This window comes from Legionella brunensis (assembly GCF_001467025.1).
Taxonomy (GTDB): domain Bacteria; phylum Pseudomonadota; class Gammaproteobacteria; order Legionellales; family Legionellaceae; genus Tatlockia; species Tatlockia brunensis.
The window spans coordinates 1-57,671 of the sequence record NZ_LNXV01000001.1 but is presented as its reverse complement, the minus strand read 5'-3'; the positions used below and the strand labels follow the sequence as shown (position 1 = coordinate 57,671).

Genomic DNA, 57,671 nt, shown 5'->3' with positions numbered 1-57,671 from the left:
GCATTAATGCGTACTTGATTGCCTTGGACATAGGCATCATTGGTATAAACCTGCAAGCGCCAGACGAATAGCCAATAGATAAAAATGCACAATAATAAAACCAAAATAGCAATGGCGAGGTAGAAAATAGGTTTTCTTTGCTTCATGACTGCCTCACCAATGGGATGTTAGCTCGACAGTAGCCACCGCCTAAAGCTTTGGTTAATTTTATAGAAGCAAGATACTGATTATAAAGCAGGCTAAGATTAGTAAGTTTTTTTTCAATCAACTCTTCTTGTAAAGAAAAAATATTAAATTCGCTGTCTAAGCCTTGTTGCTGACGTAAACGCACAAGCGCATACCGCTTGTTCGTAAATTTAAGAATTTCCATTTGTTCGTTTTTTTGTTTATAAACCCGCTGGCTAAAGTCAAGAACATCAAGAATTTCCTGGGTGCTTCGTAATAGCAAATTGTTGTAGGCAAAAATTGCAGCATCAAATTCTGCTTTTGTAGCTCTAATGTTGGCCTTAATGGCACCGGCGGTAAAAATAGGTAAATGAATGGCGGGTCTAATTGCAGTAGTAACGCTTGATGCGCGTAAAAGTTTATCCCAATGAGTACTCTCAAGGCCGACTAAACCAACGAGATTAACATTGGGATAATAATCAGCCATTGCCGCACTTGTTTTATAGGCTAAAGCTTTTGCACGCCAAATTTGTGCCATTAAATCAGGTCTGCGTGCAATTAGATCTAAAGAAAGTGTGGTAGGAATAAGCAATGTTTTTGGTAGTGCGGGAAGATTTTTCTGTGCAGCTATAGATGCTTCAGGGTTACGGCCAGCCAGAATATTAATTAGGTGTTTATCAACGGCAATTTCTTCTTTGATATTAGCAAGCAATTTCTTCGCTTCCAGTAAGCTCTCTGATGCTGAGAAGGAAGATAGGTCATTGGCAAGTCCTTTATTAGTGAGTAAATTTTGTAATTGAGAGATATTATTACGTACTGCTACTAATTGTTCGTAAAATTGCTGTTTAACAAGATTCACCTTATAAGCGAAATAAGCTTGTGCAATAGCGGTGGTGATTAGTAGTTGCACTTCTGCGGCTTCAGCTTCCTGTGCTTTTTCTTTACCAATAGCTTCATAAAAAAGATTATGATTTTGCCCCCAGAAATCAAGATCATAAGTGAATGCCAAGGATAAATCCAGGAGATTGGCATTTAAAGGGATTTTAGGATTTAGCGCGCGATATAAGCCATTCTTACTTAAGTATTGTTTGTTTTCTTTTGCATCAAAAAATAACAATGGGAATAGTGCAGAGCGGGTAATGATGGCTTCTTGCTTCGCCATTTGAATACGGCTTTTGACTTCTTGAATGGAGGGATTACATTGTAGAGCTTCATTAATTAATTCATTTAATTGGGGGGAGTTATAGGCTTGCCACCATTGTTGGTTTGGCCAATCTCCCCGGCTAAAGATTTCTTTTTCTTTTAATTTTGCATGAATCGAGCGGTCTATTTTAGGAGCGGCCTGTAAATGCTGTACTTGCTTTTGTGGAGGCAAGGCAATCCGACAGGATATTAAAAGGCATAATCCAAGATAAGTACCCATCTTGAGGACGCTTTGCATGTACCGATCCATTTATAACTGTTTAAATAAAAATTAAAAATTTACTTTAACCTAGAATGATAAGAATGACTATAAGGGATTAGCCTGATAGAGTCCTGTATAAGTTTAATATCACTTACTTAGAACTTGAGTTATCATTCCCATCGCTGCGCTTAATAACAATAAAATCTGATCCTTTTATATTCGGAGTCTTTAAGGATGTACTCACTTATTCGCCCCTTTCTTTTTAAAATGGATGCTGAAAAAGCCCATGAATTGACCTTATCCATGTTGCATTGGGTGCCCCAATTTTGTTTTAAACAACCTAAGGGACAAGCTTTGGTAGCTATGGGATTGGCTTTCCCACATCAAGTGGGGCTTGCTGCGGGCTTGGATAAAAATGGAGCTCATCTTGAGGCTTTAAGCAAACTTGGCTTTGCATTCATTGAGCTTGGAACAGTAACGCCTCGTCCGCAATTAGGTAATCCTAAGCCTCGTCTTTTTCGGCTCCCTGATGCTCAAGCGTTAATTAATCGTATGGGGTTTAATAACTTAGGTGTGGATGCATTGGTGGCTAATGTTAGAAAGGCCAATTATAAGGGTATATTAGGAATCAATATTGGCAAAAATAAAGATACTTCATTAACGAGAGCTAGCGAAGACTATGTTCATTGTCTACAGAAAGTTTATTCCTATGCTTCTTACATAACAATTAATATTTCCTCGCCGAATACTCCCGATCTACGGTTATTGCAACAAGACAAATTTTTTAGCCAGCTGCTCGCAGAATTATGCGAAGAGCAACAGCGGCTAGCCGATGAGCATCAACGACTTGTTCCCTTGGTTGTAAAATTATCTCCTGACGAGCCTGATGAAACCCTAAAACAAATGGCTGAAATTGTATTGCAAAAGAAACTTGCTGGAATTATTGCTACCAATACCACCTGTGCGCGTGGATTAGTAATGCAGTTGCCTAATAGTAATGAACAAGGGGGGTTAAGTGGAGCTCCTCTTGCTGAACGCTCAACCCAATGCTTACGTGTACTGAAAGAAATAGTGGGGAACGATGTCACTTTGATAGGGGTTGGCGGTATCGATAATCCTGCTATTGCTCGTGAGAAATTACAAGCAGGGGCTGCTTTGTTACAAGTCTATACTGGTTTGATCTACAAAGGTCCAGGATTAATCCCCCAATTGATAGAGAATCTACATCATTAGACCTTATTTGTTCTTATTAAGAGCAATATTTTAAAAAATTTACAATAGTGAGACTTGAGTTAACACATTTTCTATTTGTTTTGCATTTAAGCTGTGTTACAATCTGCGCGATATTTGTACATAGAGGAATCCCAAATGACAAACAGAAAAAAGAGTACTGCCCAAAGACATGAAGAAGCCTACATGAAAAGTATTACTGAAAGCAAAGGTATTATTCTTAGGGCTATTGAACAATCTAAGTCCGTTACTGATATGAATGAGCAAGTTGCAAAAAAAAGATTGGAAGAAAGCAAAATTACATTATCTAAGCATGTCAAGCAACTGAGTCCTTCTAATCAATTAGTGATTGATGGGTTAGAACAACAAATTAGAGATGCCCAACGCGAGAAAATAAAGAAATTTGTAGAGGTGGCAAAAGAAAAGCAACGCCAAGAGGAAGAAGAATCAAAGCGTCCGCAAGAGGAAGAGAAGCGTATACAAGAGGAAGAGCTAAAGCGTAAGCAAGAAGAAGAGCTAAAGCGTAAGCAAGAAGAAGAGCTAAAGCGTAAGCAAGAAGAAGAGCTAAAGCGTAAGCAAGAAGAAGAGTCAAAGCGTAAGCAAGAAGAAGAGTCAAAGCGTAAGCAAGAAGAAGAGTCAACGAGTACAAAGGGTAATAAAATTAACGGTCTATTCCTTCTCGAAGGTTCTGGTGTACGAGATGTGCCAGTAACAGATGAGAAAGAGATCAAGGCTCAACTAAAGCGCACTGAAAAATTAGCAGAAGTATTTAAGCACTTAGCAATTCTTTCTCAGAAAGAATCTGATCTTTTCAACGATGGTTATACAGATGCTGCTAATGCAGTAAAAAATCTTCGTGAAGAAATGATAAGACTTAATAATGCTTATATTGAGAATGGTGATGCCCAGGCCTATAGTCGCGATGCAAAAGCATTATTCTCTCAAGAAAAGCTCGCTGAGTTAGAAAACTTTCGCGGTTTTAAAATGAAAAAAGTGGGTGAAGTATGTCTGAACATACTTGCTGCTGTTCTTTCTTGTGTTGTTATCTATGGTATTGTTGCAATCGCCCGAAAAAATCCTTCTTTTTTCCAATTCCATACAGACTCTATTAACAAAGCGAGAGCATTAGAAGCTTCTATTGATACAGTTGCTGCTCCCGCAGTGTAATTTTCTATCTAATCTGGTCTGTAGTTTTCAGGCCAGATTTTCTTTTCATGTCTTCGCTTTTAATCGGTAGTTGGCGTGTTGTGCATTTAAGAGTACAATTCATCCCTCCATCGATTCCAACCTACCAGTGCTAATGAAAAAAAAGCTCCATAGCAAAACAGGCCCTCTTTATCAACGTCTACTTTCCTACGTTAAACCATTTTGGCCCATTTTATTGTTAGGTATTTTTGCCAATATATTATACTCAGCTATCGATGCTGGTTTTACCTATATGATGCGTCCTTTTCTTGATAAAGGATTTATCGATATCGATATGGCTTTTGTTAAGCAAATTCCTATGATTGTTCTTGTGGGAATAACTATTCGTGGACTTGTAAGTTCAGCCGGAAGTTATTGCATGACCTGGGTTGCTCGGTCTGTGGTCAAAGTTTTACGTCAGCGAGTATTTGCTCATATTGTTAGACTGCCCGCCGATTATTATGATGAGGCAACTTCAGGCCAACTGTTATCAAAAATTCTTTATGACGTGGAACAGGTAGCACAGGTTAGTGCCGATGCTTTAACTGATTTTGTCCAAAATACTTGTTTAGTAATTGGATTATTAATTGTCATGATGGTTATAAATTGGCAATTATCCCTCATGTTCCTCTTAACAATTCCTTTTGTAGGTGTCATCGTTAACTATACCAATAAACGAGTTCGCCGCATCAGCCATAAAGTACAGAAATCGATGGGGGAGGTTACCGAAATTGCGGGCGAAGTTATTGAGGGCTATCAAGTAGTTAGAATTTTTGGTGGTGTGCAGTACGAGGTTGAAAAGTTTAATCGAGCGACTGAAACCTCTCGTAAAAATGATATGAAAGTTGCAGTCAGCAAGGCAATTAATGTTTCTGGGGTACAATTTGTAATTGCTGTAGGGATTGCAGTCATTATTTTAGCGGCAATTCAGTTAGCAACAGTCATCACTATCACGGCAGGATCTTTCTTAGCGATTATTGCTGCAATGTTGCAGCTAATTAAGCCGATGAAAACGTTAACAACATTAAATGCGACGATTCAAAAAGGTTTGGCAGGTGCTGAGAGTGTTTTTGATTTGTTAGATAAATCTATCGAAAACGATCAGGGTAAAATCCTGACGCACAAAGCAAAAGGAATCATCGAATTTGATAGGGTCAGTTATGCCTATCGTCAGGGGCAAACAGTGCTGCATAATATCAGCTTTAGCGTGGCGGCTGGTGAAACTGTTGCCTTAGTGGGGCATTCTGGCAGCGGAAAAACCACGATTGCTAGTTTGCTCCCGCGTTTTTATGAACTGAATCAAGGGTGCATACGATTAGATGGTGAGTCCATTGCTGATTTGGCGCTCAGTAGCTTACGTGCACAAATTGCCTTAGTGAGTCAACATGTTACCTTATTTAACGATACTTTGGCTCATAATATCGCTTATGGTTGTTTTGATGCTAGCCGCGAGCAAATAATTCAGGCGGCTAAACTTGCATTTGCCGATGAGTTTATTTGTCGTTTACCTGATGGTTATGATACAAAAATTGGTGAAAATGGGGTCTTATTATCGGGGGGACAACGTCAACGTTTAGCCATAGCAAGAGCCATATTAAAGGATGCTCCCATTTTGATTTTAGATGAGGCAACCTCAGCATTAGATAGCGAGTCAGAAAGATATATTCAAGCTGCTTTGGAGCAAATCATGCACAATCGCACAACCTTGGTGATTGCTCATCGATTATCAACCATAAAGCGAGCTGATAAAATTATTGTCATGAATCAAGGGAGAGTTGTTGAACAAGGAAATCACCAACAGTTACTTACTTTAGGAGGATACTATGCTCAATTGTACGGAACACAAAAACTTGGTATAGACAATGAAGCCATCGCTTAAAGCTGCTAAGCATCGAAAAATATTACTCAATATTGATAAGCTATGGTATACCCATCATCCGCTGCGTTGGCTATTATGGCCTGTAGCACAAGGTTATAAAGTTATAACCGTTGTTCGCCGCTTTTATTTATCGCGCTTTTGCCAGCAACAATTTTCTGTACCTGTGATTGTCATTGGGAATTTAACGGTCGGTGGGGTTGGTAAGACACCGCTGGTGATTGCCTTGGCAAAGGAAATACAAGTAAAAGGTTTGCGGGTTGGGATAGTTAGTCGAGGTTATGGTGCTGCTATCAAGCAATTTCCTCATGAAGTATCTCCAGATGATGAGGCGAAACTAGTAGGCGACGAATCTTTATTGTTGGCTAGAAAAACTGCCTGCCCTGTCGTAATTGCTCCGAAACGAACCCAAGCGGTCCAGTATCTTCTAGATAAGTATAAGTGCGAAATAATTATCAGCGATGATGGTTTACAACATTATGCAATGGGTCGGGCTGTGGAAATTGTTGTGATTGACGGTATGCGTGGACTGGGTAATGGTTTATGCTTGCCCGCAGGCCCTTTGCGTGAGACCCCTAAACGTCTGCGGAAAAGTGATTTGGTGGTGATTAATAATGGCGAATGGCCAGGTGGCTATTCCATGATCTTGGAATCCGGTCGTTTGACTAATATTTTAACGGGACAGGAAATTAATAAGGAATCTTTAGCGGCTCCTATCGCTGCAGTTGCTGCGATTGGGCACCCACAGCGTTTTTTTACAACCTTGCATAATCTTGGAATATCATTTAAAAAGTATCCTTTTCCAGATCATCACAATTTTCAGCCGCATGAACTACAATTCAAGGAAAAGACAGTAGTGATGACAGAAAAAGATGCAGTCAAATGCCAATCATTTGCTGCTAATTCCTGGTATTTTTTACCAGTTGAAGCAAAATTAAGCGACGCATTTTGGCAAGCATTATGGTCTCATGAACAATTACAAGGCATCATTTAAGATGAAAGTACGATGGCACAAGTTGTTTTTATGCTTTGCATTACTGATAGGAAGTTATACAGCAATTGCAGATACCATAGAACCAGAAAGTAACGAAGCGGAAAATAAAACTCTTTCGCTCAGTGCATTACAAGCAGATTGGGTATTTTCAGGAACAGTGACGAATGAAAGCGGCGAGCGTTATAGTTACTATTTTCAAATGCATCGCAAAGATACGCAATTTCATGCGATAGCAGCGTTAATAGATGGCCAAACTAAAAACCTGCTGTTGTTTGAAGAAAGCAGTGCTACCATAGAAAAGCCTGATGTAAGTAATTGGCATGTGGGGCGTGCCTTTTTGCAATTTAACCCTATCAATAATAGTTGGATTTTTGGCGTCAAGACTAAAGAGAAGAAGGGATTTAATTTCAAAGCAGACATGTTGCGAAACGTACAAAATACATCCATTGTTCAGGATTTGCGTTCTGGGGTTGAATTATTAATCAATCAAACTGGTCGTTTAAATGGACATTTACAAACAGGTGAAGGCAGTATAGAGCAGTTTGTAACGGCTCCTAAAGCATGGTTTAGGCAAGTTTGGGTTAGCAAGCCGCAAGAAACATTTCATCCTTTTACCGGTGTTCTATGTCAATTTAATGATGGCAGTGCTTTTTATGCATTAAATTTGCAAGAGACCGATGCATTACGTGGTGCTATAGCAGGCTGGCGGGATGCTCAAGGAACTCCTGTGTTAATGTCACAATTTGTTACTATTAAAGAAGCAAAAGAAGGGATTTGGAGTATCCAAGTTGCCTCTCCAAAAGTTCAATTATTACTGCAGGATGCCCTCGTCAAGGAAGGTGAAAAACACCAAATCATAGCGGGTGTTACAGATGATTTAAAGCCTGGTTTTTGCTCTATCAGTAAAGATGAAATTGAACAAGGAGTCTCCCCTAAATCGCAAAAGGTAAGTTAAAGATTCGTTGCTTTTTCAGGTAAGAAAAAGACAAGGCCTGCTGCAAGGATTAGGCTAAAGGGAATAATTAATAGGGCTGTCTGGTAGGCTTCAAGAGTTGAACTGGAACCAAATTTGTCAAGAAGGAATCCCACTAAAGGTTGCAACAAAGGGGCTGTGATCATTGCTAGAGTATTGGTGAAGCCTGTGCAGGTTGACAGGGACTCAGCTGGTGCCAGTTCATTTGCTATAGAAAATGCAAGCATATAAGCCCCGCAACAAACGCCAATCATAAGCATTAATAGACTTAAGATAGCAACGTTGTGAGTTGGTAAATAGAGTACCGCTAGAATTAAACCTGCTGTAGAAAGACAAGAACCTAGCATCAAGGGTTTTCGCCGTTTGCATAGGGCGGCCAAATAGCCAAAAAGAGGACAACTTAAAGCTGCTCCTAGAAAAATCATTGCATCAACTAAACTGGCTAATCTCAAACTACAAGAAAGTTTAACTTGCATGAAAGGTACAGCCCACATTGCGCCGAAAACAGTGATAACCGTAAAGCTTAACCCAACAAACAAACCATTGAGCCATGCACGACCATTGCCCAAAATCTGCGAAATCTGCTGAGTAAATTTAAAATGGGGTACTTTTTGTGAGTCATGAGGGATATATCGCCAACTAAAATAGGCAATACCAAAACCTATCACTGCGGCTGTGCTAATAAAACTGCGCCAACCCCATTCGTTAATTAAAGCCCCCATACTTATCATACCGAACATGGTGGCAATAAAGCCCAAAGTCTCCGATAAGCCAATCATAAAACCGAATTGATTAAGAGGAAAATGCTGCCTTAGTAAATGAGATAATCCAACAAAAGCAAAGGCGGAACCTGTTCCAATCAACATTCGGCCAAGGATTAAAAACAGGAGGCTATGGCTCTGTGCAAAGAAAAAACAGCCAATACTACACAATACTGCATTAAAGGTTAATAAAAGACGTGTATTTTTGCGATCGAATAATAAGCCAACAGGAATTTGTAGGCTGGTATAAACATAATAAAAAGCACTACTTAGGATTCCTGCTCCAAAGGCAGAGAGGTTCATTTCGTGCATAATAGCACCAATGACAACCCCAGATGACAATTGCAGAAAAAATTGAAACAATACAAACGAGACACCGATTAACCAAATACTATAGCGCTGAACCGATTTTGCGAAAGGGATACCAACAAGAGTCATTAGTTTTTTTGCTATATTAAAAAAGGGGTGACTATACACAACTTCGCATAGATTGGATATATTTAAATGAGACTGTCTAAGACTTTGTCATGAAATTGTTTGTTCTTTTAGCAAGGTTCAGAAGATACTACAAAGTTGTAAAATGAATGAGACAACGCTGGAGGTAAGATGAATCTGCGCGACTTGCATTACTTTGTTGTTTTAGCCGAAGTTATGCATTTTGGTGAGGCCGCAAAGCGTTGCCATATCAGCCAACCCACATTAAGCATGCAAATAAAAAAGCTTGAAGACGAACTGGGCATTCAGCTTTTTGAGCGTAATAATAAACAAGTCATGATAACTGATGGCGGGCGGGCAATCCTGGGGCGTGCACAACAAATATTGACACAAGTTAGCGAAATGAAAGAAGTTGCCCGTCAAACTTCTGACCCATTTGCCGGTGAGTTGCGTTTGGGGGCTATCCCTACACTTGCTCCGTATTTGCTGCCACATGTTATGCCAAATATTCAAGCGACATTTCCCAAATTACGTGTTTGGTTAGTTGAAGAAAAAACGTATGGACTAATCGAGAGGTTAATGACAGGGCAATTAGATGCAGCTCTTATGGCTACACCTATTACAGAAGATTTTGCCAAACAGGTTCTTTTTGAGGAGCCTTTCTATTTTGCTTCCGGTAATAAGACTATTCTGAAGAATGACTCTGAAATGCAACTGGATGATCTGGCCAATCAGCAAGTAATGCTGCTGGAAGAAGGTCATTGTTTGCGTGAGCAGGCAATGTCAATTTGCCAATTAGCAAAAGCTCAGGCGAGAGCAGATTTTACTGCTACGAGCCTTGAGACCCTACGTCTTATGGTACAGGCTGGGGTGGGGGTGACACTGCTACCGGCCCTTTCGGTTTATGACAACAAAAGTAGCTTACAAGTTATTCCTTTTGCCAAACCTGCACCTTTTCGCACGATAGCTCTTTATTGGCGCCCAGGAACAGCAAAATTACGCTGCCTACAATCGATAACAGAAATCATTAGCAAAACTGTGGCGAGTTTATTAGAGCCTGTCAACTAATTTAACAAGCTCTTAGCAGATAGTCTTCAGTCATGGCACTACCAGTTGTGAGCTGTAGCAGATAGCTCTAATTATCCTAACTGATGCACTTTAATTAACACGCCAGCTTGGGGATGATCCAAATAATAAATATTGCCCCCTTTTAATCGTTGTGTTTGAGCAAAAACAAAGGAAGCATTGGAAGCCGTGGAAAATAATAAATTGGTATCCAGTAAGTAGTAGTTTGAACGACGAACCCTAATGGTTCCCTCTACTTGCCAGCCATCCTTACCTATTTTCGGTAATATAATAGCTTGTTGGTTGTTAAAGGGTTGCAACCAACTGTAATGTAAAAGAACATGATATTGTGGTTTACGATTTAATGCCCAATATTCTTGACGCAATTTTGAAGAGGAAGATGGCAATAAATGATAGGGTGAGGAATGTTTCATTTCTGTTCGTAAAGGAATGCCGTGAAGAGTGTTTGGTACACTACCTTTGAAGTCCTCCAATAGAGAAGAGGCATTTTGATGAGTAAAAACAATCAAATCAACTTGATAAAGGGAAGTGCTTTTTCCTTGCACCAGGCATGAAAACAAAGTCATGACTGAAAACATCAATATCTTAAGCATGGTTTCTTCTTGTTGTTTAATAATAATGAAGAATTTGTATTTTAGTGCTTAACTCCCTGGTTAACAATAGAAGAGCTTGCTTACATTTCGCTAACCTAGTTGCTCCGAGGATAAACTCTTTGCTACATTGAGAGATTTTCTAATATCAAAAATAATTTGCATGGCTAAACTTGCCGAAATAAAAAAGCTTAGTGTGGCATTTCAAACGCCAACTCAGACAATCACTGCAGTAGATAATGTGAGCTTTTCTCTGATTCCCGGAGAAACTTTGGCCATGCTAGGTGAATCAGGTTGTGGCAAATCATTAACTTCTCTAGCTTTGATGCGCTTATTACCAATGAATGCTGCCTATGGAAAGGCTAGTGAAATTAATGTGCAAGGGGAAGACATACTGATGTTGCCTGAATTCCTTATGCGAAGTTTGCGAGGCAAACGCTTGGCAATGATTTTTCAGGAACCTATGACGGCATTGAATCCTGTTTTAAGCATTGGTGAGCAATTACAAGAGGCATTACCTAAAGTTCCAATGAGTCGTGCTGAAGTAAAGAATCGTTTGATTGCTTTACTTGACGAAGTAGAAATTCCTAAACCGCAATTAAGATTGCGTCAATACCCTCACCAGTTATCAGGTGGCCAAAAGCAGCGAGTTGTTATTGCTATGGCTTTGGCCAGTAATCCAGAAATATTGATTGCTGATGAGCCTACTACTGCTTTGGATGTAACAATTCAAGCACAGATTCTGGCTTTGTTAAAAAAATTACAACAGCAACATAAGATGAGTATGTTATTAATTACGCATGATCTTGGTGTGGTTAAGGCAGCAGCTGATCGAGTTTGTGTTATGTATGCAGGACAAGTGGTTGAACAAGCTTCCGTTGAGGAGTTCTTTACTCAAGTTAAGCATCCTTATTCCCAACAATTGATGGCCTCTGTTCCCAGTTTTAACAAACGCGGGCAGCGTCTACAAACAATTTCTGGAGCAGTGCCTACATTAGATGCATTGCCCCCAGGATGTCGCTTTCATCCTCGCTGTGCTCATGTTTTCTCTATTTGCAATAAAGTGCAACCCCACTTACAAGAATTAGAAAAGAGAACGGTTCGTTGTCATCTCTATCCTGAGGCAACCATACTGCCTCCATTGTTAAGGCAAGAAAAAAATTGGCAGACTGATTTAACTACAAAAGAAGAGTTGTTATTAAGTGTAAAAAATTTAAGTGTCCGTTTTTATGCAAAAAGAAAATTATTCCAGCAATCGGAAGTGATTCAAGCCGTCGATAATTTGTCATTAGAGCTTTATAAGGGAAAAACATTAGCGTTAGTTGGTGAGTCTGGGTGCGGTAAGACTACTGCTAGTCGAGCATTGTTGCGTTTGCAACCCATTAGTGCCGGTGAAGTGAGCTATCGTGGAGAGAATGTAAGAACGCTAAGGGGAGAAAGGTTACGCAACTATCGTAAGAAAGTGCAGATTATTTTTCAGGATCCGTTTTCCTCAATGAATCCACGGATGACAGTGGCTGAAATTTTAGCTGAAGGAATGCTAGCTCAAGGTTTGCCTTCCTCTGTTATCGAGAAGAAACAGGTGGCATTACTTGAACAAGTGAATCTTCCACGAAACAGCCTGTATAGATATCCACATCAATTTTCCGGTGGACAGCGACAGCGGATTTGCATTGCTAGAGCTCTTGCAACTGAGCCAGAGTTATTAATTTGCGATGAGCCAACGAGTGCTCTTGATATCTCTGTTCAAGCACAAATTCTTAATTTACTTAAAGAGCTGCAGCAAGATACAGGCATATCTTATTTGTTTATTACTCACAATATGGCTGTAGTGTCTTATATGGCCGATACAGTTTTAGTAATGCGTGCGGGACGGATAGTAGAGTCCGGTTCTTGTGAAGAGATTTTTAAGCGCCCTAAGCAGACATATACACAACAATTGTTAGCGAGTGTGTTAGAAATATAATCTATCTAAATACAGCTGCTCATTATGACTTAAGGCATTCCATTCTCTGAGGGTAGGGCTGCCGTAGCCATTTTTTCTGCCAGTTCAGATTTTAATTGCTCATAGTTCAGATGCAAATCTGTAATTACTTTCTGAGCTTGTTCAAGTTTATTGTCCAATGTCTCAAGACTTCTTTTTAGCCTACTTAATTGTTTTGCTAAGTTATTGGAGGGGGTATTTTCATGTTTTTTGGTCAATTGCTTATAAAGAGCATGTTGAGTTTCTGAAAAATTACGGATTTTAATTAGTTTTACAGTTCGGTTATCAATTTCTTGTTGGAGTGCTTGCAAAGCCTCTTCCGCTTGCACTATACGCTTTTCTCGTGTGGCATGTTCATTTGTTCGCCTCAACTTATTGTAAGCTGAGGGACTGTTCGCATTTTTATCAAAAAATACTGCCATACTCTACTCCAATTAAGATCTTGCCTATTGCGTTCGCTTGGCCAAGATAGTAGAAATATAAGCGGAACTCTAGACTTTACTCTCTATTATAGTTGTCACATCAACCACTTGTGTTGGCTCAGCTTTTGGCTTACTAATCACAACCTCGCCGGAAGTAGTACCAGACATTCCTATACTACTAACAAATTTCTTTGCATGTTCAAGTTCTTCGGGTAGTGCTATAAGTTGGGTGTCAATCTCATTAGAGTATTCAATAGCTTGTTCAATTATTGATTCTATATTTTCTACTGCTATACCTATTTCTTCTGACTCTACAGAGGTTTCTATGCTCGTGCTTAACTGTAAAACGGTTGGTGATAGTTCTGAAAAATTTTGCTTAATAGTCTCAATATCAACTTTAAATTGACTCTCAATCTTTGCTTTATTTGACTTATATCTTTCAATAGGGGCTATCGCATCCGAGAATTTTTTTTCATCATAGGCGGTTTTCACACCAGCGCTTAATGCAATGGCTCCTGCACCTGCCGCACCTGAAATAGCCATTATAGTCGCTGTACCAGCTTCTAAAGCCAGTCCAAGAGGGGCTAGCACACCAGTTATGATTAAAACTAAGCTAATGACAGTTACTAGCGCAAAGGCGCCAATGAGGATAGCATTACGATTACGTTGCCAGAAGTTGTCATCTACATTTTCAGGGGCTATGGGTTTTTTCTTTTCGAGTCTTTTTAAATTTTCTTTAGCGATGCTTGTAATTTCTTCTGTTTTTGATTTTAAGCCATCAATTAAAAGGTTAGAAATTAAACTCGAGAAAGTCATCTCTCGATATTTTTCTGCGCTATCAGGAGAAGATTTTATTAAAAATTGAATATTTTTTTGTTTCTCTATTAATATTTCGCGCAATTCGGCTGCTTTTTCTTGTTTTAAAACTTTGGTATCAAGCAGTTGTTGCAATTGCCTCTCTAAACTCTCCAATTTATCATGCAACTCTTTTGACCTTCTGAAGGCAGTAGTATGTAATTCATCATTGCTGGTGGCTTTTTTGTAATCTACTATTTCCGTTTGAGAATGATCTCTCATGAAACGAATTTTTGTAGCTTCTGCCTTTAGCCACTTTCGCCATGGATAGTGGTCAAGTTGCTGCATAGGTGTTAAATCCCCTGTGTCTCTTTGCGGAGATTGAAGCTCGGGGGGAGCAAACTTTGTAATCTCTTCTTCAGAAATCTTACTAAAATGGTCAAGTACAATAGCTTGGAAAGTTAATTTATTATTTAATAATTGCCTTTCCAATTGCTCTTGTTGAGTCATACCGATGTATTGATCAATAGTGCCATACACCGTTTCTAAGGTTTTGATAAATCCATTTTGATAAAAATCGGGTTCTGTCAGCGAACGTAACTCAATTGCATCCAGATAGAGTTTTAATGCTTCGTTTCCATTAAGATTGTCTCGAGCTTTACGGATAAGCTCATTTAGCATGGTTGATGCTTGTCTATGCTCATTACTTTGCTCAAACGTAGCAATCTCTACCATGTCTTCGACAGTCTTTGTTTTATAATGGGTATAAAATTCTGCCTCTGGTTGAATCTCTGGAGTATCTCGTAATGTTCGCAGAATGTTTGCTTGTGCTAAAAGGACCTGTCTTATGTGGGGCTTTTTTTCATCCGTTTCTGCTACTTTTAATTCCAGACGAACTGCATTTGCAGTTAATGTAAACTTATTCAATAATGTTTTATCTTGATCATGTTTACTAATAATCTCAATAACAGTTTCCAGATGCTCCTCAAAATCCCCTGTGCGGTAGAAGTTTATATCGCTTGATGATTGCATCATAATTTCATCAAGACTCTCTAGAAGAAGTTGGTCTTCTGGTGAAGAGTTTAAATTTGCTTTTGTGAAATTAACCAGTTCTTCTAATTTAGCCTTCTTAAAATCACGATTATCTATATTTTGATTCTGCTGAAGACGCGCATCTAGCTCTTTAAAATATGCCATATTAAGAGAATTCCCATTAAAAAGTCCATTTAGTAAGGATGCAAATTTTTTAGAGTTAAGTATTTTATTGATCTCTTCAGGGATGGCATTGTCTTCTATATCTTGGGTATATTTATCTTTTTCCTGTATCTGCTCTTCAGATAAAAAAGTTGGGTGAGTGATATAGCAAACCTCTCTTTCCTTTGGTGGAGCTGTAGTATTTTTTATGATAGCAACAGCAAAAAAACGTTTACGTTGTTCTACAGGAACAAAAGGCTCCTGTTTTTTTGGATCAGGGTCATTTCTTATATAACTAACGGCAAATGCACAGTTGTTACCATCGTCATCTACATAAGCTATCCGAAGACTACCGCAGATATCGTCTGCTGTTCCTTCTGCGGAAGCAAGCGTTGCTGTTTCCAGAAACTTTGGTGAGGTTTTTAAGCCTGAGTCAGTAAGTACGCCTCCGTCAAAATTACCTTGCGTATAGGAACGAGTTTCTGCGTTAAGGTGAGAGCTATCTTGAAGATTTGTTTTTATTTCATCGGCTGTATGCTCGAAGCTTAAGTAAGAGGTTCGGGGGAGGTCTTTGTCAATTTGCTCCTCGTATTCTTCAAGCGAAGCTTGTGGCATGGAGAAAGCAGAGGGTAAATTTAATTTTTTTTGGACTTCTACATAATTGCTAGAAATTTTTTTAAAAGTAGTCACTTCGAGAGTCCAGAATAGCTTCACTTACTATCGATTATAGGAGAAAAATGTTATTAGAATATTAACAGTGTTTATAAATGCTTAGGGCTACTTGGGAGTAGCCCTAAGGGTTAAACCTTGAGTAAATCGTTGATAAATTTATTTAAGTCGACCAAAGAAATGCGGCTTATTTCATCGCTGTTACGCGCTTTATATTCTACGGCGTTTTGTTCGAGATTACGTTCACTTACTACTAGACGATGAGGTATGCCGATGAGATCGTTATCAGCGAACAAGACTCCTGGCCGTTCGTTGCGATCATCAAGCAGAATATCGAATCCTTGTGCACACAGCTGCTGGTAAAGCGATTCTGCAGTATCTTTAACAATTGCTGAGCGGTGGCTGTTTATGGGGATTATCACTAATTGGAAAGGCGCAATGTTTTGCGGCCAAACAATACCATTAGCATCATGATGTTGCTCAATGGCTGCAGCCACAACGCGAGTGATGCCTAAGCCATAGCAACCCATAGTCATGGTTTGCAGTTGACCTTGTTCATTAATGACGGCGGCATTCATTGCTTTGGCGTATTTATCACCAAGTTGGAAAACATGCCCCACTTCAATCCCTCTGCAGGAGTGTAACTTTCCTTTACCATCAGGACTAGGATCGCCTTCTTTAACATTTCTTAAATCATAGGCATCTTGGTAACTTGCATCCCGTTCCCAGGCTACATTGATATAATGCTTGTCAGCCTCGTTTGCACCGCAGATAAAGGATGTCAATGCGAGTGCATGATGGTCAACAATAACAGGAATACCAAGCTCAACCGGCCCAAGAGAGCCGATGGGAGCTTTAAGTTTTTGTAAAATTATTTTATCGTCAGCAAATTGTAAGGGGGCTTTAACCATGGGGTGTTTGCTAGCTTTGATCTCGTTAAGCTCATCATTACCACATAATACTAAGGCAACGAGAGGATGTTCTTCACCCACAACTATGAGCGTTTTGACAGTCAATGCAGGATCAACTTTTAAAAAGTTGGCAACCTCGGTAATCGTTTTTTGCCCTGGTGTATTCACAACCGTCATTTTTTCTTGAGGGAGGGGGCTAGTCTTTGTAGGCAGTTTTGATGTGGCTTGCTCAATGTTGGCTGCATACTGACTTTCATCACTATAGAAAATTAAATCTTCACCGGAATCAGCGAGAACTTGAAATTCATGTGAAGCAGAGCCGCCGATTGCTCCAGTGTCAGCCTCTACAGCACGATAGCGAAGCCCCAAACGATCAAAAATACGGCAGTAAGCCTGGTACATCGCATCATAGGTTTCTTGCAGCGATTCCTGGCTTAGATGAAAAGAGTAAGCGTCTTTCATGATGAATTCCCGAGCACGCATTACTCCAAAGCGTGGACGAATTTCATCGCGAAATTTTGTTTGAATTTGATAAAAATTTGCAGGTAATTGCTTATAAGATTGCAATTCATTACGCATTAGATCGGTAATCACTTCTTCGTGTGTAGGACCAAAACAGTAATCCCGACCATTACTGTCTTTCATGGTAAGTAATTGACCACCAAATGTTTCCCACCGTCCAGTTTCCTGCCATAATTCTGCTGGTTGTACTGCAGGCATTAATACTTCCATGGCATGGGTTCGGTTCATTTCTTCACGTACGATTTGTTCAACCTTACGAAGCACTTTAAGACCAAGCGGCAGCCAAGTGTAAAGGCCTGAACCCAGTTTGCGGATCATTCCGGCTCTCAACATAAGTTGATGCGAAACAATTTCTGCATCATTAGGGGTTTCTTTGAGGGTAGCCAATAACCATTGTGATGCGCGCATGCTTGCTCCTGCTGATCTTACAAAATCCATTATTATATACTTCGGCCATTAACAAACAAGATACAAGCTTTGCAATAAGTGCAAAGTGCTCTATTTAAAGTCTTTTATTCTCTTATTTTTGCATTAAGGATTTGAGTTTGCGGTGGCAAGGATATAATAAATAACTCTTTGCAACGTAGAGCTTGTTGCCATGGCTAAGAATTGGCTATTCTAGCGAGTGATTTGAGCCTCTAGTACCGCGAGAAATAATGAATACGCTTGCCCTTATCCAAACTTTTTGTAAGGTAGTTCAATGCCGTAGTTTTACTGCAGCGGCAAAACAATTGGCTATTTCAGCGGCTGCTGTTAGTAAACAAATTAGCCTTTTAGAAACAGAATTAGGTGTGATGCTACTGGAGCGTACCACACGCAAAGTTTCTTTAACCTCGGTAGGGGAAGCCTATTTTCAAGAAGTACAAGCTGTTCTACAAGCTTTAGAACAGGCAAAAAGTGTAGTGATAGCCTCACAGGCTGAGCCTAAAGGGCTTTTGCGGGTAAAGAGTTCACGTTTTTTTGCTGAAAATATCATTTTGCCACGTATGCTAGAATTAACTGCTCGGTACCCACAGTTAATCATAGACCTGCAGATTGCCGAGCAGATTCCTCATTTGTTAGAGGAGGAACTAGATATTGTCTATGGCATTTCGATGCAAGTTACTTCAAATTCCATACAAAAGAAAATTACAACAACTCGTTATGTGTTTTGTGCATCCCCTAGCTATTTAGAGCGCTATGGTTACCCTGAAAGACCGGTTGATCTACAGCAGCATGCCTATTTAACTCACAGCATGCGTAATCCCAATAATAGCTGGACTTTTCCTTCGGGAGAAACAGTTCATCTTACACCAGTATTTTATCTAAATGATGCTGCTGCCTTAAGTGATTGTGCTTGTCGAGGTTTGGGTATAGTTGCTTTGCATCATTATCAGGTAGCTGATTATTTGGCTCGTGGCGAATTGATAGAATTGTTTTCTAATATAGCTATGCCCGTTATTCCCGTTTATCTTTTTTATCATCCAGCAAAATTTTTACAACCGAAAGTACGAATTTGGATAGAGGCAATGACTCAAGATCTGCAACAGTTTATGTAGGGTTATCTGGGTTAAGGTAAAACAATAACCCAGATTTAAATTAATTATTTGATTACTGGAAGTTTGCGTGCCGCATCAAGAATTTTTTTACTTTTTTCTCGTAATGGGCCACCTGTTTTGCTGTCGTCATCGATTAAGGCATATGAATAATCGTTGAAGTCTACTTTTCCAGTAGTTACATCATAGATTGCACCAACTATTCCAATGGTTTCTTGTTCAATCATATGTCTTAAAATTTCGCTATCTTTGTAAATTTGTTGCAAAGTATTAACCACATTAAGTTCGGTGACATGTTTTACAAACTCACTATTTTTACTATTGCGATTTATCTTGGTTTGTGTTTCTGCAGCAACGGCAGGTTGGATTTTATCAAGTAACTGGGTGATATGTCCTTTTTGAACTCCATCGCAGGCAGCTTGAATAGCACCGCAGCGAGTATGTCCTAAGACTACTATTAATTTTGCTCCAACTACATTGCATGCATATTCAATACTAGCCAATACATCGGTATTAACCACGTTCCCAGCGACACGTACACAAAACAAGTCTCCAAAACTCATATCAAAAATAGTTTCTACAGGTACTCGGGAGTCAATACAACCTAAAACAACAGCAATAGGGTGTTGCGTTTCGGCGGTATATTTAATATCAATTTTGGTACTTCGATGAATCCGTGTATCTTCCAGAAAACGCTGATTTCCCTCACGTAGCAAGGATAAAACCTGATAGGGTTCTAGTGTGGCCAGAACATCATAGGTCGTGACATTAATAAAGTCGATATAATTGTGAATGTCGTAATGCTCTTGAAACCCAATGAGATTTAAAGCAATTTGCTTTAGTGGGGCTTGCTCTTCTTTGAACTCCTTTAGTAATTCGACAATTTCTTTATCGATATAATTGGAGTAGCGAGCGTCGATAATCAGCTGAGAATTTTTCGGAATAGAATCAAGTTCTGCTATCAATGATGCTTTGTTTAAAAAAGTAATTTGTTGGGGTAATACCAGACGGCTAGTAATGCCAGTAGGGTATATTTCTTTAATGATATCCAGGCGAGCTTGGCTATTGGATTTTAATATATAGAAAAGACTAATTGCCAAGCCAATAAGAATACCGGATAACAAATTAAACGCAACAATGCTTATTACAGTGGCAATGAATGGGATGAATCGATCCATGCCCTGTTCATAAATACCTTGATAAATAGATGGTTTGGTTAATTTATAACCGGTAAAGATTAAAATCACAGCGAGTGATGATAAGGGAATTTTATTAAGCCAATTGGAAATCAGTAAAACGGCAAGAAGAATAAATATACCATGCAATACAGTAGATGCTTTAGTCTTAGCACCTGATTGAATGTTGACCGAAGTGCGAACAATAACCGAGGTAACGGGAATTCCACCAATTAAACCTGCAATCATGTTTCCACAGCCTTGAGCCACTAATTCGCGATCTTTTGAACAATATCGTCTCTTTGTATCTAACTTTTCACCTGCTTTGACATTAAGCAAACTTTCCAAAGACGCTACAATGGCTATGATAAATGCGTATAAATAGACTTTAGGGTTTGTCCAGCTAGCCCAGCTTGGAAATTCCAACTGACTTAAAAAGTCTGAAAAGCCATCATGTTGAGGGATATTGACGAGATGAGGGTTATTTTGAGCAAGAGAAGAATTAAAAAAAATAAAAATCTCATTAATCAAAATGCCAGCAATGACAACAACAATTGGTGCCGGGATATTCTGAACCCATTTCAATTTTGCCTTATCTGCATAGATTAAAATGGCGAAAGAAATAATAGAAATAATCGTTGCACCTTCATTAACATGAGAATACAAATCGTAAAGAGGGCTAAAAGTCAAGCTCTCTGTTGTTTCTAAAAGATGCGCTTTTAATTCTGCTAAATCGCTGGACAAAGTAAAAGCCAAAGGCAGTTGTTTGATAATTAGCAAGATTCCAATGGCACATAATAAGCCTTGGACAACGTTAGAAGGGACGTAATCAGCCACAAACCCTGCTCGCAAACTGCCAACAATAATTTGTAAAATTCCTGCCAAAACGAGAGCTAGAAGAAAAACATTGAAATCGCCCAGTTGCGCAATGGCCGCCAGAACGACAGCCGCCATACCTGCTGCAGGGCCGCTCACGCTGACTTGAGAGCCGCTAATGGAACCGACAACAATCCCACCAACAATGCCACTCAAAATACCAGAAAATAAGGGGGCACCTGATGCCAAAGCAATCCCTAAACATAAAGGAATTGCTACAAGAAAAACGACAATCGCTGCAATGAAGTCAAATTTTAAAAAGCGATGTTTATAGACACGAAACTTACGCAAATTTGTAGTTAATGCTTCATTCATAATTATACCTTGATTTTAGCGAACCCAATACTAACGCAGTTTGTTCATTTTGTGAACCCATTTCTTTACAAAAAAGATAAATTCCTTAACTTTTATGTAAAATAGTCCGAGGTTCTTAGTCTACAATGCAAATTCAAATGTTTCTATAAATGCCCATAATTTATGGATAAAAAACAAAAAAATTTCAAGTTTTTAGAAATGAAAATGGCAAGAAATCTTTGATGTAGCTGCATCAAAGTTTTATCAGACTTCGTTCCAAACTCTACTAAATCGGGGAATTACATCAATGATATGGTGCTCAAGTCCTCATGTACTTGCGTGTACACTCCGGTGCGCCAAATCTCCTGGCACTTCCCTCATTTCAGCGAGTTTGGAACGAAGTCGATTTATTTATTCTGAGGGAAGTGGGAGCTCATCTTCAGAGAAAACTGCTTCCTGTTGAAATATGGTGGGGTTGATTAGCTGATTTTCCAGGTTTTTAAATTGCCAGAGATCTTGATCCATCAATTGACTTGGTTTGATGCTTTGCAATGCATGGAGAATATTGCTGGGTACTTTGGGATTTTCTTCTGCTAATTGATCAATAAGCTTGGCAACACGCTTACGCATTAGATTTTCTTGTGAGCCACATAAATTACAAGGAATAATAGGATATGCTTGTTCTTGGGCAAAGGTAATAATGTCTTTTTCTTGCACATAACAAAGAGGGCGAATCACGATGTGTTTTTTATTGTCACTTAATAATTTGGGTGGCATCGAACGCACGTCACCATTATAAAGAATTGACATCATCAATGTGCGAATTAAATCATCCCGGTGATGCCCTAAAGCAATTTTCGTAAAACCATGTTCTTCTGCATAGCGATAAATGATACCTCTGCGCAATCTTGAGCATAATGAGCAATAGGTTTTACCTTCAGGAATCTTTTCCTTGACAATGCTGTAAGTATCACGCGTTAAGATTTCATGGGGAATATTTCTTTCTTGGAGCCAATTGCGCAATTTGCTGTCATCCCAACCCGGTTGCGCTTGATCTAAAGTGAAGGCAAATATTTCAAATTTATTGTTTGAGCGGCGTCTTAGAGTATGTAATAAACTAAGTAAGGTAAAGGAATCCTTACCTCCTGATAAGCAAACCATAACCCGATCGCCACGCTGAATCATATTGAAGTCGGCAATGGCTTTGCCTGTGTAATGCAAGAGTTTCTTCTCAACAAATGAGGGTGTAGCAGACATAATTACAACCTAAAACAAAATAAAAGAGCAAGTTTATCGCAAATTTCATTGAATTGCCCATAAAACCTTGCTGTGTAGTTTTTATCTTACTTCAGGATGTGTTTGTTGTCTTTTGAAAAGACAGCGTATTAGATGGAGATTGAGCCTGAAAAGTCCAACTTGTGGTCGGACTTTCTTATAAATTCAATTCATCTTTCGTGTTTAAAGCATCTTTGTTGTTATCTTTGTTGTTTAAAATGTCTTTATTATTAATTGTAGTGTCAGGTTTTGTCATCATGGTTTCCACAGCAGATTCAACTGCTTCACTTTGTGTATTGGCTTCACCTTCCACTTTCTTTTCGGCAGGTTTTTCTGTGTTTTTTGGTTTAGCAGCAACAGTTTTTGCACGTTTGGTCGCCGGTGGATTTGCCCTGGAAGCTGCTACTTGTGGTGGGAATGCACTAATGCGCGTTGTTTCTAGCCAGGCGTTGACTTCTTCCAGATCATTAACATTTAAGGTACCTGCTAGATATTTTAAGTTTAGTATGGCATTAATTAAACCATATTGATCACGGGCTAATTGCTCCTGTGCTTCAAATAATCGTTGTTGAGCATTCACAACGTCAACCATCGTGCGCGTACCTACCTGAAATTGTGCTTCCGTACTCTCTAGTGAATTTTGTTGTGAAATAATTGTTTGCCTATCTGCTTTAACTTTACTGATTCCATCGACAATAGTGTTAAATGCAATGCGACTATTGACGACGACATCGCGATAAGTTTGCTCCATTTGTTCACTAGAGGTTTGGAAATCATACTGGGCTTGTCTGGTTTGAGATTGCACTAATCCTCCCTGAAAAACGGGAAAATTCAATACTAGGGCTGCACTGGCTGTGGCTTGTTTAGATGGAATAAAAAAGGAATTACTAGAAGATTGGTTATGAGTTTGTAAAGCATTACCTTGAATAGCAAGTGTGGGCCAGCCTCCTGCTGATTGAACTTTAATATTCTCACGAGCCGCCTGCAGAGAATATTTAGCAGCAAAAAGTTTATAGTTTTGCAATAAACCGGTATTGACCCATTCATCCACATTATCAGGCTCTGGTTTAATCAGTGGAATTCGGCTATCCCGCAAGGGCGCCAACGTTTCATAAATATGATTAGTTAATTTGCGTAAATCTTCATTTCTATTAATCTGGTTGTTTCTTGCTGAAATAACTTCGGCAACCGATTGGTCATAGGCTGCTTTCGCTTCATAAACTGAAGTAATTGCATCCAAACCTACTTTAAATCGTTGTTCTGCCTGCTCAAATTGTCGCTTATTGGCGCGTTTCTTAGCTTCAGCAAAATTCAAAGTATCTCTTGCCAAAAGCACGTCAAAATAAGCTTTAGCAGTACGCAGAATTAAATCTTGGGCTGCATCGTTAAAAGTGGCTTGTGCTGCTTTTACGGAAGATTTGGCTTGCTGAACCTGTGCCCAAGCTTGGTAGTTAAATACAGCTTGTGAAGTCGTAACTTGCCACTGGTTGCTATTGTAAGTCGCTTCTACAGAAGAGCCACTTGCTTTTACATTTTCAACATTACGGGCTGCTTGCGTATTGACAGTTAATTGCGGAAATAGGGCGGCCCGTGCTTGTGGAATAGCTTCCGTATTTGACATGTATGTGCTGTAAGCTTGTTTAAAAGTTGGATCATATTCCAGTGCTTGTTGATAAATATCCATTAAATCGGTTGCATGCAGCACAGGAATGAAACTAGCAGTTAATATCAAGCTCAAAAGCGTTTTTTTCATACAGGCTTGTCCTAGAATACAAATTCTTTCGGTTTTAATTTATCAATTAAAGGAGGGATGTTGGTTTCAAATAGCAAGTTTGCATGCCATTTGCCATTATGATCTAAACTATGTAATTGGCCTTGCATGACAGGCTCTTTCCCTACAATAGCAAACAATCGTCCACCCGGTAATAGTTGAAGGCGATGAGTTTCATTCAATTCTTCAATGGCACCTGTAAATACCATCACATCATAAGGTGCTTTCTCAAGCCAACCACGGCTGGCATCACCAGTAATTAATTCAACGTTTTTGCAATGATGTGTTTGTAGTTTACGTCGGGCGTGATTGGTAAAATCGGAAAAATAATCAATACTGATCACTTTTTTGCAAAGCCGACTTAATAGGGCAGTTAAAAAACCAGTGCCGGTTCCAACTTCCAAAACGGTTTCATTTCCTTTAAGAGCCAAGGCTTGTAATAGTTTACCCTCTTCTAAAGGAGTTAGCATTCGTTGCTCATGTGCTAATGTGATTTGTAAATCAGAATAGGCAAAATGCTGCAGGTTATGGGGCACAAATTCATGACGAGGTATTTCCTCGTAAAGTGAAAGAATGGTTTCATCAAGAACATCGCCTGTGCGAAGTTGTTGTTTGACCATATTAATTCGTGCATTTTGACTAGTCATTGGAGATTCACCATTACATTGAATATCTAAAGGGTTCTTCGGCAAACCCTAGGTTAAAACGTTGCAGGGATTTTAGCAAGAATTGATAAAAGGTGCGATTCCTTAATCAGTAATTTATAAAGTTCTTTATCAACTAATGAGAAATGCATGATTTCATAGTGGTGTTGTGTAAAATTTGTTATCATTTACCGCTTTGTTACTACTGGAGATTGATGTGCTTGAGCGATTTACTGAATTTTTGCAGTCTGAATTAAATACACTCAAGGAAGAAGGGTTATACAAAGGAGAACGTGTTATAACTAGCCAGCAGCAGGCTGCAGTGACAGTGAAGGAAAAAGAAGTCATTAATTTATGTGCAAATAATTATTTGGGTCTTGCTAATCACCCAGTTTTAATCGCTGAAGGCCAGAAAGCCTTGGAAAAATATGGTTATGGTATGGCCTCTGTTCGTTTCATTTGTGGAACACAAACACCTCATAAAGAACTTGAGAAAAAAATAAGCCAGTTTTTAGGAACGGAAGATACTATTCTTTATTCATCTTGCTTTGACGCAAATACAGGTTTGTTTGAGACTTTATTAGGCCCTGAAGACGCTATCATCAGTGATGCATTAAATCATGCCAGTATCATTGATGGTATCCGTTTATGTAAAGCAGTAAGGTTTCGTTATGCGAATAATGATATGAGAGATCTGGAGGATCAACTTAAGGCTGCGAAAGGTGCTCGCTTTCGGTTAATAGCGACTGATGGAGTATTCTCGATGGATGGCATTATTGCTAATTTACCTGCCATTTGTGAGTTAGCTGATCGTTATGATGCCATGGTGATGGTAGATGATTCGCATGCTGTTGGATTTATGGGCGAAACAGGGCGAGGTACTCCAGAATATTGTGGCGTTGCTGATAAAATTGACATTATCACTGGAACCTTGGGTAAAGCTCTCGGGGGAGCTTCAGGGGGATATACTTCGGCGAATGCAGTGATCATTGATTGGCTTCGCCAACGCTCACGGCCTTATCTGTTTTCAAATACTTTGGCGCCAATGATTGCCCAAAGCTCTGTTGCAGTGTTGGACATGCTGCAAAATAGTAGTGAACTAGCCCAAAAACTAAAACGCAATAGTGCGTATTTCCGTGAAGGGATGACCAAACTTGGTTTTAATTTGGTTCCTGGTGAGCACCCGATCATCCCTGTGATGCTAGGTGATGCTTCTCTGGCTGGAAAAATGGCTGCTCGTCTTCTTGAGGAAGGCGTTTATGTCGTTGGTTTTTCTTACCCAGTCGTTCCCAAAGAAAAAGCCCGAATTCGTACACAAATGTCGGCTGCTCATGAGCTTAAGCATTTAGATATAGCATTGGATGCTTTTGCAAAAGTAGGTCGAGAACTTGGTATTATTAATTAAATACCATCTTCAAAGAATTCTAAGAGTAACAATATTTTTCAGGGGAAAAGTGCATGAAATCCTTAGTAAAAGCTAAACGTGAACCAGGAATATGGATGCAAGATGTTCCCGTACCGGAATACGGAGTCAATGATGTTCTTATTAAAATTCATAAAACAGCAATTTGTGGCACCGATATTCATATCTACTCATGGGATGACTGGGCGCAAGCTACCATCCCTGTACCCATGACCGTAGGTCATGAGTTTTATGGGGAAATTGTTGAAATTGGGCGCGAGGTACAAGGATTAAAAGTAGGGCAGCGGGTCTCTGGTGAAGGACATATCACTTGTGGAATGTGCCGAAACTGTCGAGCAGGTAAACGTCACTTATGTCGTAATACGCAAGGGGTTGGTGTTAATCGTCCAGGATGCTTTGCTGAGTACCTTTCCCTACCGGCAAGCAACGTACTGGTTCTACCAGACAATATTACTGGTGATCAGGCTTCCATTCTTGATCCTTTAGGAAATGCTACTCACTGTGCTCTGGCCTTTGATGTAGTGGGAGAGGATGTTTTAATCACAGGTGCAGGCCCTATAGGAATTATGGCGGTTGCTATTGTACGACACATTGGTGCGCGTCATGTGGTTATTACTGATGTCAACGAGCATCGCTTGGAGTTAGCGCGTAAAATGGGTGCTACCAAAGCGGTCAATGTTAAATTTCAGCCTATCAAAGAAGTGATGGAAGAATTAGGGATGATGGAAGGTTTTGATGTTGGCTTAGAGATGTCGGGAAATCCTATGGCTTTAAATGATATGGTGAAGTCAATGAATCATGGAGGCCATATTGCTATGCTAGGTATTCCTCCACAAGAAACTGCCATTGATTGGAATCATGTGATTTTTAAAGGATTGGTTGTTAAAGGAATTTATGGTCGCGAAATGTTTGAAACTTGGTATAAGATGATCGCTATGTTGCAAAGCGGCTTAAATGTAGAGCCTGTAATGACTCATCATTTCCCTGTAGCTGATTACCAGACTGCTTTTCAGATTATGGCTTCTGGACAATCAGGCAAAGTCATTCTAGATTGGTCTTGATTGGTTTTGCTAGTGATTCTCGTCTTAGGTTTTTACAAAAGACGAGACCTCACTTGACAGAATTTACAAGTATTACATTAAGCATATAGTTAATAACCCTTGAGAAATTGAACCGTTTGGTTTACCTTCTGCGCCTGCTTTAAAGATGGAGCATTCTATGTCGCAATATATTTTTACCATGAACCGTGTCAGTAAAGTCGTTGAGAATCAACGCTTTATCTTGAAGGACATCTCTTTAAGTTTTTATCCTGGTGCCAAAATCGGGGTCTTAGGTATAAATGGCTCGGGTAAATCAACCTTATTGCGAATTATGGCTGGTGTTGATAAACAATATGAAGGTGAGGCCAGACCCCAACCAGGCATTAAAATTGGTTATTTAGCTCAAGAACCGGAGCTTGATTTAGCTAAGACAGTTCGTGAAGTTGTCGAAGAGGGTGTTGCTGAAATTAAAGCTAAATTAACTCAGTTTGATGAAATTAGCATGCGATTTGTAGAGCCTATGAGCGATGATGAAATGAATGCTTTATTAGTTAAGCAAGGTGAGCTGCAAAATGAGATCGAAGCTTGTGGAGGCTGGGATCTTGACCGTAAGTTGGACATTGCTGCAGATGCTTTGCGATTACCGGATTGGGATGCAAAAGTAAGCCAACTCTCTGGGGGTGAACGACGTCGTGTAGCCTTGTGCCGCTTATTATTATCTAGCCCAGATATGCTATTGCTTGATGAACCTACTAACCACCTTGATGCTGAAAGTGTGGCATGGCTTGAGCGTTATCTTGAAGAATTTCCAGGTACGGTGGTAGCAATTACTCACGATAGGTATTTCTTGGATAATGCTGCTGAGTGGATTTTAGAACTCGATCGTGGTGAAGGTATTCCATATAAAGGAAATTATACGTCTTGGCTAGAGCAAAAAGAAGCACGACTGGCAATGGAGGATAAACAACAAGCTGCGCATCAACGGGCAATCAAAGCGGAATTGGAGTGGGTTCGCACCTCTCCGAAGGGACGTCATGCCAAAAATAAGGCAAGACTTGCACGTTTTGAAGAGATGAATTCAAAAGAATTCCAAAAACGCAATGAAACTAATGAACTGTATATCCCACCCGGTGAGCGCTTAGGTGATCTGGTTATTGAAGGGCTAGCATTACGCAAATCGTTTGGCGATCGTTTATTATTTGAGGATTTAAATTTTCAACTGCCCAAAGGTGGTATTCTTGGTATCATTGGTCCCAATGGTGCGGGGAAATCGACTTTCTTAAAAATGATTACTGGGCAAGAAAACGCCGATGATGGAGAAATACGTGTCGGTGAGACAGTAAATTTAGCCTATGTGGATCAGATGCGGGATCATTTAGATGATAATAAAACTGTCTGGCAAGAGATTTCAGACGGTCATGATATTATGCAGATTGGTTCTTTCCAAATGCCTTCCCGAGCTTATGTTGGACGATTTAATTTCAAAGGTGCCGATCAGCAAAAGAAAATGTCACAATTGTCTGGTGGAGAGCGTAATCGTGTGCATTTGGCCAAACTTTTGAAGCGCGGTGCAAATGTTATTCTGCTTGACGAGCCAAGTAATGATTTAGATGTAGAAACACTAAGGGCTCTTGAGGAAGCGATATTGAACTTTCCTGGTTGCGCTATTGTTATCTCGCATGATCGTTGGTTCCTGGATCGAATCTGTACCCACTTAATGGCCTTTGAGGGCGATTCGCAAGTTGCTTTCATTGAGGGAAATTACACCGATTATGAAGCAGATAGAAAAAGAAGGTTAGGTGATGAAGCGGATAAGCCGTCACGCATTAAATATCGTCGCTTAAAAGAATAGGATTGCGGGTGTCAACTTTGTTTGTGCGTCAGGCAAATAAATAAACATGCAATTAAAAATTAATATAAGGTATGTTTTTACACCTTATAAATTAGAGAATTTTAATAACTAAAAGAGAGAACGAGTTACCATGAAAAAGTTGTTGTGGGCTGGCTTATTATGCCTTGGCCTTTCGAGTTGTATGCAGTATTGTGACGAATCTTGCTATATCACGGATGACGTTGGTGTAGTGCATCGTACTACTCATTACACGGAAGATAAGCGCGGTCGGGATTATTTCCCCGAAAAAGCCCCTGCGACAGGAAGAAAGCAATTTATTTTTGATCCTAAAGCATTTGCTTGGGCTGCTTATGACCCCGATGGCAATCGCGTAATGACAGGTAGTGCTTCTGGAGGCAAAGACGTTTGCGATGAAAATAACAATCAATCTTGCAGGACTGTTACTGGAACATTCCGTGTTTACAATAAGCGGGGTATTGATTGTCGCTCAGGAGAATACCCTGTTGAAACGACGGGTGGCGCAAAAATGCCTTACTGCATGTATTTCTTCCAAGGCTACACAATTCATGCCGGTTATGAGGTTCCCTATTCAAACACCAGCCATGGCTGTGTCCGAGTATTACCTAGTGCTGCTAAATGGTTAAGTGAGCAATTCATAACTCTTGGAACTCAAGTGACAGTACTTCCTTATGCGGATACAGATAAAGCAAGCTAATATATTTTAAACCTGATGGAATTATTCCATCAGGTTTCTCATTCAGACAATTCAATTTCCTTTCTAAAAAGAGATCATCCTTAATTTCTCCATAGGGAGATTTTGACGACATAGCCTCTATATCAACATAAGAGCTTACAGAGGTGAAATTTATGATTTCTAAAAGATTCTAATTTTTTCTTATAGTTGTAAATATTTGCAGAATGGTTAAAAAAACATTATCCTGCCTTATTAGATTCACTCTATAGAGTAAAAATTAAATGAAAAATCAAAATTTTAGAAGAGAAGTTCCTCCTTTGAAAGAACTTGCCGCTAGAGCAGTTGATAAATTAAATCCAAATTTGTTTTTTCAATTCCATGCAAATACTCTCGACCCTGATATTTACAATAAATACGTACTCCCACGAATAGAAGCAAAAATTGAAAAAGCTGAAGAAAACTATTTTGCAAAGGAAAAGGTGCGCAGTCAGAAGGTGAGTGATGAAAAAGAAAGACTTACCCATAACGATTGCTTTGTTAAAACAATGGGATGTTTAGGAGGGATTATTTTTGTCTCAATTTATTTAGGAGTGAGTGTTCCAATATTAGAGATTACCAAAGCATCATTAGAGAAAAAAGCGCTATGTTACACATTAACTTTTATACCTTTTTTGGTAGGAAGTTGCTTTGGTATTTGTTTCTCAGGTAATGCTGCTAAGAAAATGGTTGAGTTCAGTATTCCCAAGACTAAGGCTGAGGTTGTCGATTTAGAGGATGGAGCGGTAGATAATTTTACCCTCAAATAATGGTATTATGAACTCCATAGGTCAGTAGGATTAGGTGTTACCATCCTTTGCTGGCACAGATTTGTTCATAGGCTTTGCGAATTTTTTGTGTTTTATCATTAGCAACTTTAATCATCTGCTCTGGAAGACCCTGCGCAATTAGTTTATCAGGATGATTACGACTAATTAAACGTCTGTAAGCACGTGTAACTTCTTGTTTATTAGCATTTTTGTCAACCTCTAATAAGGCATAGGCATGAGCCAAGCTATTAGGTGGGGTTTGATAGCTGTTATAATTCCTTTGCTGGCTTGAGGAGCTTTTATATTGGGATTGTTGTGACTGTGAAGCCCGAAAGCCGAAGTCTTCGTAAAAACGATATTGCTGACGGATAGGGGCAAATCCTAAGCGTCTGAAGACAACATCTAATGCATGGATTTTAGCTTCGGAGAAATTATCCGTTTTAGCGGCGCGATATTGAATATCCATAAATAATTTTAATAGTTCGGGATTATCATAACAGGCTTCGTCTAAGCGCGTTAAGATGTTGGCTATATCAAAGGTAAACGCTTTGCCTTCATTAAAGAAACGTTTTGCCAAAGTTTTTTGCTCTCGGGTTAATCGCATTTCATCCATAAGTGCCTTAGCCGCATGAATCTCTTCTTCAGATACGCGACCATCTGCTTTGGCGATATGTCCCATAATAGAAAAAGTGGCTTCAAAAAAAACCTTCTGAACTGCTTCGCGTCGCTCGTTATAATAATACCAATGAGGCTTATTGAAATGTTCTACGATACCGCGATCAAAAAAATTGCCAATAAGGATACCAAATAACGCTCCCGCTGGACCTCCTATGAGGTAGCCAAAGAAGGCACCTAGTATTTTTCCCCACCAGTGATATTGGGTAAAGAAGTTACGTAAATTCATGTAGTTAAGTATCCAGTATTCGCTATTAATAACTCTTCCATTCTAAGCTTAATTATATGCCTATAGTCTAAATTATGCTGAAATTAACTTTTTCTTAGCAAAATGATAATGGTGAATCGAATTATGCCAGGATGTACTCTAATCTTTAGCCATTATTTTGGCTGAATTCCACAAAGCTTGATAATGTAAATAACAGCCAAAAATTTCTGCTTGAAAGCAATTAATGATATCCTCCAGTTCTCATAAAAAATTGATTAAAAATTTTTGAAGTGCAAGTTAATTGGATGCTTGCGTTTTTCGGATATGTTATGCGACAAATTTATTCTTTTTTGCTGTATTTAATAACCCCTTACTTGTTATTAAGACTTTGGTGGAAAGGGCGCCAGATTCCTGCCTATCGAAAGAGAATTTTAGAGCGTTTTGCTTTAAATAATAACAAGGCGGTGGATATTGATCTATGGATCCATGCCGTTTCTTTAGGGGAAGTTATTGCTGTAACTCCTTTAATAGATGCTTTACTCCACAGACAATGGCGAATTTTGTTGACTACGATGACTCCTACAGGATCAGAGCGAGTTCAACAACGTTTTGGCAGTAAAGTTAGTCATCAATATGTGCCCTATGATTTGCCCGGTGTCGCACGTCGCTTTTATAAGACAATAAAACCAAAGGCCGCCATTTTTGTAGAAACCGAATTATGGCCTAATTTAGGATACTATGCTCATCGTTCAAACGTAACACTTTTTTTAGTCAATGCTCGTCTTTCAGAACGTTCATATCAAGGCTATAAAAAAATAAAATTTCTTTTTAAGCCTTTATTGCAGAAATTTGACTACATTTTGGCACAAACTTCAGATGATGCTAAACGCTACCAATCACTTGGAGCGAATGAAAATATTGTAAGTGTTCTGGGAAATATGAAATTTGATTTACAAACACAAGACATTCCTGAGGAAATTTTTAGCGACTTTAAAGCAAGATGGGGGAGTGAACGAATTGTTGTTATTGTTGCTAGTACTCATGAAAATGAAGAGGCGCTTATTTTATCTCGTTTAAAAAAACTGCAAGTTGCAATACCCAACGTCGTGTTGTTAATTGCTCCGCGTCATCCAGAGCGTTTTCAGAAAGTGTATCAGTTAAGTGTAGATATGGGATTTAATACTGGTCGCCGTTCTCAGTTAAACACGTTAACCACTCATAACGAGGTCGTTGTTTTAGATTCTTTAGGCGAGCTATTAGGACTGTATCAAATTAGCGATTATGCTTTTGTGGGGGGAAGTTTTGTGCCCATTGGCGGTCATAATGTATTAGAACCAATTGCCTTAAATGTTCCAGTATTTTGCGGCCCACATGTTCATAATTTCAAAACAATTTGTCGTGATTTAAACGATGCCGAGGCGATTGAATTAGTTAAGGATGCAGATGAATTAATTAACCGCATTGTCCTACTTCACAATGATGAAAAACGAAAAGCACGTCTTATCCACAATGCGATGCAGGTGCTCGATGCTAATAAAGGTGCCGTAACTCGGTATGTTGATAAAATAGAGGTTTTAAAGCATAATTAGGTTTGACATTTGCCTCGAATCGATGACGTCCTGTTAACTGTTCTTCCAATTAGTTTTTAAATTTTGTAACTATTCAGTACAGTTCACCGAAAAACCATATTTGATGCATCTGGAACGAAAAGCGCGCGCCTTTCGTTCCACCTGCACTCGAATTTTTAAGGGGAATATTAAATCCATGTTAACCTAAGGGCATTTGCAGTCGATGCTGTTAGAGTATTCAAGACAAAGCTTTTGCTCGAGCTGCTGAAAATCTCCAGTTCTTGTTATAAATAATGTGTTCATAGCTGCTAAATCATCTGTTGCGTCCGCAACACCTCGTTCTTTCGCGTAGGCCCCTTTTCTCCCTGCTTTACTAATTGCATGGGTTCTATTTGGGTTTTTCAATAGGGTGAACCATTCCTCAGTTTGGTCTTCGCCATTAACAACAACTCCTGTAAAAACGCGGGTGGAAAAAGAGCTTGGTTGTTGAGTAAATTGTACGTTGCCTTTAAATGGTTTCTCACTACAGTATTCATAAACAGCATGCATAGGTAGTAAATACAACATGTCACCAACATTTTTTTTCCAGTGGTTATCCCTTTCCTTCTCCTTAATATCTCCATCATAGGACAATTTCATATAATCAGCCTGCGTCTGGAGTTCCTTAATGATCGTTTGTTGAAAATCAAAATGTGATTCGGTGATGACTATCCCTCGGAAGGTGTAAGTAACCCCAAACTCTTTTACTTCTTTATATTGCGTATGTAATACGAGGGCTTGGTCTTTAAATTTATTATTGACTAATAAATTATCAATCATTTTGTCCCACATGTATTTATCCATGGCCCAAAGAGCGTATTGAAAACCACTAATATTGGAAAAAGTGCGCTCAGAACAATCAATAACTTGTCCTTTTTGGGTGAGTAAGTGACTGTTCTTTTCAAGCATCTCTATAACTTTTGCGTATTGTCCCCGAGCTACATAGCGTAAAAACTCTCGGGCACCAAGTAATTGTTTAAAAAATGGAAATTTTCCCTTTGAGGCTAATGCAAGATTTAGCAAACTCGAATTTGGTAAATATTGAGTTATTTCTTGTTGTATCTCTTGTGGGAGCTCATAGAAGTGTTCAAAATTTTCAGGCATGTTTTTCCTAAAGAATTAATTATCTAAATGGGACATGCATTATATTTAGCCATAAAGTTTTTTAAAGTACTTTGAGAATTAAAATAGCCATTCAGTGCAATAATGGGCAATTTTATTGCTAAATATAAAGGAATGTTGATAGAAAGCGACGGGGAAGTACTTTAATGTCAAGTTGCTTCCCGTTATGCTCTTCGTGAAAATTTAACTGCCTTGATTTTGACGCTCTTTGATTTCAGACAAGGTTTTGCAATCAATGCATAGGGTGGCAGTTGGACGTGCTTCCAATCGTCGTAACCCAATTTCAATCCCGCATGCTTCACAATACCCAAAGTCTTCATCACGCAAACGCTCAAGCGCATCTTCAATTTTTTTAATTAATTTGCGTTCCCTATCGCGAGTTCTAAGCTCAAGACTAAACTCTTCCTCTTGGCTGGCTCGATCGGAAGGATCTGGAAAGTTAGCTGCTTCATCTTTCATATGAGTAACTGTCCTGTCAACTTCCTCCATCAACGATTGGCGCCAGGCAAGCAAAATTTTCTCAATATGAGCAAGTTGCTTGTCATTCATGTACTCTTCGCCAGCGGTTTCTTGATAAGGAGCTATTCCCATGCTGCTAACGGCGTCATTTTTCACGTTTCGTCTACTCTCATTGGTTGAATCGATTAATTGTCCTGGCATCTATGCCTCCTATTACTTCCTCTCAACAAGCCCATTGTGGCATGCGATGGAAAACCGCTAGGTATATCAAAAATCAAGGTAGCCATCAACTATTTATTCGCTTACCACCCGTAACACGGTCATTACCTTGGCAATCTTGCCAACATTGAATCTCCATATACCCATAATCATTAAGCATAGACGTTACCGCAGATTTTTGATCAAAACCATGCTCTAATAATAATATCCCGCCTGGCTTAAGCCAAGCAAGACTATGTTTAATAATATGTTTTAAAGCATTAAGGCCATCTTCGCCACTGACTAAAGCCAGCTGGGGTTCAAAACGAACATCTCCCTCTTTCAAATGTGGATCATTGGCTGCAATATAAGGGGGATTGGCCACAATCGCATCGAAAAGTTCTTTGCTTGTTATTTTTTCAAACCAATTGGAATGGTAAAAGGAAACATTAGTTAAACCCAATCGGGCGGCATTTTCTTCGGCGGTTTGCAAAGCTCCTTGGCTGCAATCGCAGGCCATAATTTGCCATTGAGGACGTTCTGATGCACAAGCAAGAGCGATAGCACCACTGCCAGTACCTAAGTCGAGAATGTGTGCTTTGGTGTTAACAGTAAGCAGGGTTAAAGTCAGTTCGACCAAAAGCTCAGTTTCTGGTCGCGGAATTAAAGTGTCTTCGCAAACTTTTAAAGGCAAAGACCAGAATTCTCTTGAACCTACTAAATAAGCTATAGGGACTCCTTCTAATCGCTGGTGAACTAAACGTTGGAAAGTTTGCCATTGAGCATGGGTTAACTTTGCTTCCGGGTTAGCATAGAGAAAACTGCGATTTTTTACCAAGACATGTGCAAGTAATACTTCTGCATCCAGTCGAGCACTGCTACTGTGACTCATAAGCTGTGCAGAGGCATATTCCAGGGCGCCTTTAATCTCCATCATGATGACCTAGTTCTGCAAGTAGTTCTGCATGATGCTCACGTTGTAAAGCATCAATAACGGGTGTTAAATGTCCTTCCATGACATCGGTAAGTTGATACAAGGTAAGATTAATTCGATGATCAGTAAGACGTCCCTGAGGAAAATTATAAGTTCTAATGCGTTCAGAACGATCACCAGTGCCCACTAATGATTTACGAGTTTCTGCCTGTTGCTGGCGTTGTTTGCTTTGTTCTGCATCTAAGAGTCTTGTCTTAAGTAGCGCCATGGCTTTGGCGCGGTTTTTATGTTGCGAGCGCTCATCCTGGCATTCTACAACAATACCAGTTGGTAAGTGAGTGATGCGAATGGCTGAGTCCGTTTTGTTAACGTGCTGGCCGCCCGCTCCGGAAGAGCGATAGGTATCAATGCGTAATTCATCACTGCTAATTTCGATATCGTCGATTTCTTCAACTTCAGGCAATACGGCAACAGTACAAGCCGAAGTATGCACACGACCTTGGGATTCTGTTTCTGGAACTCGTTGCACACGATGTGCGCCGGACTCAAATTTTAATTGAGAGTAAACTGCTTGGCCGCTAATACGGGCAATAATCTCTTTATAACCACCATGTTCACCATGGTTCGCACTGATAATTTCTATTTGCCATCCTTGTATTTCTGCATAGCGATGATACATACGAAATAAATCACCGGCAAAAATTGCCGCTTCATCGCCACCTGTTCCGGCTCGTACCTCCAGATAGATGTTACGATTGTCGTCAGGATCTTTAGGAATCAGATGCCACTGTAATTCTTCATCCAAACGGTCGACCTCTTCTTTGGCTCTATCAATTTCCTCTTCTGCCATTGCTGCCAGCTCTTTGTCATCACCAGCTAGTAATTCTTGCAAGGAAGCTACATTGTCGCGAGCTTGAACATAGGTGTTATAACAGTTAGCTATGGGTTCTAACTGAGAGTATTCTTTTGATAAATTTTTAAATTGATTTTGGTCAGCAATAACTGAGGCTTCAGAAAGTAAACGACTCACTTCTTGAAAACGCTCAAGCATTTGCTCAAGTTTTAATTCAAGGGATTTTTTCATAAAGAGACTGGATCAATAGAAGGATTAAACAAATATTGCGCTAAATCAAGTAATTCTTCACGACCATCCCAGGCTGCTTGCCGTAATCCAACAGTAGGATGATGCGTTAATTTATTAACTAAGCGCTCACAAAATTCATGGAGTACAAAGTCTTGATTATGACCTGCTTGCAATCTGCCTTGAGCGCGTTGTAATTCTTGTTGCGCTAAATTTTGCATATAGCTGCGATAGTCACAAATCATGTTTTTGGCGCGTAAGGAACGATGCCAACGAATAAAATTATCAAGTTCGCCCTCAATTAATTGCTCGGCTTGCAGGGCAGCTTCGCGACGTTCATCCATTCCTTTTTCAATCATTATTTGCAAGTCATCAATATTATATAGATGAATTCCCTCTAATTCGGCAACATCAGCTTCAATATCTCGTGGAACTGCCAAATCCAAGAAAAACATCGGAGCTCTTTTTCGCTTATCTAAAGCATGCTCTACAAGACTTTTATTAATAAAAGGCAGTGGGCAGGCAGTGGCAGAGACAACGACATCCGCTTGAGAAAGGTATTGGGGTATATCACCAATAGCTAGGGCATGGCCATCAAAGGCAGCTGCAAGTTGCTTCGCATTCTCTGTGGTACGACTGGCAATCAAAAAATCATTCACACCTTGCTTATAAAGGTATTTAGCAACAAGGGTAGAGGTTTCTCCAGAGCCAATGATAAAAACTTTTAGTTTTTTATAGTCAGAAAACAGTTTACCAATCAATTGCACGGCTGCATAAGCAATGGAAACCGGGTTGCTACCTATACCACTGCGACTACGTATACGTTTGCTAGCACTGAAAATATATTCAAAGACGGAACGTAAATTTGCTTTCACAGTTCCTAATTTACAAGCATGTTGATAAGCCTGTTTCATTTGTCCAAGAATTTGCGGCTCACCAAGCATCATTGAGTCTAAGCCACTTGCGACGCGCAGTGTATGGCGAATACCATGATGGCCGTGATGGATATATAAATAGGGCGATAATAACTCAGGAGCTAATTGGTGCTGATGAGCAAGCCAAGGAGCCAGACTTTCTGGTTCTTCTGTATCGCAATAAATTTCTGTGCGGTTACAGGTAGATAGAATCGCAGCTTCATTGATTGCAGGCAAATCAATTAAATTATGCAGTAAAACCTCTTGCATAGGTAAAGGCAGAGCGACTTTTTCTCGCACATCTAACGGCGCAGTTTTATGATTTAGCCCACAGGCAACAAACACCATAAGTTTTCAAATGGCAGCAAAATAATCTTGGAATTGTAAACCATTAATACCAGAATTTATAGACCTTCATTAGGTTGCCTTAATTAAAACTGCTTAATGTTTCAGTTCACTGCGATAAGTTGTTTTGGAGTCCAGATAGAAATCAGAATATTGGACCCGGTCTTTGCCGCGGGGATTCGATTTGAGTCATCAGTTGGTTGTAGGTCTATAATAGATAGGAGTATTGAACTATGGTTTTGCGGTGAGATTCGGTGCCATAGTTAATAGATGCTGTTTTGGGAATTGGGTAGTGACGATCCCGTGGCGTAGGCCACGGAGACCAGAGCACGAAATAGGCGCTTTAGATGGATGTAAATGTTATCGCGCGATGGTTATAAGTAGCTGATTTAATATTAATAAGATAGTTCACTTTGAATACTCAAGTCCTTTGGCTTTTAGCCGCTAATACCAATAGGCACTTTGCTCAGGAAAGATTATCCTGGTAGGGAGTTGCGAATGGATATCATTTTTCAAGGCCAACATAATAGTGAAGAAGCAGCTGAGAGTCTATTAACCGTCTTACGACTGTTTAAAGAGCGCTATAATATTGGTCAATTTCGGGAAATGCATCTTACTGTAACTTTGGTAGATGAGAATGGTGATGATGTAGAGTTAATAGATAGCGAGACATCTCGCGCCTATCGCACCTTTGAAGTTTACAGAAAAGGTTATGAACTAGGTGGAAGACGAGGTCATCCTATTTTACATTTGGTAGTTGATAACACACGTTGAGCAGGAGTTATTCATGCTATTGGCCTTGCTTGCAATTTTGCTAACCCTCATTTTAGTTGTTGGCATTCATGAAGCAGGGCATGCTCTTGCTGCGAAAATTTTTTCCGTAAAAATTCAAAAAATTTCTATTGGATTTGGTAAAGCATTACTTTCCTGGAAAACAAAGTCTGGTCAAGAGTTAGTGTGGTCTATTTTGCCTTTAGGGGGCTATGTGCAACTGCTCAACTCGCGAATTCAGAAAGTTTCTCCAGAAGAGCTTGCTGTTTGTTTTGATAAAAAGCCAGTATGGGTACGTTGTATCATTTTAGCTGCTGGAGCAATCGCCAACTTAATTACAGCATGGTTAGCTTTTACTCTAATGTTTGTAATCGGCTATCAGCAAAATCCGCCGCTGGTACAAGCGGTAACACCCGAGAGTATGGCTACTAAAGCGGGTCTTAAGGCAGGCGATCGGTTTTTGAGCGTTGGAGAGCAAGATGTTAACTCCTGGCAAGAAACGGGTATGCGTTTAATAATCTCTCTTGGGAAAAAAGAAGTGCCTGCACAAATCAAAGAGAGTGATGGGACTGTACGAAAAATTAGTTTAGATTTGAGTCAGTGGCGCTATAAAAAAGGGACTTTATTGCAGGGATTGGGTATTGAACCACAGCTTTTAAGTCATAAAGAACAAGTGAAAGGGCAGGGGCTAGGCGAGGCTTTTTGTCATGCATTTATAAAGTCTGTGCAGTTATTGTCCTTTTTTTTGCTCATGCTTAAGTTATTAATAACCGGTACGTTACCTTTTGCTGTATTGCTTGGGCCAATTGGCTTATTTGGGGTTTCAGTGACTTCTTTCTTACAAGGCCTTCCGGTGTTCTTATATTTTATTGCCAGCTTTAGTCTTGCGGTGGGACTTGTGAATTTATTTCCTTTTCCGGGACTTGATGGTGGTTCAATTATTTATGCTTTATTGGAAAAAATTCGTGGTAAACCAGTTTCAATTCCTATGGAAATTCTACTCCATCAACTCGCAGTAATCATTTTCGTTTTATTATTAGTACAACTTATCCTGAATGATATTCAGCGCTATCTGCATTAATTTCTTTTACAATAGGATTGAACATATTAGCGAGTTCAGAGAGTAATGGATACGAGGATAAGCCGCTTAATAAGTTACAATAAGGCTGCTTAGGTAAATTGACCGTGTTTTAACGGATCTTTATACGCGGGGAGCTGATTGTGAAGTGTAATTTTTTTCTAGCCATTGTTGTAATAGTACCTTTGCTTCGTCAGGTGACTCCACATTAAATGAATTGCTAAAAGCTAATCCTCTACCTAAGCTAGCATTGTGAATTGATTGAGTACTCTTTTCTAGATGCTTTTTAGCCAAAGAGCAGTTTTGTTGTGCGGCTTCAATTGCTTTAATGACCAAATCACTATTTCCTTCAGAAGCCGCCCACTTTGCATAGTGAAAATAAGTTTCTACCAACATCATATATGCATAGCTACCGTATAGCTCAAGTTCTTGCTTACAATTTGCAATTGCTTCTTTGAATAAAGTTCTTTTATCTTCATCGGGCTCTAAATCATTATGTTCTATTTTATAAAATAAAAATTGATTGTAATGTTGAGTAGCATGAATTGATTTTAGATTAACAGCCTCTTTTAAAAGTTTAATCTTTGTAGGGGTATAGTCAGCCCCTGGTTCTTGCCTTAATAAGTCATAGAGATAAAATAGGTAAGCACCTTTCGCTAAAGAAAAGCTATCTAAATTGGGATCGTCATGTACAAAAAAAGAAATTGGCGTTGTTTCCTTGGCGGTTAAATAAAGTCCTATTTGAGAGTAGATTACATCCCATAGTTTTTTATATTTGCTTTGCTTGCATAAGGTATTAAAATAATTACTTTCTTTCGAAATTCTGATTATAAAACTTAAATCGTCAACCTTAACCTGTTTAAAAAATTCCTCTTCATTAAATGCATTATGGGTCCTTAAATTCCTTATAAAGAGGAAATCAACTGCATTTAGTTGAGTTAAATCTCTTAATTTAGGTAAATTAGACATAATGGGTTCTTATAAAAAATGTATAATTAACTGAGCATAAATATGGCATAATTTAGAGCAGAATGCTATTATTTTTTCTTTTATAAAGAAAGCTAATCTTATTTCACTGGTATTGGAGTTTGATTTGTCTTTCCTAAATTTTCTTTACTTTCCTTTTTGTCTTCCTGATTATCTAGAGATTGTGTCGTCAATCTCACTTGTTCTTCAAGTTTTTTGCTAGGACGGATATCACTAGCTAATTGGTCTTCGGTTATATCGATAAAGTCGAACTCATCTTCAAGTTCATTTTTATCGCGAAATTCTTCTTCCTCATCATCAAAAGACATAAGAAGATCTTTTTGCCTTTCTTCTATACGCTTATCCAACTCTTGATATTGCAAAGCGATATTGGTTCTAGCAGAAAATTTAAAATCAGGACTTTGTGCTTGACTTAGAAAAGAATTAAGAGAACCCAATCCTAGATTGGCCATCCCAGAATCAATAATATTTTTAAGCTTTAAATTGTTATCCACATAAGGAGAAAGAGTTGCTAGTTTTTTTATTAGTTCCTGAGAGACTAAAATGTTCCCATGTTGTTCTATGTTAGAAATAAGATCTAAAAGAGTCCTGGTAATATCTAAATCCTCTTTTCCTTTACTTGTCCACTGCTTACTGAATTCAAGCGTGCGTTCACTTAAAAAAACTTCTAATTCTTTTTTAAAGTTAATCAAAGCGACATCGGGAGCATTTCTTGAATAACTAGAATCAAAACTCATTTCATTTTTAGCGGTTTGTCCGAAGATATAATTAAATGGTTCGTAATAATTACTGAGCTTCTTGATATCAAGTCCTGCAACTTCTGCAGCCATCCACGTCATAACAAATCGCCCGCAATGGGTTTGTAAGGGCAGTTGATATTTCATGTTATGAATACCAGTAGTGGTAGTGAACTGGATATTTGGGGCTTGCTGTTGAAAAATTTCTGCTACTTGCTCTTGAATGATAGCAAGTTCTTTTTTTTCTTGGGCGGCGAAAGGATCACTAGTTAAGGCATCGTAAATGGTAATATTACATTGAGTTATATCCTCAGGTTTAGTTAGAGTAATAGATCCCATGATTACATGCGCATATTTTTCATTGGATACGTCTATAGGGAATAAGATTTTCACCGTTTTAGAGCCATCAAGCTGCCCTAGACAATCTTTTAGTGCGGTCTGAAAATTGGAGGTAATATAAGTAATCTGATTTTTATCCTTATTTTCATATAAAGCAAAATTTTTCTCACTTTGAAAATCTTCCATTTGTGCGATTTGAGCAGATACGTTAGAGCCTTTTCTGTTTTGGATTAACAGATTATCTGTAAATGAGTTTTTTAGATTGTTAATCCAGACGCTATTTTGATAGAAAGAATCTTCTTTATTTTCTTTAAAATATGAGATCAATGAGCCTATTTTATCCAAGGAATTTAGCTTTGATCCATAAATGCATCGCTCCCATTGATGATTTTTACTATCGGAAGTCACATAATGATTGTATTTATTACAATTTAACCATACTAAAGGATAGCCATATTGTTTACCAAATAAGTCTTTGGTTGAGGAATAATAGCTATCATCATTAGCTCGTAATTCTAATTGTTGTAGTTGTGGATATTTTTTAATCAAATAATCGTTAAGATTGATTTCATCCAAATTGAGTTGCTCTAAAGGGGGCACGCTTTCATTAGGAGTGAATAGTTTATTTAGCTGCTCTTCAACCTGTTTATAGACAATAAGCAGTTCTTGTGAGCCCTTAATGCCGTAATAATCTTTGCCGCTATTATTTAATTTTTCAAAGGGGACAGGAATATCTAAATTAAATTTAAGTTGCCCATCCACATAGGCATATATTTTCATCGAAATCACACGGTTTATTATCTTTATGTAAAATTATAGATCATATTGAGTTTCATTTTATAAATTGGTATTTTATTTATTTATATTGTATATTTGTAATCTTTTTGATTGATTTGTTGTCATCTATGAGTAGAACAATTAGAATTGCTTGGTGGACATCACAAACTGTTTTTAAGCAGTGAGGAAAAAAGTGCAATCTACTAATGAAATAAGCTCTGATTTACAGGAACTTAAAGATAAAAAAGAGAGCGGAGCTGAGACAATCAATTCCTCAGGAGATATGAGTAACGATGATGGCTTTTATCTTGTTGAAGAGAATAATATTTATAGTGAAGCGATCGATTTTGAAAGTTATCCATGGTTAGAGCCTTCTCATCCTTTGTATTTTCCTGCTATTCAAGCCTCTGCTAGCCAGAGGACGCGATGGGAGGCAGTCGATAAATTTTCAGTGGAAAATTGGTATCCTCATTTACAGAAACATACGTTTAAGTCTCATTTCCTTACCCTCAAATTTGATGACATTTTGTATTTAATGGAAAAAGCTTCATCAGATTATGATAGCTCTAAATTAGAAAAGACTTTAGACACAATCCTTGAAGAGTTTAACAATAAAGAAGCTTTTATGCGCTTATCTACTAGAAGCCCCAAAGACTCCAAGTATCTATTTGAAGAAGCATCGAGCATAATGAGTAAAGACCTGTTTTATTGGAGTGAAAACGATAATAAACACCAGCAATTAGTGTCGTTTGTTGCTTCGATGCTTAAAGCAATGAAAATTAAAGAAGGCAGAAAAATAATTGAGTCAATAAGACAAAGTCCCCGGGTTTTTGGCGATTTGATTGCATTGGTTAGTACAGCTGAGCCTTCAGAGTGTACAACTAAAATTATTTTACGAGAATGGCAAGACATTCGTCCTGACCACGAATTTAGAGTGTTTGTATCCCGACGAAATCGTAAGGAAAGCATTGTTACTGCGATATCACCTTATTTTCACTTCTTATATTATGACAAAACTCCTGCAGATGGCTTTAATTTTTCAGAAGAGTCGTGTAAAAACGCTCTAGTGGCTAAATTAGAAAATTATGTTCTTAAGTCAGTGGATCCCGATGTAGCAAAATTTTTAAATTTCTCTAGTGAACAAGATGAAGATAACTCATCAGATTGTATTCGTGAATATATTGTGGATTTAGCCTTAGTTCCAGCAAGTCAATATCATGGCGAAATAACTGACGAAAATAAACTAATGATAGGGAAAAACACTTATGTAATCGTGGTGATAGAACTTAATCCCTTTGCACCATCAGCAACAGGAAGTGCTTTGTTCAATTGGAAAAATGATTTAATGACTCTTTGGGGCAAAGCAGAATGTGAATATCCTGTATTTCGTCATCGTACAACGCCACGTGAAGATTTGCATACAGTAACTTTGCTGCCAACAAATTATGAGTCGGTTATCAAAAGTGCCTTGTCTAAGCGCTTGGCAAACGCTCCTCCTGAAATGGGTTTAATTAGTCAGAGAGATCAATTCTTCACTCCTCTAAAGACTATGAGCGAAACAATCGTGCATTCTAATACTAAGGATGAAAAACCTAACTCAAATTGGACTCTAAGCAATTAGGCTTAATCACTAATTGCACGGGCACAGCACCAAACATCAACACGATCCACGCCTTGTTTTTTAAAAAGCTTGGCTAGTTCGTTAACAGTACTCCCTGTGGTTAATAAATCATCAACTAAAGTAATATGCTTATAGTAGGTGCTTTTTACTTCAAACGCATGATGTAAATTTCTTTGACGTTCTTTGCCACTTAAGTTGGCTTGTGGTGATGTATGCAAAATTTTTTTACACAGCGTAAGCTCACAAGGAACCTGTAAATACTTGGAGAGTATTTTGGCAAATTCAGCAGCTTGATTGAATCCTCTTTCTCGTAATCGCGTTGGATGTAGGGGAACTGGTATTAAACATTGAGTTTTAAATCCGGTAGGTGGTAAAGCTTCAAGCATTAGTTTAACTAAAAAACCACGGAGAAAGAGTGCACCATTATATTTATACTCATGCAATAAACTACGTAAAGGCTCCTCGAAACGATACAGGGTTAATGTTCTATCAAAGGCTGGCTTGATTTTGCTACAGCGTCCACAGACTGGGAAGTTATTATCAGATAAAGGGAGGGCACAATAATTACAAGCTGGTCCTAATTGTTTAAGAAGAGAGTAACAGACGCGACAAACAGCATAAGCCTCACGATGGTATTGATAACAAACCACACAGACCGCAGGCAAACGCAACATTTGTGTTATACTGGCCATTTTCTGACGCACGAGTTGGATTCCTTTAATTATTTTCCTTTTCCATGATGAATCTGAAATTAGAAATCTGCAATACATTTAATAAGCACGCTACGGAATACGAACAAGCTGCCAAAATACAAAATGAGATTGGACAACGTTTATTTGAAAGACTGGATTATTTAAAAATTAATCCTCGCTATATCCTTGATTTAGGTTGTGGTCCGGGACTCTTTACCCTGCAATTAAAGAAGAAATACCCTGATGCTGAAATAATAGGGTTAGATATAGCGAAAAATATGCTTATTGAAGCAAAGAAAAAGCAAGGGTGGTGGCGCAATAAATGGTCCTTAATCAATGGTGATATGACCTCACTTCCATTTGCAACAGGTACCTTTGATCTTATTTTTGCAAATCAAACCATTCATTGGACGCAACCTTTATCGCAAGTTATTCGTGAGTTGAATCGCGTTATGAATAATCAAGGTTGCTTAATGTTTTCCACTTTAGGTCCTGACACGTTTAAAGAATTGAAGCAAGCCTGGTTGGCTGCTGATAATTATGCTCATACGAACGAGTTCTCAGATATGCATGATGTTGGCGATTGCCTTTTAAAAGAACGATTTCTCGATCCGGTTGTTGACATGGAATTGCTAACTGTACATTATGATAATTTAAAGAAACTATTAACTAATTTAAAAGCACAAGGCGTGCGCAATATCAATCAGAAGCGTAACGAAGGTTTAACCGGAAAGCATTCTTGGCAGATTTTTGAAGAAGCTTATCAGGTTTTGCGTACAAAAGGAGGCAAATACCCTCTGACTTATGAAGTTGTATACGGTCATGCGTGGAAGGGGGAACAGCATCTTGTTGATGGGGGAACAGAATCATTCATCCCCATATCTCAAATTCAGCGACGCTCTGCGAAAGATTGATAAAATATATCTAGGAATTGAAAACCCTGGCTTACTGGAGTTCGGTTATGTGTTCTCCAAAGCGCTATAATTTAAATGATCCGGATTTACATACTAGCATCTAGGAGTTCTTATGGAATTTGTCAGTCGTTATGTTTCTCATCAACCTGATACCAATGGTATGGTAAATTATAGCAGTGAGGAACATCGCATTTGGCAATTACTTTATGAGCGTCAAATGAAGATTATTCCTAACAGGGCTTGTGATGAATTTATAAACGGATTAAAAAGTTTAGGCTTGTCATCAGCACATATCCCGCAGTTACCTGATGTCAGTCGTCGCTTAAGGGCGTTAACAGGTTGGGAAGTTGCAGCCGTTGCAGCACTGATCTCTGCGCGCGAATTTTTTCAATTGCTGGCTGAAAGACGCTTTCCTGCTGCAACTTTTATCCGCTGCGAAGAAGAAATTGACTATGTGCAAGAGCCTGATATTTTTCATGAAATATTTGGCCACTGCCCAATGCTCACTGACCCAATTTATGCTGATTTTGTTTGTAATTATGCACGTAAAGTCCTTAGTTTACCTGAGGAAAAATGGCCCTTATTGCAACGCCTTTTCTGGTTTACTGTTGAATTTGGATTAATTAAAACTTCTCAAGGTCTACGTGCTTATGGAGGGGGTATTTTGTCGTCTATTAGTGAAACGCCCTATAGTGTAGAAAGTGATTCAGCCATGCGAGTACTTTTCGACCCGGTTGTTGCTTTTCGCATGCCTTATCGTATTGATATGTTGCAACCCGTTTATTTTGTAATAGATGATTACCAAATGCTCTATGACTTTGTTGAGTCTGACATTGTGAAGCTAATTGAGCGAGCTAGAGTATTAGGAGAGTATCCGCCGCTTTTTCCCGTAGATAAGAATAATCCTAATATTCATATCCTGGCTTGTTAGCGTCTGGAATAAACTATCTGCCGCAACTTGTTTGCGGCATCCAATTGTCCTAATTCACGGTAGATTCGGGGTAAACTTCAATGAAGATTGATTCTCAAGGCACTTTAAATTTTTCCATCAACTATAATCATGATAGACATTGTTGTTCTCTTGTCAGTTAAAACTCCAGGGGTGAAACAATGTTCTGGGGACGTTTTAGCAAAATTAACAAGGAATCATAGTTAATGAATGATTAAATCAGCACCAATTGTAATGCCTGATTAGTCTTGCTAATATCGATGCATGTTTTGTGTTCATTGGCTATAGGTCAAGGAGCATCGTTTGATAAAAGTTCTAATTGTTGATGACCATGCCCTAGTAAGAATGGGGATTCGACGATTACTTGAGGATTTACCTGATGTAGAGGTAGTAGCTGATGCTGAAAGCGGCGAGCAAGCTTTGACATTAGTAAAATCTCATAAGCCTGATGTGGTATTACTCGCCATGAAAATGCCGGGAATTGACGGTTGGGAAGTGACCCGGCGACTGAAAAAATCTAATCCTCAGGTTAAAGTAATTGCAGTAACAGCAATGTGTACTGAACCTATGCCTACGCGCGTGTTGCAGCTAGGTGCCATGGGGTATTTAACGAAAGAATCTGGTGCTGAAGAGATGGCTGCGGCAATTCGCAAAGTTGCCAGAGGTGAAAAATATTTAAGTGCTGAAATCGCACAAAAGATGGCGATTAATAGCCTCGAAGCTACGCAAGAATCACCTTTTGATTTGCTCTCTGAACGTGAAATGCAGGTTATGTTAATGATCACCAGTGGCATGACAGTGCAAGACATAGCTGATCGACTATTTTTGAGCTCCAAAACAATTAATGGTTATCGCTATCGAATGTTTGAAAAGTTAGGCATTAAGAATGATGTGGAACTAACTTTCTTGGCAATGAAACATCGAGTTATTGAACAACCTAACAATGCATTGCACGACGAATGAAGGATAACTCCCCTAAGTAAACATCATGATGGTAGGAAAATGATCTGCGAGTTAAATGATCTTTCTGCCTTCTTGGTTCATGTTGAATGCTGTTCGTGAATAATAATATGACCACCAATGATTTAAACACAATTATTGCTAATCTGACTAATGAACCTGGTGTCTATCGCATGATAGATAAAGAAGGTAATGTTTTATATGTTGGAAAAGCAGCCAATTTAAAAAAGCGAGTTAGCAGTTACTTTAATAAACAAAGTTCAGGCGCTAAGACCCGCTCTTTAGTGAATCAAATAGTTGCCATTGAGGTGAGTGTTACCCGCAGTGAAACTGAAGCTTTACTATTAGAGAGTAATCTCATTAAAGCTTTGCGTCCAAAATATAATGTGCTGCTAAGGGATGATAAATCTTATCCTTATATTCATGTGAGCAGTCATGTTTTCCCTCGTATGGAACTTTATCGGAGTAAAAAAAAACCACAAAAGGGGGAGTTTTATGGACCTTTTCCCAGTGTTGCTGCTGTACGTGACACATTAAATACAATTCAGAAAACGTTTAAAATTAGAAATTGTCGTGATAGTTATTTCAATGCACGTTCTCGCCCGTGTTTGCAGTATCAAATTAAGCGTTGCAGTGCACCTTGTGTAGGGTATATTGCTGCTGAAGACTATAAACAATCAATCAATGATGCTACTCGATTTTTGCAGGGCAAATCTCAGCTTATTTTAGATGAGTTAGAGCAGCGTATGGAGCAGGCAGTTGAGCGTTTAGCTTTTGAAGAAGCGGCAATTTTGCGTGATCAAATTAAAAGTTTGCGATTAATTCAAGAGCAACAAGGTGTTGTGCAATTACGAGGTGATGCTGATGTTATAGCCATTGAAGCACGACCTGGTTTTGCTTGTATTCAATGTGTAACTGTAAGAGATGGACATGTTTTAGCGAGCCAAAGTTTTTTCCCTTCCGTGCCGCAGCATGTATTGATGGAGGATAAAGCGGAAACTGATTTATGGGAACAAGTTTTTGAAGCGTTCATTGCTTTTTACTATATTGATACCCCTGAGCGTATACCTGCCTTGATAGTAACCAATCAATTTCTTCACGAACGGGGGATTTTGGAAGAAATGTTGAGTGAGTTGCGAGGCAAAACCTGCCAAATTCAAATCAAACCAAGGGGTGTAAAGGCTCGTTGGCTAGACTTTGCAAATAACAATTTACGTCTGGCAGTGGCTGATTACGTTGCTTCTTCAGTAACAATGTCAAAAAGATATGGTGCTTTGGAAGAGTTATTACAGAGAAAAGGAAAAATTACTCGCATGGAGTGCTTTGATATAAGCCATACTCAAGGAGAGGAAACTGTGGCTTCTTGCGTTGTTTTTGACGTTGGAGGTCCACGTAAGAGTGAGTATCGGCGTTTTAATATTCAAGGGATTACTCCAGGAGATGATTATGGGGCAATGGAACAAGCAATTACCCGTCGCTTCAAGCGTTTATTACAAGAACAACGTTTGCCTGATGTGCTAATTATCGATGGTGGTAAGGGGCAAGTTGCTGTAGCAAAACACGTTTTTGAATCATTAGGTATTGCAGATGTATTTTTGCTGGGAGTTGCCAAAGGGCCTGATAGGAAAGTAGGCTGGGAACGTTTAATCTTAATGACTGAAGAAAAAGAAATTAGCTTACCGGCTGATTCGCCAGCTTTGCACCTTTTACAACATATTCGTGATGAAGCTCATCGCTTTGCTATCACAACTCATCGGAAGAAACGTCAAAATGCCAGTTTTGAGTCTTCTTTGGAAACGATAGAAGGAGTAGGTCCTAAGCGACGACAAGCTTTATTGCGTCGTTTTGGTGGTTTACGTGAGCTATCTCGAGCGCCTGTTGATGAAATTGCGAAAGTCAGTGGGATCAATGAAGAGCTTGCTAATCGAATATATCAACATTTCCATCCCTAATTTTTATATATCGTTGCAAGAAAGCTCCTATTACTCTTTTTACTGTAGGATGGATCTCAAGCGTATTAAGGCTTATACCATTTTTGATAAAGAGTAATAGCAGGTCTCTTTAAATCCTGGAAATAACGAGCGATTGCTGCTTTCTCAGACAAGAGCGAATCTCTAAAGTACATAAAAACAGTTACAGTAAATGAGATAATAGAGGGAATAGGCGATAAGAGATTCAATAATTCCCGTTTTTTCAATCTATTTGGAATGATAAGCAAACTAAAATTATAGGCGTTTATATTGATCCTGCCGCAAACTAATAGCATTTCTTTTGGCGTACTTTAACCAAAGTAATCTCCGATTAAAAATCTTTTATATTCCTCCTGTACTCTATGCACATTCCGGCTAAACGTTACGTGTCTTCGTATCTGCAGCGAGTTTGAGAAGAGGTTATTGTATCTTTTTGCTTGAATGGAGTTTTGCAAACTAACCCTAAACTTATTAATGAATTGACCGAAATAGCATTTAGAAGGAAATATTTGTAATTTAAGCACGTTTCTTGCATCACAAAAAGTAATTAAAAGAGTAGGGGATCACGATGAAGAAATTATTAGAAGTGATTGCACTGATGATACCTGCATTCTTAGTAAATGCAACGAGTTACTTTGGTACTGGACTTTGTGCATATCCGCAATATGAGTGTATTAAAGTTGCTAGTGGGCAAACTTGGGAAAAGCTTTTTCCTGATGAGCAACAACGGGATATTGTTCAGCGCATTAACCGTACCTACAACAATCTTTGGGCTGGTAAAGAAATTGTTGTTCCTCGTAACTTGGCGCAAAAGACAATCTTTGATTTTTCTCCTTTTCCTCTAAAAATAGATGCAGATGGTGAAAAACAAGTTATCGTTGACCAAGATAAGCTTGCCTGGGCAGCTTATGATGCCGATGGACGTTTAGTAAAATGGGGTCCTATCTCTTCTGGTAGTGATAAATGTTCAGATAACAGTAGTCATACCTGCAGAACTATAACAGGAATATTCCATTTTTTTAGTAAGGAAAATGAGAAGTGTCGTTCTAACGTGTTCCCCATTGGCAGGGGGGGGGCAAAAATGCCCTACTGCATGTACTTTCATAAAGGATTTGCATTGCATGGTGCACAAGATATCCCTGGATATCGTGCCAGCCATGGTTGTGTGCGCATGTTTACCCGTGATGCAGAATGGATGAATCATAGCTTCGTTGAGTTGTCAAATGAGAAAAATCATTTTATGGGTACTAAAGTAATCGTTCGTCCTATTATGGCCAACACAGTAAGTGAGAAAAAGAAATGAAAATAAACACTAAAACTACTTTAAATAGTATTGCCCTCTTATCTTTCTTGTGTGCGGGTGTTAATAATGTTTTCGCAGCAAAAGAAGCAAAAGAAGTTGAGGACACTAGAAATCCTCTCGGTTGCTATGACACGGGTTATCAATATGACCTGAAAACACTCCATCTGTATCCTGGACAATCAGGAGAAAGACAATCGATGTATTTCCTATTTAACACTTTGAATCAAAAGGTTAATCTGTATCAAATGCGTGACGAAGAAAGCTCGCGAAGCATGTATTTGAATCATTCAATCAATGCGCGTCAGTGGGCAGTGTTATCGACTAGTGAAAAAAAAGTTAAGTATATTTGTACGGTTCCAGATGGAAAAGAAGAGTACGGAAAAATTGTAGATTGTGCTGAGAGTATTCGAGTCTGCGAATATACTAATGTGCGTTATGGATTAAACAATCGTGGCAATTACTGGATAGTAAACAGTAATACAAGAGGTGGCGCAATATATCAAGTAATCCATTATGGGATTATTCCAGCGCAATAAACCGTTTATAGCGGTAATAAAATAAAGAGGGGAATTACCATGAAATCATTCGTACCATGGTTTTGTCTGGTTGCAGCGACTGGCAGTCAAACAGTTTATGCGGTAAATGGCTTGGATGCTTACCGTCAAGGTAATTACCCATTAGCTGCCAGGACTCTGGTTAATCAATTAAACACAGATCCCGTCGCCAATTATTACTTGGGTAGGATGCGCTTGTATGGCTATGGCGAATTAAAAAATAATACACTTGCATTGCGTTATTTCGAGCAAGCGGGTGAAAAGGGAGTACTCGATGCTCAACTCCTGCTTGCACGTTATAACCTGATACAGGCAAAAGATCCTGAAAAGGCATTGTATTGGTTTAAAAAAGCCGCTGCTGCCGGTGATCTTAATTCCCAACTATATTGTGCAGCTGCTTATTTATTTGGTTTCGGTACCAAGGAAAATTCCGATATTGGCAGACGTTATTACATTGATGCTGCTAAACGAGGCAATGCAATTGCTCAAACGGCCTTGGGAGATCATTTCCTTGAAAGCCGCGATTCAAGGAATAAAAAACTAGGTCTCATTTGGTTAAGTAAAGCAGTTGAGCAAGGCGATCCTAAAGCACAATTAAGATTAGCTGAATTATATTTAGTCGGAGGAGTTGTTAGTCGCGACGACAATAAAGCGAATGAATTGCTTAATAAATCAGCAGAACAAGGGTACCTGCCTGCAATGGTGAAATTGGGAGCCGTGGCTGCCCAGCAAAATGATTTAGAGAAAGCTAAAACTTGGTATACCAAGGCAGCTACTGCAAACAATGTTCAAGCTGAGGTGGCGTTAGCTAGTTTGTATTTGGATAACAAGAGCAAGCTTTACAATCCTAAAACGGGTTTTATGTGGATGTTACAAGCCGCTCAAAATGGTTCTGCAGAGGCTCAGGAAGCACTCGCTTTTATGTATAAAGAGGGCAATGGTGTTACGCAAGATATGAAGTTGTCTGAGCAGTGGCAAGAAAAGGCTAAAGAAACGGCAGCTCGTCAAGCAAAATTAAATCCCGCAATTGAGGTGTCGGAATGGTTAAGTAACGGTAAAGTAAACAATTTTGATATTGATGGTTACCGTTTAGGTGGAATCTATAATGCCTGGAGAAACCCTTTAGCTTTAAAAGAAAATAATTACAATTCTGCACCACAAATGGAAGTTGTAACTCGTGAGGAGCTTTATAAGCCGAATTTTACAATGATATCACCCAAAGATATTGCTATTAGCGATTATTTTGATGTCATTGCTCCTGCTTTAAATGAAGAGCAATCTGAAGCGTTTGCATTTCCTCGTTATCCTTTAGATCCTCAGATTGAAGCATTGATGAAAAATGAATCGCTAGCGTTGGCGCATTCTCCTCGTGTATCGATGGTTAATGAGGGAATACCTTACCCTGTCTCAGGAGAGCCACAACCTTTTGACTATTTTGAACAGATGGTACAAGGATGGGAGCATCAAGCCAACTATCAATCTGTTTTAAGCAAAATGTATGGGCAAGCTATTTTAGGTGAGTCTGCTGCTCAATTTGAGTTGGGGCAACTGTATCATTACGGTATTGCTGTTGCTAAAAATATTCCTCAGGCAATTACTTATTATCAGCTTGCTGCCATGCAACAAGATGTTCGCGCTGAATATAACCTCGGGATTTTGTATTTAGGAGGTCTCACCGATCCAGTGGACTATATGCAAGGCATTAATTGGTTAACAGATGCTGCGTTTAAAGGAAATGTTGATGCACAATATGTTCTTGCTCACATTTACGAAAAAGGACTTAAAGATCCTGCGGGAAATGTAGTGGTACAACCTAACCCCCAACAGGCTACGGCAATGTATTATCTTGCTTCCTCTAACCATTACGGCCCTGCTGAATACCGGCTGGCAGAATATTTAGTGAAGCAGCAGAAAGGAGGGCTAAGTGTCCTCGCTAAAAACAATCGTACAAAGCTAATTAAACGTCTTTATGAAGGTGCCGTGAAAGAGGGCGTTGCGGAAGCAAATTTACCGTTGGCGTTTTATTATGCCATGGATCCAGACAGCAAAAAGCAACTGCATGCATTTAACGTGGCTAAAGAAGAAGCTAAAAGAGGCAACAATTATGCAGCACTTCTATTGGGAATCATGTTTGAAAGAGGCATTGCAGTTCCAGCCAATGATGTTGAATCAATCTATTGGTATCAGCAAGCTGGATTAAATCCAGTCAATAATTTTATTTTGGGAACGTATTACACCCAAGGTAATGGTGTGGCTAAGGACTTACAAAAAGGCAAAACGTTATTACAACAAGCGGCAGATGCTGGTTTTTCTTACGGAAATCTTAATCTTGCAGTATTACAACATAATTCAGGTGAAGATTTTCTCCCTGAGCTCGATAAGGCACGTTTACTAGGTAACAGCACGGCAGGTTTACTGCTTGCGGATTACTATCTGGCACAAGCAAATGACCCGCAAAAAATACAGCAAGCCAGAGATATCTACCAGTATTTTGCCGAGAAAGGGGATAAAGAAGGGCAACTAAAATTGGGATTCCTTTATGACAAGGGATTAGGTGGGCCTGAGAATATGGAACTTGCCGCCAAGTGGTATGCTGCTTCTGCTGAACAAGGGCAACCAGTTTCTCAGTACTTGCTTGGCCGTTTATATCAATTAGGTAAGATAGGTAAAGAACCTGATTATGTTGAGGCAAAAAAATGGTATGCAGCTTCGCAAAGCAATTATCCTCGTGCTGCGGTAGCTCTGGGCTTTATCTATGATACGGTAGATGATAATTATCAAAAAGCAATGCAGAATTATGACATGGCTTCACAAAAAGGTGACAAAGTAGGTCAATTCAACTTGGCTTTAGTCTATGAAAATGGGAAGGGAGTTCCGGTTGATTATGCTAAGGCAAAGGCTTTTTACTCTAAAGCGGCAGAGTTAGGCCATAAACAAGCGATGACACAACTTGCTGGGTTGTATTTCAATGGTCTTATGGGTAAACGCGATGAGCAACAAGCAATACACTGGTACAAAAAAGCTGCTGCTTTAGGGGATAGCAATGCATTGTATCAATTAGGTCTGCTTTCTGAGACAGGAGTAGGAACAAAACTTGATTTTTCGAATGCGGTTGATTATTACCAAAAATCTGCTGAAAAAGGAAATGAGAATGCAAAACTTGCTCTTGCACGCATGTACCAGTATGGATTAGGTGTGGTGAGGGATAGTCAAAAGGCTGCTGAATTATACATTGAGTTAGCGGCAAATAATAACGCATACGCGCAATATCAATTAGCTTTATTGTACTTAGATGGCGCACGTAAACCTGATGAAGGCAAGCGATTATTACAACAAGCGAGTGCTAATGGTAGTCAGCAAGCACGTAAAACCTTGCAATGGCTCGATGCCCAACAGCAAGAACGAGTAAGTTTTATCGAGCCTGTAATTCTTAATCAAGCACCAATTGTGGTAGGACAATCGGCTAATCTGATGTACTTTGATGCATTAAATGAATGGAATCGTGGGGATGAAACTTTGTCACGCATGATTTTAGACAAAATTATGAATCAATTCCCTCAATATATTCCTGCTAAACGGGCCTATGAACAATTGAACCAGGAAATCATTACTGCCCCCCCTGTCAATTTAAGTGCCTCAGATAGATAGACGTTAACAACGTACTTATTATTGTAGTCTGGGTAATGACGTAACCCGGGCTACAAGTTTTTGCTTGTACCCGGTAGCATTCATCAATCTATTTTAAAGAGTGAACATTACGAAAATTATGTTGATATTGTTTTTCTACTTCCTCTCTGGCTGCAGCAACTGATCTTGCAACACTGAGCTTATTCCAAGGTTCAACCGGCAAAATTTGGTTAACCAATTTCTTCAGTGAGTCGAATTTTGAAGTGCACTCAGTTGTAAATTTATTCCCACTTAGTCTTTGCTTGGTAATATGGCGAAACTCTCCCATAATTTGTCGCGCAAACGTGAAGTCGTCGCAGTTTTCTGCAGTCGCACTTGCTATTTTCTCACGCAGTGCATAAAGAGTTTTAGGATGTTTTAGTTGCTCAGGCGTAAAAACTAGTTCTCCTAATGTATCCTTTATTGCTTGTTTTTCTATTGGAGACGCTTTTAGAATTCTACGCTCCAGCATAAAAATTACATCATCAAGTAAGGTAGATACATTTCTAACAATTTGAGAGACGGGAGGGATTTTTAGAATCTCTCGGTCATAAGTTGCTAATATTCCATCAAAATCTTCTGGACTTAGTCTTTTATCGGGGCTTTGCTTTGTCATTCTTTGTAAAAGGTCTGCCAATATCTTTACTTGCTTGGAAGACAATTTTGGGCAGGCTTTGGCTAAATCTTTCTCCATGTTGCTATTAGGAACCAGTCTTGTTATTTCTTTACTGTTTACCGTAATGGGTTCTTCATGCACTTGTCTTAAGCCTTCTGCCGCTGTGATTCCTGTGGAGTAAATATCACCTTTTTGGGTGACATCGGCGCCGGTAAATAACTCGCCAGGTGAATAACGTGGTGTTCCGCGAGCTTCTTTGTTCTCATCGTCTTGAAAGGTTGCAAATCCATAATCAACAATTTTAACGGTTAAGTCTTCATTCACTATAAAATTGGCTGGTTTGAAGTCGGCATGGATAATACCTAATTTATGTAGACGATTCATCTCACCAAACATGCCGCGCATAATGATAAGAAATTCTTCAGGAGCGTATTTGCCCTCTTGAATAAATTTCTGTAAATCTATACCTGGACAAAACTCACTAACCATATAAGCTGCTATGTAATTTTTCTCCTCAGCTGCTTTGGGGAAGAACAATAGAGCTTTGGTAAAATCTGCACAAGCTCCCACTTGTGCTTCTTTTTCTAGAGCTTCTATGTCTTCAATGAGTTGTTCACTGCTTTTAAATGCGAGTTTAACTTTTTTGATAGCTTTTACAGTGCCGGTTTCAGAGTTTATTGCTTTAGAGACTTTTCCAAAGGCACCACGACCTAAAGTTCCCATAATCGAATAAGAGCTTTTTTTCCCAGATGGATCATTTAAAGTTATTTCGGTATGGGAGTTTGGATCGAGTTTATCACGACTAATTTTTTCTCCAGCGTTTATTACAAGAGTGGCTTTAGGAGGAGACTTTAAGGATGGCATAATTGTTCTCTTCTGATTGAATTTTTGTCATGTTTACTAAATTTTCCATAATGCCACATGAACCTTAAAGTTTTATTAAGGGTTAGTCTGTTTAGCAAAGAAAGCTTTGTGCCGGACAAAAAATGAGTGTTGGACGGAAAGGAAAAAAATAACTCTCTGATTTTAAAGGTATTTCATATAATCATTTCGTCTAAAAAAGGATGTAAATATGAAATATATCAGCGAGTTAAGAGGAATTTTAAGTCAACAATTAAATTGGCACAAGTCACGAATGGATTGTTTTGTCAAGATGTTGTTAGCGCTATTTACGGTGAGGAGTATTAATTTAAGCGAAATAGCAGTTGCGATGGATGGAAAAAAAGCGAGTATTGAATCATGCTACAAAAGGGTATACCGTTTTTTCTCAAAGTTTGAATTTGATTTTATCTGGATAGCTCATTGGATTTATTCGTTATTTTTTAAACCAAATCAGAAAGTGTATCTAGCTATTAATAGGACAAATTGGTATTGGGGGAAAGCAAAAATCAACGTGTTTATGTTGTCGATTTGTTATGAAGGGATTGTCATTCCTATTTTTTTGCGTCTACTTAACAAAGCAGCACAAAGCAAAGAAAGAAAATTGATGGGCAGCTAGAAGGGCAGAAAATGCATTGAGATTAGGAGAGTGTTCATCTAACTGTGTCACCTCATTGATTATCTAAGTGTCAGGTTCATACGGTCTTCAAAATAAATATGAAGCTGAGACGCG

Annotated in this window: 44 protein-coding genes and 2 pseudogenes (1 of these 46 running past the window's edge); 25 read left to right on the top strand and 21 right to left on the bottom strand. The window is 39.0% G+C overall.

Annotated features, from left to right (window positions below; genetic code table 11):
* Positions 1-146, bottom strand: partial view of an HlyD/EmrA/EmrK family protein gene (locus Lbru_RS00230; protein ID WP_058440168.1) — the start only. 1,039 nt of this gene lie to the left of the window's left edge; the window shows 146 of its 1,185 coding nt (coding positions 1-146); it begins with the start codon at positions 144-146; the stop codon falls past the left edge of the window.
* Entirely contained in the window at positions 143-1,606 is a 1,464-nt protein-coding gene (locus tag Lbru_RS00225; protein ID WP_058440167.1) for an efflux transporter outer membrane subunit, read from the bottom strand. The genes Lbru_RS00230 and Lbru_RS00225 overlap by 4 nt, the downstream gene beginning before the upstream one ends.
* Positions 1,607-1,804: 198 nt before the next feature.
* On the opposite strand from Lbru_RS00225, the gene Lbru_RS00220 reads away from it, so the two are divergent.
* The 5 genes from Lbru_RS00220 (at position 1,805) to Lbru_RS00200 (ending at position 7,810) form a co-directional block, all read left to right on the top strand.
* Positions 1,805-2,803, top strand: a complete 999-nt coding sequence (locus Lbru_RS00220) for a quinone-dependent dihydroorotate dehydrogenase (protein ID WP_058440166.1) — start codon at positions 1,805-1,807, stop codon at positions 2,801-2,803.
* Positions 2,804-2,938: 135 nt separating this feature from the next.
* The gene (locus tag Lbru_RS00215) at positions 2,939-3,967 is read left to right on the top strand and encodes a hypothetical protein (RefSeq protein ID WP_058440165.1); all 1,029 of its coding nucleotides are present in this window, start codon (positions 2,939-2,941) and stop codon (positions 3,965-3,967) included.
* 133 nt (positions 3,968-4,100) lie between these two features.
* Positions 4,101-5,864: a lipid A export permease/ATP-binding protein MsbA gene (gene msbA / locus Lbru_RS00210; RefSeq protein WP_058440175.1), complete on the top strand. Its 1,764-nt coding sequence runs from the start codon at positions 4,101-4,103 to the stop codon at positions 5,862-5,864.
* Positions 5,848-6,855 (top strand): tetraacyldisaccharide 4'-kinase, encoded by a 1,008-nt coding sequence (gene lpxK, locus Lbru_RS00205; RefSeq protein ID WP_058440164.1) that lies wholly within the window; start codon positions 5,848-5,850, stop codon positions 6,853-6,855. Before msbA ends, lpxK begins: the two co-directional genes overlap by 17 nt.
* A gap of 1 nt (position 6,856) precedes the next feature.
* Positions 6,857-7,810 carry a hypothetical protein gene (locus Lbru_RS00200; protein WP_058440163.1) on the top strand — a complete coding sequence of 318 codons (954 nt, stop codon included), beginning with the start codon at positions 6,857-6,859 and terminating at the stop codon, positions 7,808-7,810.
* Here the strand turns inward: Lbru_RS00200 and Lbru_RS00195 are convergent.
* Positions 7,807-9,027: an MFS transporter gene (locus Lbru_RS00195; RefSeq protein ID WP_083500773.1), complete on the bottom strand. Its 1,221-nt coding sequence runs from the start codon at positions 9,025-9,027 to the stop codon at positions 7,807-7,809. The two genes, Lbru_RS00200 and Lbru_RS00195, sit on opposite strands and share 4 nt — an antisense overlap.
* Positions 9,028-9,195: 168 nt before the next feature.
* Between Lbru_RS00195 and Lbru_RS00190 the strand changes: the two genes are divergently transcribed.
* Positions 9,196-10,092, top strand: a complete 897-nt coding sequence (locus Lbru_RS00190) for a LysR substrate-binding domain-containing protein (protein WP_058440162.1) — start codon at positions 9,196-9,198, stop codon at positions 10,090-10,092.
* 71 nt (positions 10,093-10,163) lie between these two features.
* Here the strand turns inward: Lbru_RS00190 and Lbru_RS00185 are convergent, their stop codons facing one another.
* Entirely contained in the window at positions 10,164-10,703 is a 540-nt protein-coding gene (locus Lbru_RS00185) for a CsiV family protein (protein WP_058440161.1), read from the bottom strand.
* A 160-nt stretch (positions 10,704-10,863) separates the two neighbouring features.
* Here Lbru_RS00185 and Lbru_RS00180 point away from each other — a divergent pair, with 160 nt between their 5' ends.
* Positions 10,864-12,666, top strand: a complete 1,803-nt coding sequence (locus Lbru_RS00180) for an ABC transporter ATP-binding protein (RefSeq protein WP_058440160.1) — start codon at positions 10,864-10,866, stop codon at positions 12,664-12,666.
* Between the two features lie 29 nt (positions 12,667-12,695).
* Here the strand turns inward: Lbru_RS00180 and Lbru_RS00175 are convergent, their stop codons facing one another.
* From Lbru_RS00175 to Lbru_RS00165, 3 genes are all read right to left on the bottom strand, one after another.
* Positions 12,696-13,106: a hypothetical protein gene (locus Lbru_RS00175; RefSeq protein ID WP_058440159.1), complete on the bottom strand. Its 411-nt coding sequence runs from the start codon at positions 13,104-13,106 to the stop codon at positions 12,696-12,698.
* A gap of 69 nt (positions 13,107-13,175) precedes the next feature.
* Positions 13,176-15,785, bottom strand: a complete 2,610-nt coding sequence (locus Lbru_RS00170) for a hypothetical protein (RefSeq protein ID WP_058440158.1) — start codon at positions 15,783-15,785, stop codon at positions 13,176-13,178.
* A 110-nt stretch (positions 15,786-15,895) separates the two neighbouring features.
* Positions 15,896-17,605, bottom strand: coding sequence for a proline--tRNA ligase (locus Lbru_RS00165; protein WP_058440157.1), 1,710 nt, complete (start codon positions 17,603-17,605; stop codon positions 15,896-15,898).
* Between the two features lie 248 nt (positions 17,606-17,853).
* Here Lbru_RS00165 and Lbru_RS00160 point away from each other — a divergent pair, with 248 nt between their 5' ends.
* Positions 17,854-18,735: a LysR family transcriptional regulator gene (locus tag Lbru_RS00160; protein ID WP_058440156.1), complete on the top strand. Its 882-nt coding sequence runs from the start codon at positions 17,854-17,856 to the stop codon at positions 18,733-18,735.
* A gap of 44 nt (positions 18,736-18,779) precedes the next feature.
* Here Lbru_RS00160 and Lbru_RS00155 read toward each other — a convergent pair whose 3' ends face one another.
* The 4 genes and pseudogenes from Lbru_RS00155 to Lbru_RS00140 form a co-directional block, all read right to left on the bottom strand.
* Positions 18,780-21,098: a bifunctional SulP family inorganic anion transporter/carbonic anhydrase gene (locus Lbru_RS00155; protein WP_058440155.1), complete on the bottom strand. Its 2,319-nt coding sequence runs from the start codon at positions 21,096-21,098 to the stop codon at positions 18,780-18,782.
* Between the two features lie 390 nt (positions 21,099-21,488).
* A complete protein-coding gene (ttcA, locus tag Lbru_RS00150) occupies positions 21,489-22,334 on the bottom strand; it encodes a tRNA 2-thiocytidine(32) synthetase TtcA (RefSeq protein WP_058440154.1) in 846 nt (281 codons plus the stop codon).
* A 427-nt stretch (positions 22,335-22,761) separates the two neighbouring features.
* Positions 22,762-24,105 (bottom strand): annotated as a pseudogene (locus Lbru_RS00145) (TolC family outer membrane protein); the annotation flags it as partial.
* Between the two features lie 11 nt (positions 24,106-24,116).
* Entirely contained in the window at positions 24,117-24,770 is a 654-nt protein-coding gene (locus Lbru_RS00140; protein WP_058440153.1) for a protein-L-isoaspartate O-methyltransferase family protein, read from the bottom strand.
* 214 nt (positions 24,771-24,984) lie between these two features.
* Here Lbru_RS00140 and Lbru_RS00135 point away from each other — a divergent pair, with 214 nt between their 5' ends.
* The 5 genes from Lbru_RS00135 to Lbru_RS00115 all read left to right on the top strand — a co-directional run bounded on the left by Lbru_RS00135 (position 24,985) and on the right by Lbru_RS00115 (position 30,582).
* Positions 24,985-26,172 (top strand): glycine C-acetyltransferase, encoded by a 1,188-nt coding sequence (locus Lbru_RS00135; protein WP_058440152.1) that lies wholly within the window; start codon positions 24,985-24,987, stop codon positions 26,170-26,172.
* Between the two features lie 53 nt (positions 26,173-26,225).
* Positions 26,226-27,251, top strand: coding sequence for an L-threonine 3-dehydrogenase (gene tdh / locus Lbru_RS00130; RefSeq protein ID WP_058440151.1), 1,026 nt, complete (start codon positions 26,226-26,228; stop codon positions 27,249-27,251).
* A gap of 157 nt (positions 27,252-27,408) precedes the next feature.
* The gene (gene ettA, locus Lbru_RS00125; protein ID WP_058440150.1) at positions 27,409-29,082 is read left to right on the top strand and encodes an energy-dependent translational throttle protein EttA; all 1,674 of its coding nucleotides are present in this window, start codon (positions 27,409-27,411) and stop codon (positions 29,080-29,082) included.
* Between the two features lie 130 nt (positions 29,083-29,212).
* Complete coding sequence (locus Lbru_RS00120; RefSeq protein ID WP_058440149.1) at positions 29,213-29,797, top strand: L,D-transpeptidase; 585 nt, start codon at positions 29,213-29,215, stop codon at positions 29,795-29,797.
* 260 nt (positions 29,798-30,057) lie between these two features.
* Positions 30,058-30,582 (top strand): hypothetical protein, encoded by a 525-nt coding sequence (locus tag Lbru_RS00115; protein ID WP_058440148.1) that lies wholly within the window; start codon positions 30,058-30,060, stop codon positions 30,580-30,582.
* A 37-nt stretch (positions 30,583-30,619) separates the two neighbouring features.
* Here the strand turns inward: Lbru_RS00115 and djlA are convergent, their stop codons facing one another.
* Complete coding sequence (djlA, locus tag Lbru_RS00110; RefSeq protein WP_058440147.1) at positions 30,620-31,486, bottom strand: co-chaperone DjlA; 867 nt, start codon at positions 31,484-31,486, stop codon at positions 30,620-30,622.
* A gap of 308 nt (positions 31,487-31,794) precedes the next feature.
* On the opposite strand from djlA, the gene waaA reads away from it, so the two are divergent.
* On the top strand, positions 31,795-33,054 hold the full coding sequence (gene waaA / locus Lbru_RS00105) for a lipid IV(A) 3-deoxy-D-manno-octulosonic acid transferase (RefSeq protein WP_058440146.1): 1,260 nt from the start codon (positions 31,795-31,797) through the stop codon (positions 33,052-33,054).
* A gap of 183 nt (positions 33,055-33,237) precedes the next feature.
* Here waaA and Lbru_RS00100 read toward each other — a convergent pair whose 3' ends face one another.
* From Lbru_RS00100 to hemA, 5 genes and pseudogenes are all read right to left on the bottom strand, one after another.
* Entirely contained in the window at positions 33,238-34,176 is a 939-nt protein-coding gene (locus tag Lbru_RS00100) for an F-box protein (RefSeq protein WP_058440145.1), read from the bottom strand.
* Between the two features lie 201 nt (positions 34,177-34,377).
* Complete coding sequence (dksA, locus tag Lbru_RS00095) at positions 34,378-34,854, bottom strand: RNA polymerase-binding protein DksA (RefSeq protein ID WP_058440144.1); 477 nt, start codon at positions 34,852-34,854, stop codon at positions 34,378-34,380.
* 85 nt (positions 34,855-34,939) lie between these two features.
* Positions 34,940-35,788 (bottom strand): peptide chain release factor N(5)-glutamine methyltransferase, encoded by an 849-nt coding sequence (gene prmC, locus Lbru_RS00090; protein WP_083500771.1) that lies wholly within the window; start codon positions 35,786-35,788, stop codon positions 34,940-34,942.
* Entirely contained in the window at positions 35,775-36,869 is a 1,095-nt protein-coding gene (prfA, locus tag Lbru_RS00085) for a peptide chain release factor 1 (RefSeq protein WP_058440143.1), read from the bottom strand. The genes prmC and prfA overlap by 14 nt, the downstream gene beginning before the upstream one ends.
* A pseudogene (gene hemA, locus Lbru_RS00080) lies at positions 36,853-38,128 on the bottom strand (glutamyl-tRNA reductase). The gene prfA and the pseudogene hemA overlap by 17 nt, the downstream one beginning before the upstream one ends.
* A gap of 495 nt (positions 38,129-38,623) precedes the next feature.
* Here hemA and Lbru_RS00075 point away from each other — a divergent pair.
* Positions 38,624-38,899, top strand: coding sequence for a hypothetical protein (locus Lbru_RS00075; RefSeq protein WP_058440141.1), 276 nt, complete (start codon positions 38,624-38,626; stop codon positions 38,897-38,899).
* Between the two features lie 13 nt (positions 38,900-38,912).
* Positions 38,913-39,977, top strand: coding sequence for a M50 family metallopeptidase (locus tag Lbru_RS00070; protein ID WP_058440140.1), 1,065 nt, complete (start codon positions 38,913-38,915; stop codon positions 39,975-39,977).
* Positions 39,978-40,097: 120 nt separating this feature from the next.
* On the opposite strand, the gene Lbru_RS00065 is transcribed toward Lbru_RS00070, so the two are convergent.
* Together Lbru_RS00065 and Lbru_RS00060 are read right to left on the bottom strand one after the other, a co-directional pair.
* Positions 40,098-40,943: a DUF5630 domain-containing protein gene (locus Lbru_RS00065; protein ID WP_058440139.1), complete on the bottom strand. Its 846-nt coding sequence runs from the start codon at positions 40,941-40,943 to the stop codon at positions 40,098-40,100.
* Positions 40,944-41,041: 98 nt separating this feature from the next.
* Entirely contained in the window at positions 41,042-42,817 is a 1,776-nt protein-coding gene (locus tag Lbru_RS00060) for a hypothetical protein (protein WP_058440138.1), read from the bottom strand.
* Positions 42,818-43,007: 190 nt separating this feature from the next.
* On the opposite strand from Lbru_RS00060, the gene Lbru_RS00055 reads away from it, so the two are divergent.
* Entirely contained in the window at positions 43,008-44,435 is a 1,428-nt protein-coding gene (locus Lbru_RS00055) for a cell division cycle protein 123 family protein (protein WP_058440137.1), read from the top strand.
* Between the two features lie 2 nt (positions 44,436-44,437).
* Here Lbru_RS00055 and Lbru_RS00050 read toward each other — a convergent pair whose 3' ends face one another.
* On the bottom strand, positions 44,438-45,139 hold the full coding sequence (locus Lbru_RS00050) for a ComF family protein (protein ID WP_058440136.1): 702 nt from the start codon (positions 45,137-45,139) through the stop codon (positions 44,438-44,440).
* A gap of 35 nt (positions 45,140-45,174) precedes the next feature.
* Here Lbru_RS00050 and bioC point away from each other — a divergent pair, with 35 nt between their 5' ends.
* The 7 genes from bioC to Lbru_RS00015 all read left to right on the top strand — a co-directional run bounded on the left by bioC (position 45,175) and on the right by Lbru_RS00015 (position 55,425).
* Complete coding sequence (bioC, locus tag Lbru_RS00045; protein WP_058440135.1) at positions 45,175-46,041, top strand: malonyl-ACP O-methyltransferase BioC; 867 nt, start codon at positions 45,175-45,177, stop codon at positions 46,039-46,041.
* 112 nt (positions 46,042-46,153) lie between these two features.
* Positions 46,154-46,972: a phenylalanine 4-monooxygenase gene (gene phhA, locus Lbru_RS00040; protein ID WP_058440134.1), complete on the top strand. Its 819-nt coding sequence runs from the start codon at positions 46,154-46,156 to the stop codon at positions 46,970-46,972.
* 321 nt (positions 46,973-47,293) lie between these two features.
* Positions 47,294-47,953 (top strand): two-component system response regulator LetA, encoded by a 660-nt coding sequence (letA, locus tag Lbru_RS00035; protein WP_058440133.1) that lies wholly within the window; start codon positions 47,294-47,296, stop codon positions 47,951-47,953.
* Between the two features lie 107 nt (positions 47,954-48,060).
* A complete protein-coding gene (gene uvrC / locus Lbru_RS00030; protein ID WP_131793576.1) occupies positions 48,061-49,902 on the top strand; it encodes an excinuclease ABC subunit UvrC in 1,842 nt (613 codons plus the stop codon).
* 586 nt (positions 49,903-50,488) lie between these two features.
* Positions 50,489-51,223 carry a L,D-transpeptidase gene (locus tag Lbru_RS00025; protein WP_058440131.1) on the top strand — a complete coding sequence of 245 codons (735 nt, stop codon included), beginning with the start codon at positions 50,489-50,491 and terminating at the stop codon, positions 51,221-51,223.
* A complete protein-coding gene (locus Lbru_RS00020; protein ID WP_058440130.1) occupies positions 51,220-51,759 on the top strand; it encodes a hypothetical protein in 540 nt (179 codons plus the stop codon). The genes Lbru_RS00025 and Lbru_RS00020 overlap by 4 nt, the downstream gene beginning before the upstream one ends.
* 39 nt (positions 51,760-51,798) lie before the next feature.
* Positions 51,799-55,425, top strand: a complete 3,627-nt coding sequence (locus Lbru_RS00015) for an SEL1-like repeat protein (protein ID WP_058440129.1) — start codon at positions 51,799-51,801, stop codon at positions 55,423-55,425.
* 88 nt (positions 55,426-55,513) lie between these two features.
* Here the strand turns inward: Lbru_RS00015 and Lbru_RS00010 are convergent, their stop codons facing one another.
* Positions 55,514-56,923 (bottom strand): protein kinase domain-containing protein, encoded by a 1,410-nt coding sequence (locus Lbru_RS00010; RefSeq protein WP_058440128.1) that lies wholly within the window; start codon positions 56,921-56,923, stop codon positions 55,514-55,516.
* A 208-nt stretch (positions 56,924-57,131) separates the two neighbouring features.
* Here Lbru_RS00010 and Lbru_RS00005 point away from each other — a divergent pair, with 208 nt between their 5' ends.
* On the top strand, positions 57,132-57,557 hold the full coding sequence (locus Lbru_RS00005) for a hypothetical protein (protein WP_058440127.1): 426 nt from the start codon (positions 57,132-57,134) through the stop codon (positions 57,555-57,557).
* Positions 57,558-57,671 lie beyond the last annotated feature (114 nt).

Bases quoted from the DNA above. Each gene is read 5' to 3' on its own strand.
- Lbru_RS00070 (WP_058440140.1), top strand. From the start codon at position 38,913: ATGCTATTGGCCTTGCTTGCAATTTTGCTAACCCTCATTTTAGTTGTT.
- Lbru_RS00225 (WP_058440167.1), bottom strand. From the start codon at position 1,606: ATGCAAAGCGTCCTCAAGATGGGTACTTATCTTGGATTATGCCTTTTA.
- bioC (WP_058440135.1), top strand. From the start codon at position 45,175: ATGAATCTGAAATTAGAAATCTGCAATACATTTAATAAGCACGCTACG.
- Lbru_RS00175 (WP_058440159.1), bottom strand. From the start codon at position 13,106: ATGGCAGTATTTTTTGATAAAAATGCGAACAGTCCCTCAGCTTACAAT.
- Lbru_RS00015 (WP_058440129.1), top strand. From the start codon at position 51,799: ATGAAATCATTCGTACCATGGTTTTGTCTGGTTGCAGCGACTGGCAGT.
- Lbru_RS00185 (WP_058440161.1), bottom strand. From the start codon at position 10,703: ATGCTTAAGATATTGATGTTTTCAGTCATGACTTTGTTTTCATGCCTG.
- Lbru_RS00190 (WP_058440162.1), top strand. From the start codon at position 9,196: ATGAATCTGCGCGACTTGCATTACTTTGTTGTTTTAGCCGAAGTTATG.
- Lbru_RS00195 (WP_083500773.1), bottom strand. From the start codon at position 9,027: ATGACTCTTGTTGGTATCCCTTTCGCAAAATCGGTTCAGCGCTATAGT.
- tdh (WP_058440151.1), top strand. From the start codon at position 26,226: ATGAAATCCTTAGTAAAAGCTAAACGTGAACCAGGAATATGGATGCAA.
- waaA (WP_058440146.1), top strand. From the start codon at position 31,795: ATGCGACAAATTTATTCTTTTTTGCTGTATTTAATAACCCCTTACTTG.
- Lbru_RS00200 (WP_058440163.1), top strand. From the start codon at position 6,857: ATGAAAGTACGATGGCACAAGTTGTTTTTATGCTTTGCATTACTGATA.
- Lbru_RS00180 (WP_058440160.1), top strand. From the start codon at position 10,864: ATGGCTAAACTTGCCGAAATAAAAAAGCTTAGTGTGGCATTTCAAACG.
- Lbru_RS00010 (WP_058440128.1), bottom strand. From the start codon at position 56,923: ATGCCATCCTTAAAGTCTCCTCCTAAAGCCACTCTTGTAATAAACGCT.
- Lbru_RS00220 (WP_058440166.1), top strand. From the start codon at position 1,805: ATGTACTCACTTATTCGCCCCTTTCTTTTTAAAATGGATGCTGAAAAA.
- Lbru_RS00065 (WP_058440139.1), bottom strand. From the start codon at position 40,943: ATGTCTAATTTACCTAAATTAAGAGATTTAACTCAACTAAATGCAGTT.
- Lbru_RS00215 (WP_058440165.1), top strand. From the start codon at position 2,939: ATGACAAACAGAAAAAAGAGTACTGCCCAAAGACATGAAGAAGCCTAC.
- prfA (WP_058440143.1), bottom strand. From the start codon at position 36,869: ATGAAAAAATCCCTTGAATTAAAACTTGAGCAAATGCTTGAGCGTTTT.
- Lbru_RS00115 (WP_058440148.1), top strand. From the start codon at position 30,058: ATGAAAAATCAAAATTTTAGAAGAGAAGTTCCTCCTTTGAAAGAACTT.
- Lbru_RS00025 (WP_058440131.1), top strand. From the start codon at position 50,489: ATGAAGAAATTATTAGAAGTGATTGCACTGATGATACCTGCATTCTTA.
- Lbru_RS00075 (WP_058440141.1), top strand. From the start codon at position 38,624: ATGGATATCATTTTTCAAGGCCAACATAATAGTGAAGAAGCAGCTGAG.
- Lbru_RS00005 (WP_058440127.1), top strand. From the start codon at position 57,132: ATGAAATATATCAGCGAGTTAAGAGGAATTTTAAGTCAACAATTAAAT.
- djlA (WP_058440147.1), bottom strand. From the start codon at position 31,486: ATGAATTTACGTAACTTCTTTACCCAATATCACTGGTGGGGAAAAATA.
- msbA (WP_058440175.1), top strand. From the start codon at position 4,101: ATGAAAAAAAAGCTCCATAGCAAAACAGGCCCTCTTTATCAACGTCTA.
- phhA (WP_058440134.1), top strand. From the start codon at position 46,154: ATGGAATTTGTCAGTCGTTATGTTTCTCATCAACCTGATACCAATGGT.
- prmC (WP_083500771.1), bottom strand. From the start codon at position 35,788: ATGATGGAGATTAAAGGCGCCCTGGAATATGCCTCTGCACAGCTTATG.
- uvrC (WP_131793576.1), top strand. From the start codon at position 48,061: ATGACCACCAATGATTTAAACACAATTATTGCTAATCTGACTAATGAA.
- Lbru_RS00020 (WP_058440130.1), top strand. From the start codon at position 51,220: ATGAAAATAAACACTAAAACTACTTTAAATAGTATTGCCCTCTTATCT.
- dksA (WP_058440144.1), bottom strand. From the start codon at position 34,854: ATGCCAGGACAATTAATCGATTCAACCAATGAGAGTAGACGAAACGTG.
- Lbru_RS00155 (WP_058440155.1), bottom strand. From the start codon at position 21,098: ATGAATGAAGCATTAACTACAAATTTGCGTAAGTTTCGTGTCTATAAA.
- lpxK (WP_058440164.1), top strand. From the start codon at position 5,848: ATGAAGCCATCGCTTAAAGCTGCTAAGCATCGAAAAATATTACTCAAT.
- Lbru_RS00140 (WP_058440153.1), bottom strand. From the start codon at position 24,770: ATGACTAGTCAAAATGCACGAATTAATATGGTCAAACAACAACTTCGC.
- ttcA (WP_058440154.1), bottom strand. From the start codon at position 22,334: ATGTCTGCTACACCCTCATTTGTTGAGAAGAAACTCTTGCATTACACA.
- Lbru_RS00120 (WP_058440149.1), top strand. From the start codon at position 29,213: ATGAAAAAGTTGTTGTGGGCTGGCTTATTATGCCTTGGCCTTTCGAGT.
- Lbru_RS00165 (WP_058440157.1), bottom strand. From the start codon at position 17,605: ATGCGCGCATCACAATGGTTATTGGCTACCCTCAAAGAAACCCCTAAT.
- ettA (WP_058440150.1), top strand. From the start codon at position 27,409: ATGTCGCAATATATTTTTACCATGAACCGTGTCAGTAAAGTCGTTGAG.
- Lbru_RS00060 (WP_058440138.1), bottom strand. From the start codon at position 42,817: ATGAAAATATATGCCTATGTGGATGGGCAACTTAAATTTAATTTAGAT.
- Lbru_RS00160 (WP_058440156.1), top strand. From the start codon at position 17,854: ATGAATACGCTTGCCCTTATCCAAACTTTTTGTAAGGTAGTTCAATGC.
- Lbru_RS00100 (WP_058440145.1), bottom strand. From the start codon at position 34,176: ATGCCTGAAAATTTTGAACACTTCTATGAGCTCCCACAAGAGATACAA.